The sequence below is a fragment of the Neotamlana sargassicola genome, from assembly GCF_020523965.1.
Classification (GTDB): domain Bacteria; phylum Bacteroidota; class Bacteroidia; order Flavobacteriales; family Flavobacteriaceae; genus Neotamlana; species Neotamlana sargassicola.
This window is the reverse complement of sequence record NZ_JAJAPX010000005.1, coordinates 288358-342768: the sequence shown is the minus strand read 5'-3', so window position 1 is coordinate 342768 and position 54411 is coordinate 288358. Positions and strand designations below refer to the sequence as shown.

General features: G+C 32.8%; 48 protein-coding genes, 2 tRNA genes and 1 rRNA gene (1 of these 51 only partly in view). 17 read left to right on the top strand and 34 right to left on the bottom strand.

Annotated elements, in window-relative coordinates; all coding sequences use genetic code 11:
* Both LG651_RS13450 and LG651_RS13445 read right to left on the bottom strand, forming a co-directional pair.
* Positions 1-100: ribosomal RNA gene (locus tag LG651_RS13450) — 16S ribosomal RNA — on the bottom strand; the annotation flags it as partial.
* Between the two features lie 1034 nt (positions 101-1134).
* Complete coding sequence (locus LG651_RS13445; RefSeq protein ID WP_226696634.1) at positions 1135-1860, bottom strand: NUDIX hydrolase; 726 nt, start codon at positions 1858-1860, stop codon at positions 1135-1137.
* A gap of 118 nt (positions 1861-1978) precedes the next feature.
* Between LG651_RS13445 and LG651_RS13440 the strand changes: the two genes are divergently transcribed.
* Positions 1979-3439 (top strand): mannitol dehydrogenase family protein, encoded by a 1461-nt coding sequence (locus LG651_RS13440; RefSeq protein WP_226696633.1) that lies wholly within the window; start codon positions 1979-1981, stop codon positions 3437-3439.
* A gap of 67 nt (positions 3440-3506) precedes the next feature.
* Here the strand turns inward: LG651_RS13440 and LG651_RS13435 are convergent, their stop codons facing one another.
* The 7 genes from LG651_RS13435 to LG651_RS13405 form a co-directional block, all read right to left on the bottom strand.
* A complete protein-coding gene (locus tag LG651_RS13435; protein WP_226696632.1) occupies positions 3507-4391 on the bottom strand; it encodes a carbohydrate kinase family protein in 885 nt (294 codons plus the stop codon).
* A gap of 2 nt (positions 4392-4393) precedes the next feature.
* Positions 4394-5878, bottom strand: a complete 1485-nt coding sequence (locus LG651_RS13430) for a mannitol dehydrogenase family protein (protein ID WP_226696631.1) — start codon at positions 5876-5878, stop codon at positions 4394-4396.
* A 4-nt stretch (positions 5879-5882) separates the two neighbouring features.
* A complete protein-coding gene (locus tag LG651_RS13425) occupies positions 5883-6851 on the bottom strand; it encodes an ABC transporter permease (protein ID WP_226696630.1) in 969 nt (322 codons plus the stop codon).
* Between the two features lie 16 nt (positions 6852-6867).
* Complete coding sequence (locus LG651_RS13420) at positions 6868-8400, bottom strand: sugar ABC transporter ATP-binding protein (protein ID WP_226696629.1); 1533 nt, start codon at positions 8398-8400, stop codon at positions 6868-6870.
* A gap of 17 nt (positions 8401-8417) precedes the next feature.
* Positions 8418-9455 carry a substrate-binding domain-containing protein gene (locus LG651_RS13415; RefSeq protein WP_226696628.1) on the bottom strand — a complete coding sequence of 346 codons (1038 nt, stop codon included), beginning with the start codon at positions 9453-9455 and terminating at the stop codon, positions 8418-8420.
* Between the two features lie 35 nt (positions 9456-9490).
* Positions 9491-9733 (bottom strand): hypothetical protein, encoded by a 243-nt coding sequence (locus LG651_RS13410; RefSeq protein ID WP_226696627.1) that lies wholly within the window; start codon positions 9731-9733, stop codon positions 9491-9493.
* Positions 9734-9831: 98 nt separating this feature from the next.
* The gene (locus LG651_RS13405) at positions 9832-10734 is read right to left on the bottom strand and encodes a hypothetical protein (protein ID WP_226696626.1); all 903 of its coding nucleotides are present in this window, start codon (positions 10732-10734) and stop codon (positions 9832-9834) included.
* Positions 10735-11074: 340 nt separating this feature from the next.
* Here LG651_RS13405 and thrS point away from each other — a divergent pair, with 340 nt between their 5' ends.
* The 5 genes from thrS to LG651_RS13380 all read left to right on the top strand — a co-directional run bounded on the left by thrS (position 11075) and on the right by LG651_RS13380 (position 15302).
* Entirely contained in the window at positions 11075-13009 is a 1935-nt protein-coding gene (thrS, locus tag LG651_RS13400) for a threonine--tRNA ligase (protein WP_226696625.1), read from the top strand.
* Between the two features lie 46 nt (positions 13010-13055).
* Positions 13056-13598, top strand: coding sequence for a translation initiation factor IF-3 (gene infC / locus LG651_RS13395; RefSeq protein ID WP_082048545.1), 543 nt, complete (start codon positions 13056-13058; stop codon positions 13596-13598).
* 102 nt (positions 13599-13700) lie between these two features.
* A complete protein-coding gene (rpmI, locus tag LG651_RS13390; protein ID WP_226696624.1) occupies positions 13701-13898 on the top strand; it encodes a 50S ribosomal protein L35 in 198 nt (65 codons plus the stop codon).
* A 123-nt stretch (positions 13899-14021) separates the two neighbouring features.
* On the top strand, positions 14022-14366 hold the full coding sequence (rplT, locus tag LG651_RS13385; RefSeq protein ID WP_044626052.1) for a 50S ribosomal protein L20: 345 nt from the start codon (positions 14022-14024) through the stop codon (positions 14364-14366).
* Positions 14367-14498: 132 nt separating this feature from the next.
* Positions 14499-15302, top strand: coding sequence for an HAD family hydrolase (locus LG651_RS13380; RefSeq protein WP_226696623.1), 804 nt, complete (start codon positions 14499-14501; stop codon positions 15300-15302).
* On the opposite strand, the gene LG651_RS13375 is transcribed toward LG651_RS13380, so the two are convergent.
* The gene (locus LG651_RS13375) at positions 15299-15721 is read right to left on the bottom strand and encodes a secondary thiamine-phosphate synthase enzyme YjbQ (RefSeq protein WP_226696622.1); all 423 of its coding nucleotides are present in this window, start codon (positions 15719-15721) and stop codon (positions 15299-15301) included. The genes LG651_RS13380 and LG651_RS13375 overlap by 4 nt on opposite strands.
* 114 nt (positions 15722-15835) lie before the next feature.
* Here LG651_RS13375 and LG651_RS13370 point away from each other — a divergent pair, with 114 nt between their 5' ends.
* Entirely contained in the window at positions 15836-16276 is a 441-nt protein-coding gene (locus LG651_RS13370) for a hypothetical protein (protein WP_226696621.1), read from the top strand.
* 684 nt (positions 16277-16960) lie between these two features.
* On the opposite strand, the gene LG651_RS13365 is transcribed toward LG651_RS13370, so the two are convergent.
* The 9 genes from LG651_RS13365 to tgt all read right to left on the bottom strand — a co-directional run bounded on the left by LG651_RS13365 (position 16961) and on the right by tgt (position 26914).
* The gene (locus LG651_RS13365) at positions 16961-18145 is read right to left on the bottom strand and encodes an asparagine synthetase B (RefSeq protein WP_394371672.1); all 1185 of its coding nucleotides are present in this window, start codon (positions 18143-18145) and stop codon (positions 16961-16963) included.
* 111 nt (positions 18146-18256) lie between these two features.
* Positions 18257-18982 (bottom strand): sulfotransferase-like domain-containing protein, encoded by a 726-nt coding sequence (locus LG651_RS13360; protein ID WP_226696619.1) that lies wholly within the window; start codon positions 18980-18982, stop codon positions 18257-18259.
* 1 nt (position 18983) lies between these two features.
* A complete protein-coding gene (locus LG651_RS13355) occupies positions 18984-19904 on the bottom strand; it encodes an aminotransferase class IV (protein WP_226696618.1) in 921 nt (306 codons plus the stop codon).
* Positions 19905-19960: 56 nt separating this feature from the next.
* Positions 19961-20974: an AI-2E family transporter gene (locus LG651_RS13350; RefSeq protein WP_226696617.1), complete on the bottom strand. Its 1014-nt coding sequence runs from the start codon at positions 20972-20974 to the stop codon at positions 19961-19963.
* 44 nt (positions 20975-21018) lie between these two features.
* Positions 21019-22557, bottom strand: coding sequence for a replicative DNA helicase (gene dnaB / locus LG651_RS13345; protein WP_226696616.1), 1539 nt, complete (start codon positions 22555-22557; stop codon positions 21019-21021).
* A 171-nt stretch (positions 22558-22728) separates the two neighbouring features.
* Positions 22729-23682 carry an acetyl-CoA carboxylase carboxyltransferase subunit alpha gene (locus LG651_RS13340; RefSeq protein ID WP_226696615.1) on the bottom strand — a complete coding sequence of 318 codons (954 nt, stop codon included), beginning with the start codon at positions 23680-23682 and terminating at the stop codon, positions 22729-22731.
* Between the two features lie 69 nt (positions 23683-23751).
* Entirely contained in the window at positions 23752-24648 is an 897-nt protein-coding gene (locus LG651_RS13335) for a DMT family transporter (RefSeq protein ID WP_226696614.1), read from the bottom strand.
* Positions 24635-25711: an LptF/LptG family permease gene (locus LG651_RS13330; protein WP_226696613.1), complete on the bottom strand. Its 1077-nt coding sequence runs from the start codon at positions 25709-25711 to the stop codon at positions 24635-24637. Before LG651_RS13330 ends, LG651_RS13335 begins: the two co-directional genes overlap by 14 nt.
* A gap of 72 nt (positions 25712-25783) precedes the next feature.
* A complete protein-coding gene (gene tgt, locus LG651_RS13325; protein WP_226696612.1) occupies positions 25784-26914 on the bottom strand; it encodes a tRNA guanosine(34) transglycosylase Tgt in 1131 nt (376 codons plus the stop codon).
* Positions 26915-27154: 240 nt separating this feature from the next.
* On the opposite strand from tgt, the gene LG651_RS13320 reads away from it, so the two are divergent.
* Complete coding sequence (locus LG651_RS13320) at positions 27155-27790, top strand: outer membrane beta-barrel protein (protein WP_226696611.1); 636 nt, start codon at positions 27155-27157, stop codon at positions 27788-27790.
* Positions 27791-27900: 110 nt separating this feature from the next.
* Here the strand turns inward: LG651_RS13320 and LG651_RS13315 are convergent, their stop codons facing one another.
* The gene (locus LG651_RS13315) at positions 27901-28899 is read right to left on the bottom strand and encodes an FKBP-type peptidyl-prolyl cis-trans isomerase (RefSeq protein ID WP_226696610.1); all 999 of its coding nucleotides are present in this window, start codon (positions 28897-28899) and stop codon (positions 27901-27903) included.
* A gap of 82 nt (positions 28900-28981) precedes the next feature.
* On the opposite strand from LG651_RS13315, the gene LG651_RS13310 reads away from it, so the two are divergent.
* A complete protein-coding gene (locus tag LG651_RS13310) occupies positions 28982-29353 on the top strand; it encodes an RNA-binding S4 domain-containing protein (protein WP_226696609.1) in 372 nt (123 codons plus the stop codon).
* Between the two features lie 30 nt (positions 29354-29383).
* Positions 29384-29887, top strand: coding sequence for a phosphoribosyltransferase domain-containing protein (locus tag LG651_RS13305; protein ID WP_226696608.1), 504 nt, complete (start codon positions 29384-29386; stop codon positions 29885-29887).
* Here the strand turns inward: LG651_RS13305 and LG651_RS13300 are convergent.
* A complete protein-coding gene (locus LG651_RS13300; protein ID WP_226696607.1) occupies positions 29879-30400 on the bottom strand; it encodes a shikimate kinase in 522 nt (173 codons plus the stop codon). The two genes, LG651_RS13305 and LG651_RS13300, sit on opposite strands and share 9 nt — an antisense overlap.
* A gap of 139 nt (positions 30401-30539) precedes the next feature.
* Between LG651_RS13300 and LG651_RS13295 the strand changes: the two genes are divergently transcribed.
* From LG651_RS13295 to LG651_RS13265, 7 genes are all read left to right on the top strand, one after another.
* Positions 30540-30612 (top strand) — tRNA-Lys (locus tag LG651_RS13295).
* A gap of 77 nt (positions 30613-30689) precedes the next feature.
* Positions 30690-30774: transfer RNA gene (locus tag LG651_RS13290), tRNA-Leu, on the top strand.
* 275 nt (positions 30775-31049) lie between these two features.
* Positions 31050-32177 (top strand): GDP-mannose 4,6-dehydratase, encoded by a 1128-nt coding sequence (gene gmd / locus LG651_RS13285; protein ID WP_226696606.1) that lies wholly within the window; start codon positions 31050-31052, stop codon positions 32175-32177.
* 54 nt (positions 32178-32231) lie between these two features.
* On the top strand, positions 32232-33314 hold the full coding sequence (locus LG651_RS13280; RefSeq protein ID WP_226696605.1) for a GDP-L-fucose synthase family protein: 1083 nt from the start codon (positions 32232-32234) through the stop codon (positions 33312-33314).
* A 474-nt stretch (positions 33315-33788) separates the two neighbouring features.
* The gene (locus tag LG651_RS13275) at positions 33789-34307 is read left to right on the top strand and encodes a T9SS type A sorting domain-containing protein (RefSeq protein ID WP_226696604.1); all 519 of its coding nucleotides are present in this window, start codon (positions 33789-33791) and stop codon (positions 34305-34307) included.
* Positions 34308-34311: 4 nt separating this feature from the next.
* Entirely contained in the window at positions 34312-35043 is a 732-nt protein-coding gene (locus LG651_RS13270) for a hypothetical protein (protein WP_226696603.1), read from the top strand.
* The gene (locus LG651_RS13265) at positions 35043-39851 is read left to right on the top strand and encodes a fibronectin type III domain-containing protein (RefSeq protein ID WP_226696602.1); all 4809 of its coding nucleotides are present in this window, start codon (positions 35043-35045) and stop codon (positions 39849-39851) included. The genes LG651_RS13270 and LG651_RS13265 overlap by 1 nt, the downstream gene beginning before the upstream one ends.
* Positions 39852-40850: 999 nt before the next feature.
* On the opposite strand, the gene LG651_RS13260 is transcribed toward LG651_RS13265, so the two are convergent.
* From LG651_RS13260 to LG651_RS13200, 13 genes are all read right to left on the bottom strand, one after another.
* A complete protein-coding gene (locus tag LG651_RS13260; RefSeq protein ID WP_226696601.1) occupies positions 40851-42107 on the bottom strand; it encodes a WcaI family glycosyltransferase in 1257 nt (418 codons plus the stop codon).
* A 1-nt stretch (position 42108) separates the two neighbouring features.
* A complete protein-coding gene (locus LG651_RS13255) occupies positions 42109-42510 on the bottom strand; it encodes a VanZ family protein (RefSeq protein WP_226696600.1) in 402 nt (133 codons plus the stop codon).
* A gap of 9 nt (positions 42511-42519) precedes the next feature.
* Positions 42520-43356, bottom strand: a complete 837-nt coding sequence (locus tag LG651_RS13250) for a glycosyltransferase family 2 protein (protein WP_226696599.1) — start codon at positions 43354-43356, stop codon at positions 42520-42522.
* 105 nt (positions 43357-43461) lie between these two features.
* Positions 43462-44010, bottom strand: a complete 549-nt coding sequence (locus LG651_RS13245; RefSeq protein ID WP_226696598.1) for an LbetaH domain-containing protein — start codon at positions 44008-44010, stop codon at positions 43462-43464.
* A 7-nt stretch (positions 44011-44017) separates the two neighbouring features.
* On the bottom strand, positions 44018-45394 hold the full coding sequence (locus LG651_RS13240) for a Coenzyme F420 hydrogenase/dehydrogenase, beta subunit C-terminal domain (protein ID WP_226696597.1): 1377 nt from the start codon (positions 45392-45394) through the stop codon (positions 44018-44020).
* A gap of 6 nt (positions 45395-45400) precedes the next feature.
* On the bottom strand, positions 45401-46513 hold the full coding sequence (locus LG651_RS13235) for a polysaccharide pyruvyl transferase family protein (protein WP_226696596.1): 1113 nt from the start codon (positions 46511-46513) through the stop codon (positions 45401-45403).
* Positions 46514-46537: 24 nt separating this feature from the next.
* Positions 46538-47731 (bottom strand): glycosyltransferase, encoded by a 1194-nt coding sequence (locus LG651_RS13230; protein WP_226696595.1) that lies wholly within the window; start codon positions 47729-47731, stop codon positions 46538-46540.
* 39 nt (positions 47732-47770) lie between these two features.
* Positions 47771-48910, bottom strand: coding sequence for a glycosyltransferase (locus tag LG651_RS13225; RefSeq protein WP_226696594.1), 1140 nt, complete (start codon positions 48908-48910; stop codon positions 47771-47773).
* 36 nt (positions 48911-48946) lie between these two features.
* Positions 48947-49609 (bottom strand): acyltransferase, encoded by a 663-nt coding sequence (locus LG651_RS13220; RefSeq protein WP_226696593.1) that lies wholly within the window; start codon positions 49607-49609, stop codon positions 48947-48949.
* Entirely contained in the window at positions 49610-50755 is a 1146-nt protein-coding gene (locus LG651_RS13215; protein ID WP_226696592.1) for a glycosyltransferase family 4 protein, read from the bottom strand.
* Positions 50748-52046: a hypothetical protein gene (locus LG651_RS13210; RefSeq protein ID WP_226696591.1), complete on the bottom strand. Its 1299-nt coding sequence runs from the start codon at positions 52044-52046 to the stop codon at positions 50748-50750. Before LG651_RS13210 ends, LG651_RS13215 begins: the two co-directional genes overlap by 8 nt.
* Positions 52047-52067: 21 nt before the next feature.
* Positions 52068-53309 (bottom strand): glycosyltransferase family 4 protein, encoded by a 1242-nt coding sequence (locus LG651_RS13205; protein ID WP_226696590.1) that lies wholly within the window; start codon positions 53307-53309, stop codon positions 52068-52070.
* Positions 53310-53340: 31 nt separating this feature from the next.
* A protein-coding gene (locus LG651_RS13200; RefSeq protein ID WP_226696589.1) for a glycosyltransferase family protein crosses the window boundary here: on the bottom strand, positions 53341-54411 show its 3' portion. 48 nt of this gene lie beyond the right edge of the window; only the last 1071 of its 1119 coding nucleotides appear in the window; its start codon lies beyond the right edge, outside the window — the gene reads right to left on this strand; the stop codon is at positions 53341-53343.

The window sequence follows — 54411 nt, the reverse complement described above, 5'->3', positions numbered from 1 at the left end:
CGTCATCAGAAAAGCAAGCTTCTCTATGTTACCCCTCGACTTGCATGTGTTAGGCCTGCCGCTAGCGTTCATCCTGAGCCAGGATCAAACTCTTCATCGTTAAATTTTTAAGTGTTTCCACTATTATTTTTAACAACTAAAAGAATATCTCTAAGGTACTCAAAATGGCTTATTCTCTTTGTCGATTAGTATCGTTTCCAATACCAATCTTACGCTGTCAATTCAATATGTTTATGAACTTATCTTTTTCTTTTCTTAACTCGTTTCCTTGTTAAGCGGGTGCAAATATAAAACCCTTTTTTAAATCTCAAAACTTTTTTTGACTTTTTTTTGAAAAAAAATTAAAATCAATACTCAGTGTTTTTTCAAGAACTTTTAGGTTTTTTTATTACCCGTTTTTGCGGGTGCAAATGTAAAACCCTTTTTTCGTTTCTACAACATTTTTTTGAAACTTTTTTTAAAAAAATTTTAAGTCTTTCTTTATCTTTAGTTTCGATTAATATTTAAGAACTTTCACGCTAAAACAGCTTCCTGTTTTTTGCGGGGTGCAAACATACAACCCTTTTTTGTTTCTGCAATACTTTTTTGAAACTTTTTTAAAGTTTTTTTAAAACCTTTTATTACTTGTTTCTCTATTTGTCTATGAACGTTGCGCCAACAGTTGCCCGTTTTTGCGGGTGCAAATATACTCCCCTTTTTCTCTTTTAAACAAACTTTTTATAACCTTTTTTTAATTATTAAACAGAACTCCCTTAGTACCCGTTATTTACACCATAATCTTTTTTAAATTTACCTAGTACAAAATGCTTTTTTGACCTGGGTTTTTGATCCAGATTTAGAATGCTTGGTTAGATTCTTGTGTTTTTCGATTCTTGAGATTTGTGGTGATGACATAATTTAAGCAGCAATAAACCTCTATACTTTATCTATTATTTATAAATAAATACCTTTTATTATATATATGTTGTAACCTTTTTGATAATCCTATACCTTATTGCTTAAATCTGCCTTGGCAATATTACCCGCATTAGGGATTGTAGCGGCATCCTTTTTGAAGGTACGCACAAAAAGATATAGCGCAAAGCCCGACCGCGACAATTTTTTTTGGCGTGGGAATGCCTTGATTAATAGTTTTTAAATGTTAATAATATAACCTGTTTCGACAATTTGATTGTAGACGTCGTTACTAAACATATAAAGTCGTGACGGTTTTTTGGATTGCCCTTTTCGCTTTTCTTCTAAGGGTACTATATAGGACTTGCTCGTTATTTTTTTTCGGAAGTTGCGATTATCGAGCTCTGTATCGAGAAGAACTTCGAACACTGTTTGTAGTTCATTGAGCGTAAATTTTACGGGCATAAAATTAAAGACCAACGGTTCGGTGTTGATTTTACTCTTTATATCGTTGAATGCATCTGTTATTATTTTTTCATGATCGAAACCTAACTGAGGCAAATCTTTTATATTGAACCACTCTACCCCGCTAGAGTTTAATAGCTTTTTGTTGGATGCTAATATAAGGTAATACGCTACGGTTATGGTTCGTGTGGTGGCTCCTCGACTGCGCACCCAAAGTAAATCGGTTTCGGTATTTATTCTAGCTGCGTTACCGTAAGCTCGAAATTGATTTTTATTAAGATGCTTTTCGCCTGTAAGTTCTTCGAAAACACGATTGGCTGTTTCGCCTAGGTTATTACTTTTTAAAACATAGTGCCCCGGCAATACCCAATCGTCTACTACAGGTAAGTTTTCGGCAAACAAGTTTAGGTTTCGTTTTCGTAACAAAACTTTTAATACTTTGTTTTCTATTTTTAACAAAACACAGTCGACCGATAAATTATCGATTTTTCTAAAATCCATCTCAATGAAAAACGTTAAATTTACGCTTTTACAAATTTAAGCATTATATATTTTTTTACTCTATTATTTATAAGTTTTTACCAATACCTTATTTATGAATAAAACGTACCAGCTAAATATGAAAAACTTAAAACTGTTACCCGAAACAGTTTTAACTCCTACCTTTAATAGAGACCTTATTAAAACAAGTATTTTACATATTGGGGTTAGTAGTTTTCATAGATCGCACCAAGCTTACTATACAGATGAATTAATTAATAAGTTTAATGAACTTAATTATGGTATTTGTGGTGTTGATTTATTAGAAACAGATAGAAAAATATATAATATTTTAAAAGATCAAGATGGTCTTTACACATTATACACTAAAGACCCTGAAGGCAATCATAAAGCTAGAATAATAGGTGCTATTGTAGAATACTTTTTTGGCCCCGAGAATCCGCTTGCTGTTATTGAAAAAATGGCAAACCCAGATATTAAAATTATTTCGCTAACTATTGCTGAAGATGGCTACCAATTAAACGAAGTAACAGGCGCTTTTAATATTAATCATCCTTTTATAGAGGAGGATATTAAAACCCCTTTTAAACCTAAAACTGTTTTTGGATACTTAACCCAGGCTTTAAAATTAAGAAAACTACGTAATTTACCGGGTTGTACTATACTTTCTTGCGACAATATTAAGGCCAATGGCGATACTATTAAGGAAGCGCTTTTTAATTATGTTAGCAAAACGGAACCCGAATTACTCGATTGGATAAGTAAAAACACGACTTTTCCTAATAGTATGGTAGACAGAATTACAACAGTTACAGACTTTAAAGATATTGACGCCTTAAAAAACGAGTTTGCTATAGACGACCAATGGCCTGTAATTTGTGAGCCGTTTAGTCAATGGATTATAGAAGATCGTTTTTTACACGAAAAACCCTCATGGGAAAAAGTTGGTGTTATGTTTACTGATTCGATTTCTGGTTTTGAAAGAATGAAACTAAGATTACTTAATGCTGGACATAGTGTTTTGGGAATTTTAGGTACTATTTGCGGATATAAAAATGTTTATGAAGCGGCAACAGACGATAGTTTGATGCTTTTTTTAACACTTTATATGAATGACGAAGTATTACCTACCTTACATGATTTGAATACCGAAAACATAAAGAGCTACCAACACAACTTAGTTAACCGATTTAAAAACCCTTATTTAAATGATAGGCTTTCTCGTATTTGCTCGGAAAGCTCATCGAAAATCCCATTGTTTATACTGCCAACAATTAACGATTTACTTAAACAAAAAAAATCAATTACAAAGGCAGCGTTTATAATTGCGGCTTGGTGTAGATATAACGATGGTTTAAATGATAGCAAAACTTCGTACAATATTAATGATAATATTAGTGGTACTTTAATTAGAAGCGCCGCACTATCCTACCAAAACCCGCTGAAGTTTCTAGAAATAGAATCGGTTTTTGGCGATTTAAGTAAAAATGACACCTTTACAGAAAGCTACACATCATCATTAAACCTCTTGCGCAATAATGATATTAAAACCTGTATTAATATAATATGTAAAGCATAATAAATACAAAAAAAAGGCTTCACTAAATGCGAAGCCCTAAACAACAACTATATAAACAAACTTTCTGCTAACTATTTCCCATAATAGCAGTAATTTCTTCGGGTTTTAATTCTGGATTTGCACCTTCTTTACTAGCAACTAAAGCACCAACAGCACAAGCAAAATCTATAGCTTCTTGAGGTGATGCGTTTTTAAATAATTTATTAATTAAAGATGCAAGAAACGAATCGCCAGCACCAACGGTATCTTTCACTACAATTTGATAACCGCTATTATAGTAAAACACATTATTATAAAACAGTATAGCTCCGTGCCTTCCTTTAGTTACACAAATAGTTTTTGTATTAGTTTTATCTGCAATAAAACGAACTATTTGCTCTAAAGACTGTGCATTTGAATTTAGCTTTTTAGCGATTTCAAAAATTTCGTCGTCGTTAAACTTTATAAAATCTGCCTGATTCATTAAATACTCTAAAATTTCGCTGGTATAATAAGGTTCTCTTAAATTAACATCGAAAATTTTAGTTTTGGCAACTTTAATTAAATCGTAAAGCGTATTACGAGACACCTCGTCGCGGGTTACCAAACTACCAAACACAAAAACATCGGACGACTCTACTATAGTTTTTAATGTGTTGGTGAATTTTATTTTATCCCAAGCGCGCGGATATTCAATATCGTAAGATGCCGAACCTTTTTCGTTAAGCATTACAGTAACATTTCCAGTTTTATAAGCTGTATCTACTTGTACACCTTCAACATTAATTTTTCTCTGCTTTAAAAACTCGATTAACTTCTCTCCTTTTTCATCTTCACCAATTTTACTAATCATAGACACATCGTTATCGAACGATTTTAATCTAGCGGCAACATTTAAAGGTGCGCCACCAATTTTTTCATGATTAGGAAAAACATCCCATAAAATTTCACCGAAACAAGCTATTTTTGTCATAATTATCCTATTAAACTCTTATTTAACTCAAAAATACCTTTTTTAACTCCAAATTCGGTTATGTTTTTGTAAGCATTTTCAAAACTATCTACAAATGTTTCAGACGATTTTAAATCTCCAAAAATAGATTCTAACTCCAAAAACAACTTAGGATTCACTTTAGCTTCATTCGCTTTTTGGTTTAAAACCGTTTCCATAGCGTCCTTTATAATTATATCTTCTTCGTTTTCGTTTTTACCTAAACTGTAAACTGCCCAAGCAGCTAAAACAAATGCAGCTAAATCTACAGACCTGTTATTTTTTAAATTAGAAATTACAGTTGGTAAAATAAATTTTGGAATTTTTGCAGAACTTTCGGAACATATACGCTCTACTTGATCTTTAATATGAGTATTTCCAAAACGCTCTAAAAGCGTTTGTTTATACTCATCTAAATTAACCCCTTTTAAGTTTCCTAATGTTGGCGTTACTTCCTGATTCATATATGTTTTTAAGAACAGACTCAACTGTTCGTCATGTACGGTTTCATCAATAGTATTATAACCTATTAAAGCTCCCAAAATTCCCAATACGGAATGCCCCGCGTTTAATAAAGTGAGTTTCATTTTTTCGTATGGAACCACATCATCAACAAATTGAGCTCCTACTTTTTCCCATGCAGGTCGTCCTGCTACAAAATCATCTTCAATTACCCATTGTTTAAAAGGTTCGCAAACCACAGGCCATTCATCGATAATTCTGGTTGTATTTTTTAAAATTGAAATATCTGCCGGCACCGTAGCTGGTGTAATTCTATCGACCATACTATTCGGAAAAGACACATTTTTTTCAACCCAAGATACAAGTTCTGGTTCTGCATGCTCTATAAAGCTTAACAACATTTTTTTAGTGACATGACCGTTACCTTGTATATTATCGCAGGACTGTATGGTTAAACCTTCTTGATTATTTTCTTTTCGAAGTTTTAGCGCTTGCGTTAAATATCCAAAAACAGTTTTAGGTGTTTTTGGATTACCTAAATCATGTTGAATTAAAGGGTTTTCGATAACAAACTCTCCAGTGGCCTCATTAAAATTATAACCGCCTTCGGTTATTGTTAGTGTAATTATTTTTGTTTCTGGGTTTGCCATTTTTTTTACTACGGCCCAGGGATTTTCGGGCGCAAACATCACGTCTACTATAGAACCTATAACACGATTTGAAAGCGAACCATCTAACTCTTTAACAATTAAAGTATATAAACCGTCTTGTGATTTTAAAGTTTGATATATTTTTGTGTCATATTCTAATAATGCGACACCACAAATTCCCCAATTTCGAGCTTCATTACTACGTAATAACTCATCAATATAAAAGGCTTCGTGCGCTCTGTGAAACCCACCAATACCAACATGAACAATACCCGTTTTAATGTTAGAACGGTTGTAGTTAGGAACCGAAACACTTTTAGAAATTTCGGTTAAATTATTTGAATTTAAATTAGTCATTGTTTTATTTGTTTTCGAAACGCTGTAAAAGCACAGCAAAAATTATAATACCACCTTTTACAACTTGTTGTGGGTATGATGGCACATTTAATAAGTTTAAAATATTTCCGATAAGGCCAAGAATTAAAACCCCCATTAACGTATTAATAGCAGTTCCTTTTCCACCATTTAAACTTGCTCCACCTATTACTACAGCAGCAATAGCATCAAGCTCCCAAGCCATCCCCATATTTGGTGACCCTAAATTTGTTCTAGACGCAACAATAATTGCAGCAACGGCAGCCAAAGCTCCAGAAATAGCATATACTAAAAATTTATATTTTTTTACATTAATTCCAGATAAACGTGAAGCTTCCTCGTTACTTCCCATGGCTATAATTAATCTTCCAAATACATTATAACGCAATAAAACCATAGCGCAGATTACAATTAAAAAGAATACAATTGCAATATTTGGAATACCTAAAGTAGAATTGTTTGCAAAGTTAGACATAAACAAACCGCCTTTCGTTGAAAAAGTAATAGGAGAACCTTTAGAATAAATAAATGCCATACCACGAGCCACCGTCATTAAAGCTAAGGTTGCAATAAATGGTGCCATTTTTTGAAAAGCCACTAAATAGCCTGATAAACTTCCAATAGCAAAACCGAGCACAACTGTTAGCAAAATTGCTAACGGTAATGCAAATAAGTTAATGAATATGGCAAAAATTACAGCCAATAACGCCACCATAGAACCAACTGACAAATCGATACCTCCTGTTAAAATAACTAAAAGCATACCTATACTTATTACTCCAATACCAGACACTTGTTTTAATAAGTTTGATAAGTTTACTGATGTAAAAAACACATCGGAAATAACTGCTGAAAAAATTACCAACAGTACGAAAATGAAAATAGTATTATATTTAACTAATAACTTTAGTAATCCCCTTGGGCTACTAAGTTGCTCTTTTAATGTTAAAGTCATTTTTGAAATATTTTATTTAGTTTAATTGGATATTTTGCTTTAGTGGTTTACCTATTGAATAGCGTAGAATATTTTCTTCAGAAAATTGATGTTTAGCCAACTCACCGTAAATAGTACCTTCATGCATAACTAAAATACGATCTGCTATCCCCATAATTTCTGGCATATCGGAAGATATAACGACTACACCAACACCTTTTTTAACCACTTCGTTAATTAGGTTATAAATTTCAACTTTAGCACCAACATCTACACCTCGCGTTGGCTCATCGATAAAAATTACTTTACTATCGATACTTAACCATTTAGCTAACGCTACTTTTTGCTGATTGCCACCGCTTAAGTTTTTTACATCCACTTCGGAATTAGGTGTTTTAATATTTAACTTCCCTATGAGTCCTAATACATTTGAAAATTCCTTTTTAATATCTAAAAAGCCGAAACGATTAGAGATAGCATTAAAACTAGTAACGCTTATGTTTTTTCGTATTGAAAGTGGCAAAAACACGCCTTCCTCTTTTCTGTCTTCTGATACAAAACCAATTTCTAAACCAACCGCATCGACAGGCGAGTTAGTTTTAACCTCTTTACCGTTTAAAATAATGGTTCCAGATTTTTTCTTTTCTGCACCAAAAATAAGTTTAGCCATTTCTGTACGTCCGCTTCCTCCTAATCCTGCGATTCCTAAAACTTCTCCTGGTTTAACCGAAAAACTTACATCGTTAACAATATTGTCTTTCCCATATAAATTTTTAACTTCAAGAATTACGTCTTCAGAAATTTCGATATCTCTCTTCGGGAACATGTCTTTTAACTCACGACCAATCATTAACCGAATTACATCGTCTGGATTTGTATCTGAAACCGCTAAAGTTCCTGTATCTACTCCATCTCGAAGTACCGTAACGGTATCGGCAATTTTAAAAATTTCTTCTAAATGATGAGAAATGTATATGATTGAAACACCTTCATTTTTTAACCTATTTAAATTGTCGAACAATTTTTGTGCATCATTCGGATCGAAAACCGTTGTAGGCTCATCTAAAACCAAAACTTTCGTGTCTTCCGATAAGGCCTTAGCGATTTCAACCACTTGTTTTTGCACAATACTTAAATCTCTAACTATGGCCGAAGCATCAATTTTAAAACCTAAAGAATCGATTAACTTTTGAGCATTTTCTGTGATCTCTTTCCAATTCATCCAAAATTTACTCGCGCCTAATTTGTGCAAATAAATATTTTCGGCAACCGATAAATCGTTAACTAAAGACAATTCTTGGTAAACAACACTAATCCCTAAAACCTGTCCGTCGTGTGTGTTTTTAGGATGTATTTCTGTACCGTTTAGCAATACTTTCCCAGAATCTTTTTGATGTACACCACTTAAAATTTTCATTAAAGTAGATTTTCCTGCACCATTTTCTCCTAGTAAAGCATGAATTTCGCCATGTGCTATTTTAATATTTACATTTTTAAGTACAGAAACGGGTCCAAAACTTTTTGAAATACCCGTCATTTCTAAACGGTACTCGCTTTTATCATTTTTCATAATTAAAAAGTTTTGGGTTAAAAAATAGCTTTCGGGTTATAATACTTAGCAGCATTCTGCTTTGTAATTAATAACGGTGGTGTAAACGAAGTTTTTGGAAAATCTCGTTTACCATTCATATATTGAATAGCGTACTCTACAGCGTTTTTACCAATTTGCACAGGACTGTTCATGGCTGTACAACCATAAAAATCGGTCTCCATTATATACTTAATTGCTTCTTTTTGTCCGTCGGCAGCAGCCACAATTAAAATATCGTCGGTTTTTCCAGCTTGCGCAATGGCTTTAATAGCACCTAAAACACAAACATCAGATTCTGTAATAACCACATTAATATCTGGGTGCGCAACCAAGACATCCTCCATGGCTTTTAAACCTCCTGCGTAAGACCAATCGGTATACATTTGGGTTTTTACATCTAAATCTATTTTACCAATGCTACGTAATTGTTCTTCGGTTATACCTTCTAAAAGACCTTGCTTTCGTGTTCGACCAACTGGATTACCAGCATTACCACTGAGTAAGGCAATGTTCATTTTTTGTCTTCCAAACTTTTTAGCAAGCCATTCTCCAGCAAGCGCACCGTTAGCATGGTTATTCGACTGTATGGTAGTTACATAATCGGCTTCAGGATTAATAGAACTATCGAGAATAAAAACAGGAATACCTGCTTTTTTTGCTAATTTAGTTACCCCAACCAATGCCTCAGGATCTTTTGGGTTAAGCAATAAAGCATCTACCCCTTTGGTAATTAAATCTTCGACCGCCGCAACTTGTTTGTTAATATCGTCTTGCCCGTCTGCCGATAAAAAAATCATTCCATTTTTTTCCGCATTAGCTTTTACACTTTGAAATAATGCCTGATAGTACGGCGCATTTAACGACGGTGTACAATAGCCTATTTTTTTTCCGGTTAAATCAATTTTACTAGCAATAATCTCGCCTTGCGCACCATCGCTCTGGTTTTTTGATTCGCTTCCTTCTAGTGGTTCTGCACAATTTACCGCAGTTACAACAAGAAGCAATGTTAAAAACACACTCCAAATTTGTTTCATTGTTTTCATTTATATTTCTTATTTAGTTGTATGATTTATGTTAATTGAAAATCGTGATTTAAGAAAAACCCTTCTTCATCGCATTCGTAGCCCATTATTTTACCCAAAACCTTTACATAACCAGTAATAGTTTTTTCTTGACCTGCTAACGTCCCCCAAATGCCTACATTATCCACAATAGTAACTTTTGTTCCTATTGGTAAAAGATCAGAATTAATAAATGACTGATTGTCCCTTCTGGTATAACCTACCACATCTATAATATTATTTATCTCCATTTTATTCCCAGTTCTTTCCACAATTCTGTCATTCTTTTTCTCCATTAAAACATCCCCTTATAATTTGGTTTTAACTATAAACACATCAATTAACTGTATTAAAATAAAGTTATATCTAGTTGTAAAACCGTTTTTTCTTGTTCCGGATTCCACATTGCAGTAACTTCAACAGGCATTTTATAAGCACCTATATTAATGTTTTTTGACAATGCAGCACCAACATTAATTACATTACCTGCTCCTTGTGTATAAAATGTTTTATCGGTAAAAAACGACCAAGCACCTCCAGCAAATAAAGATAAATTATAATCGTTTTTTTGCCATACTTTGCTTTTAATTTCGAAGTAATGCGTCCAAGAGTCTTTTAAAGACCCATCGGTTTGTACTTCGTAATCGCCAGATCGTCCAGCCAAAATAGTCGCTAAATAAAGTAAGGTGTTATCGGTAATATTATAGCCAAAGTTTAAATCGACAAAATTATAGCCTTGTGTTTTGTCGTAACTCCAATAATGCAAAACATCACCACGTTCTTCAACACCTGTATAGTTGTTATGAGTAACAGCTTCAACAAAGAATTTATTAGAAAACCTATAAACCGCGTAAATAGAAAACTCTTTGTAATTAGCACTCACGTATTCGTTGGAATCGGGATTATAAACATCTACAGTAGTAAAACTTGCCCCACCCCAAAAACCAAAGGTAAACTTCTTATTTCTGGTATTGTACTCTAAATTAGTAGCAAATAATGCCCCCGGATGCACAACAAACCCGTGCCATATATGCATGTTTTTTAAATGACCGCCAGCGGTAAAAGCTTTGTAATTATCATTTAAATCTGGATTATCAACTTCTTGAGCAACTACATTGCTATTGCACAAAAAAACAAAGGCAATTAACCCAAAAAGTAAAACAACGCTTCGTGTCTTTAAATAAAGACCTTGAAGCAATTTAACATTAAGAACATCACCAGATTGTTTTTTTAAATTTAATTCTTTTTTCATTATTTCATCTTATTTAGTAGTGGTATTTTATTAAACGTATTTTTAACGTTTAATAATTACAAATATATAATAGATTTGAATACGATTTTAAAAAAAGAACTTAAAAAACTACAAATCAAGCCATTTTTGAAAAAAAATTAAAAAAAATTAGATTTTAACAAAAAATAATTAACAAAATCTTTTAAACGTTGTTTTTACGTTTAATAATTTAACATAAGAATTTTTAAAAGAAATAATAAATCACATAAAAAATCCGTAAATAATTTAAAATTATAGCCACATTTAATATTGTAAGTCTATTGTTATACTATTATCTTTGCATAGAATTTCAATTTAATTTATGATACATATTACGTTACCCGATGGCACGGTAAAAACATTTGAACAAGGTGTAACACCTATGGATGTTGCTAAAAGTATAAGCGAAGGTTTTGCGAGAAACGTTATTTCTGCAAAATACAATGGTACAACTATTGAAACTGTAACCCCATTAACAACAGATGGTAATTTAGTATTATATACCTGGAGAGACGAGGAAGGAAAAAAAGCATTTTGGCATAGTTCGGCTCACGTTTTAGCCCAAGCTATTGAAGAATTGTATCCTAATGCGAAACTCACCATAGGACCAGCTATTGAAAACGGTTTTTATTATGATGTAGATTTTGGAGAAATATCTATTTCTGATAAAGATTTTAAAGCTATTGAAAACAAAATGCTAGAAATAGCTCGAGGAAAACACGACTTTAGCATGCGCTCTGCTACCAAAGCCGAAGCGCTTGAGCTTTATAAAAATAACGAGTTTAAAACCGAGCTTATTCAAAATCTCGAAGACGGCACAATTACATTTTGCGACCATTCTACATTTACCGATTTATGTCGAGGTGGACACATACCAAACACTGGTATGATAAAAGCTGTAAAAATACTAAGTGTTGCTGGGGCGTATTGGCGTGGTGATGAAAATAAACCGCAGCTAACACGTGTTTATGGAATTTCCTTTCCTAAACAAAAAGAATTAACCGAATACCTAAATTTACTCGAAGAAGCAAAAAAACGAGACCACAGGAAACTAGGTAAAGAACTAGAGTTATTTACATTCTCACAAAAAGTGGGTCAAGGCTTACCTTTATGGCTTCCTAAAGGTGCCGCTTTACGTGAACGCTTAGAAAATTTCTTAAAAGCAGCACAAAAAAAAGCAGGCTACGAAATGGTGGTAACACCGCATATTGGTCAAAAAGAGCTTTATGTTACTTCTGGGCATTACGCTAAATATGGAGAAGACAGCTTTCAGCCTATTACAACTCCTAAAGAAGACGAAGAGTTTTTATTAAAACCCATGAACTGCCCGCACCACTGTGAAGTTTACAATAATTTCCAATGGAGTTATAAAGATTTACCTGTGCGTTATGCTGAGTTTGGTACCGTATATCGTTACGAACAAAGTGGCGAATTACACGGTTTAACTCGTGTTCGTGGTTTCACTCAAGATGATGCTCATATTTTCTGTACACCTGATCAGTTAGATTCGGAATTTAAAAACGTAATAGATTTAGTACTTTATGTATTTGGATCTTTAGGTTTCGAAAACTTTACCGCACAAGTATCTGTAAGGGATCCTGAAAATCCCGACAAATATATTGGTGATGTTGCCAATTGGGAAAAAGCAGAACAAGCTATTATTAATGCTGCTTCAGACAAAGGTTTAGATTATGTTATTGAAGAAGGTGAAGCTGCATTTTACGGTCCTAAACTTGATTTTATGGTAAAAGATGCCTTAGGAAGACGTTGGCAACTTGGTACCATTCAAGTAGATTACAACTTGCCTGAGCGCTTTGAATTAAGCTATAAAGGTAGTGACAATGAATCTCACAGACCAATAATGATTCATCGCGCGCCTTTTGGTAGTTTAGAGCGTTTTGTAGCATTACTTTTAGAACATACAGGAGGAAATTTCCCGTTATGGTTAATGCCAACACAAGCAATTATACTATCTATAAGCGAGAAATATGAAAAATACTCCGAAAAAGTTTTAAATTTGCTAGAAAATCACGAAATTCGCGCCCTCGTAGACCATAGAAATGAGACTATTGGAAAAAAAATACGAGAGTCTGAATTACAAAAACATCCGTATATGCTTATAATTGGAGAACAAGAAGAGCAAGAAGGCAAAATTACGGTTCGTAAACATGGAGGTGAAGATTTAGGCATGATTACGATAGAAGAATTTGTAAATATTATAAAAACCGACATACAAAAAACGTTAAAATCGTTTTAAGAAATATATTATATAAAGTTTAATTTAAAATTATTACGCCATAGCAATTAGAAGAAGACAGCAACCAAGACGCGTTGTACAAGAAGACAAACATAAAATTAATTCTAAAATTACTGCACAAAAACTACGTCTTGTTGGAGACAATGTAGAAATGGGCATTTACACAAAAGGTAATGCTTTAAGAATTGCAGATGAGTTAGGCTTAGATCTTGTTGAGATTTCGCCAAATGCGGAACCTCCTGTTTGTAAAGTTATGGACTATAAAAAGTTTCTTTACGAACAAAAGAAACGCGATAAAGCTTTAAAAGCCAAAGCAAGTAAAGTTACGATTAAAGAAATTCGTTTTGGTCCTCAAACCGATGATCATGATTACGAATTTAAAAAGAAACACGCCGAAAAATTCTTAAAAGAAGGTGCTAAATTAAAAGCCTTTGTATTTTTTAAAGGACGTTCAATTATCTTTAAAGAACAAGGACAAATTTTATTGCTTCGTTTAGCGCAAGATCTAGAAGAATATGGTAAGGTAGAACAAATGCCTAAATTGGAAGGTAAACGTATGACTATGTTTATCGCTCCACATAAAAGTTAAATACCACCTGATTTTTTTCAGGAATAAACAATACAATGCTGAATTGGTATTACCGGTTCAGCATTAAAAATAATTAAGCGATAATTAAAACTAGGAAGAAAAATGCCTAAAATGAAAACAAAATCTAGTGCCAAAAAACGCTTTAAGCTAACTGGTACTGGTAAAATTAAAAGAAAGCACGCTTTTAAAAGTCACATCTTAACAAAGAAGTCTAAAAAGCGTAAGCTAGCGTTAACTCATGATACATTAGTACATAAGGCTGACGAAGATAACATTAAAACAATGATGCGTTTAAAGTAACATTCGTTTTAATCGGTTAAAACAATTTATAAACCCTGGAGTGTGGCAACAACGTACAAAAATTAAAAGTACCGCGTTAAAAGTGCCTAAATTAGGTCGCCCTCTACAAAAACATTTAAAATTATGCCAAGATCAGTAAATTCTGTAGCAAAAAGAGCCCGTAGAAAAAAGGTTCTTAAACAAGCAAAAGGTTACTTTGGACGTCGTAAAAACGTTTGGACAGTAGCAAAAAATGCGGTTGATAAAGCGATGCAATACTCGTACAGAGACCGTAGAAACAAAAAAAGAACATTTCGTGCTTTATGGATTACCCGTATTAATGCAGGTGCCCGTTTACACGGTTTATCTTATTCTCAATTTATGGGGAAATTAAAAGCTAACGATATCGAATTAAACCGTAAGGTTTTAGCCGATTTAGCGATGAATAACCCTGAAGCTTTTAAAGCTGTAGTAGAAAAAGTAAAATAAGGCTTTAGCCTATTGTAAAACATATTCGCTTAATTAAAAATCCAACTTTTACGAGTTGGATTTTTTTTATTTAATATTTTTTAAACATTACTTCTTAAAGATAACTGTATTTTTACATACTAATAATTTTATATGGATTTATCGAAAATTAAATTAGTAGTAAGCGACATGGATGGCACGCTACTCAACTCTAACCACGAAGTAAGCAACTTATTTTTTAAACAGTTTGAAGACTTAAAAAAACACAACATTATGTTTGTTGCTGCTAGTGGACGTCCATATTACAGCATAATTGATAAATTAAGTGCAATTAAAGACGACATTATTGTTGTTGCAGAAAATGGTGGCCTGGTAATTAATAACAACGAACAACTCCTTTCTACCCATATAAATCGCAATAATTTATATGCTTTAGAGAAAATAATTGATGCAAATAGCCATATTCACCCAGTGTTTTGCACCAAAAGTAAAGGTTATTTTAAAAGTAATTCCTTCGGATATATTTCTGTTTTATCTGAATACTACCCTACTTTTAAAGTTATTGATAGCGTAGATGAAATAGAAGAAGATATAATGAAAGTGGCGCTTTACCATTCTGAAGATTCCGAAAAATTTATATATCCTTTAGTTAAATCATTTGAAAACGATTTTTTAATTAAAATTTCTGGAAAAAACTGGCTAGATATTTCTGACACTTTAGCGAACAAAGGTCATGCCTTAAAATTACTACAAGACACTTTTAATATTACAGAAAAAGAAACTATGGTTTTTGGCGACTATAATAACGATTTGGAAATGCTACAACTTGCTGAATATAGTTTTGCTATGGAAAATGCACATGAAAATGTAAAACAAACCGCAAATTATAGCACCAAAAGTAATAACGATTTTGGCGTAGAATATATTATCGATAAACTACTTAAAGCTAAAATTTAATTGCCGTATGCTGTAATAACAACTTTTCTAGAACCGCCATAATCTCTATGCTCACATAAATAAACACCTTGCCAAATACCTAGGTTTAATTTACCATTTGTAATTGGTATTTGTACCGAAGCACCTAGCAAAGATGCTTTAATGTGTGCTGGCATATCGTCTGGACCTTCGTAAGTGTGTATATAATAAGGTGCTTTTTCCGGAACCATTTTATTAAAATGACTTTCAAAATCTAATCTTACGGTATAATCGGCATTTTCATTAATTGTTAAACTCGCAGAAGTATGTTTTATAAAAACTTGTAACTGCCCAATACTAATATTGGCTATTTCGGGTAATGCCTCTAAAATTTCAGCAGTAATTAAATGAAAACCGCGTTTAAAACTTGGTAGTTTTATTTCTTTTTGATAAAAGGTCATGCCAATTATTTTTAAAACTTTTTAATATAACTACGAACTTAATAATTTTTAAGAATGTAACGCAACCATTTACGCCAATCATCATCTAAATAATAAATAAAAAGCAAAAAAAATATGAAACTGAATTTAATAGCATTTATTTGTTTTATCACATTATTTACCAATTGCAATGATGAATCTGTCACCTATAATGAAACCATAAACTACAGAGAAGAGTGGCATTTAGTTGAAACAAATGGTGGTGTTTCTGGAATAACATATGAATTTGAATTAAACACCATTATTTGGGAGTTTGATGGCACGAATAATACACTAACCATTAACAACCAAAATGAAGACGACACAAAAGAAGATTGCCTAGATACTGGAACTTATACCTATCTTGAAGAACAAATTGGAGACAATTTGTATTTAACTATTAACGATACCGAATATGGTTTGGTAACGTTTACTTCGGTGGGCGATTTTACGCTGGATGGTACACAACTATCTACAGGAACTGTAAGCGATGGATTTACTTATAATTTTAAGCGCATTTTAATTCAAGTTGATTAATGCAAAGCATTACTTTATTTTTTTAATGTCTTTAAGCTTCTTTTTTACAAAAATAGCGGTATTCTTTATAAATCATAAATTGAAAAAATATGTAAAATACCGAATTTAGCACCCAAATATCTAAATAAGGTTTTTCAATAAAAACCAGTTCTGTATTCCCTGATAGAAATATAAAAATGCTACACATTAAATACATGATTAATCCAATTGAAAAATTAAAATAATCATGCACAAATTCGAAGTTTTTATAAATGAATAAAAGTGCTAATACAATTAATACTGCAGAAGTTGAAATAATTTCAACAGAATTAAACTGCCAAAATAATGATGGATTTTTAAAATAGCTAAAACCAACTATACATAACTCACAAACCAACAATAAAATAATCGCTTTTTTAACGTTTATGGATTTAAATAAGGTAAAATATAGATAGCTAAGAAAGATAAACTGGAAGATGAAATAAAAATGAGATAGAAAAAAATTTGAATTGGGTCTTAAATACCCAATACAATGACAACAAATTTCAATAACTGATAACGCAACTAAATAATAAATAAAAATGTTCGATACATTTTTTCTCGCTTTTTTATTATTTATAAAAATTATCGTATTAAAAATTAAAAAAAACAGCCCCATTAAACTTATTAAGAATCCAAGTAACATAACTTTAGGTTTTATTTTTATTAAGTTTTCTGCTTTTTCTTTTTGGCTGCGGGAAATAATACATTATTTAATATTAATCTATATCCTGGCGATGTTGGATGTAAATCTAACTCGGTTTTAGCATCGCCAACTTTATGCTGATAATCTTCAGGATCATGGCCACCGTAAAATGTAAAAAAGCCTTTGCCCTTTATACCGTGAATATACTTGGCTTCTCCGTTAACCTTGGTTTCACCCATGACTAAAACATTCGACTTAATTTCTTCTCTAGAAAAAGACGTGGTTTGCCCCATAAAACCTTTTACTAAAACCGTATGGTTTTGGCACAACATGGTTGGAATAGGATCCCATTTTGCCGAATATTCCATAAGTGTAAAATAATCGCTTGTTTTAGGAATTCTTCGCTTTTGAGTCATATCTATTGATGAAAACTCGTAGACCAATGGACTTCTTTCTAAAGTAAAATTAGTAAAAGCAAAAGTTTTATTATAATCTATTTTATTTTGATATCCAGGATCGCTTCCATCGCCATCAAACATCGGTTCGCAAATATCCACTCCTTCGGCCGACAATGCAATATCGAAACTATCGGTTGCACTGCACATTGCAAACATAAAACCGCCACCTACAACGTAATTTCTAATTTTTAAAGCTACAGCAAGCTTTTCGTCCGATACTTTTGCAAAACCAAAACGTCTGGCTCTGCTTTCTGCTGTTGTTTTTTCTTCTATATACCACGAAGCCGCCCTGTATTGTGCATAAAACTTTCCATATTGCCCAGTAAAATCTTCATGATGCAAATGCAACCAATCGAAAACCAATAAGCCATCATTTAAAACTTCTTCATCATAAACTGTTTCATAAGGTATTTCGGCATATTTTAAAACCATAGTCACCGCATCGTCCCAAGGCTGTTTACCATCGGGTGTATAAACAGCAATTTTAGGTGCTTTTTCTAATACAACAGCTTCCATATTTTTACTTGGGCTATTAATTTCCTGCAAAATATTTTCTGCTTTACTATTGGAAATAACTTCGAAACTTACGCCTCGTATTTTACATTCTCGTTGTATTTCTTCGGTGTCTGGTAATAAAAAAGAACCACCTCGATAATTTAATAACCACTTTACTTTTAGTTGCCTATTTAAAGTCCAGTAGGTTATACCATAAGCTTTTAAATGATTTTTTTGAGAATCGGCATCCATTGGTACAAGTATGTAAGATGCATACGTATTTAAGTAAAATAACAGGAACAAAATTATGGCTAAGGGCTTCTTCATTAAGTAAAAGTAACTAAAATTTAAGAGTTTTATTGTTTAACTTATAGCATATGGTAAAAGGGTGTTGTAATGCGGCTGGCATTCTTCCAATAATGGCAATAAGTATTCTGGAAATGCTTCAGTTTTCTTTTTATATTTTGAAAACCCTGTGCTTTTATGCACATTAGCATACCAATATTTCGCCCAAACTCCATCTTCTGGCCTCGCCCCCATGTTCCATTTCAGCATATTTTCATTAAAATCAATATTGGCTTTATTACAAAACGCTCGTAACACCTTTTCTGGGTTTTGTAATAGTTTTGTTGAATCGAGCACAATAGGCTCAATATCTTTCGATTTAAAATAAGAAATTAGTTCACTATGCTGTGCATAACCAATATCGTTAATAGTTGGATTTTCAATAACTTTTGCAAAAGAAGGAATCATCTCCTCTGGATTTCGAGTTAGAATAACATTAACTACATCCTTCATAAACTCCCGATCTAAATCTAACAAATGATGCGTCATATTTTTAAAGAATAATACAGGTTTACCTGCCTCGTTCATCATAAATTCTATCACTTTTTCACCGTCATTCTCCATAGACTTTAATATATCTTCCGATCCAGGATGGTATTCCTTGGCTTGTGTATTTTTTAAATAATATCCGTACAAAGGTTCATCGAAAACTTTGGTGTCTTCACGCTGTGCAAAAGCATACATTAATGCTGTAGAAATATTTCGTGGTCCAGACCACAAGCAAATTCTTGTTATATTTTTCATTCTAAGCGTTATTATTTACGTAATCTTCAATTAAGTTGTTATACAAAGTGCTTAGTTTTCTGGTAAAATCGCCATAAGGTTTTTGCCCAATAGTTCGTCCATCAATTTTAGTTACCGGTGTTAAACCGCCAAAAGTTCCGGTAACAAAGGCTTCATCGGCCCCGTAAACATCGAAAAGAGAAAAATCTTTTTGTTTGCAAACAATATTATTTTTTTCACAAGCTTCAATCACTTTTGCTCTGGTAATACCATTCATACAATAAGCTCCAGTGGAGGTCCAAACTTCATTATTTTTTATAATAAAAAAGTTAGTAGCGTTGCAGGTAGAAACAAAACCGTTTATATCTAGCATTAAAGCTTCGTCGGCACCAGCCTCAATAGCCTGCACGAGTGCTTGAACTTCGTGAAGTTTACTGTGGCAATTTAATCGAGGATCTAAATAATCGGGTGAGCCACGACGAATGGTACTTGTAAACAGGGTAATTCCTTTTTCTTTACTTTCGTTTGATGCTTTTTTGAATTCTGGCACAATAACCACATTTGGACCTGATATGGTTAATCTAGGATCTTGAGATGGTGTTTTTTTAATTCCTCGAGTAATCATGATGCGCACGTGCACATCATCATACATATTATTTAATTTTAAAACTTTCCAGACTTCGTCTTCAAGTTCTTTTTGGGTAAACGGAAATTGCATACCTACTGTTGCTGCAGCTTGCCATAATCGTTCAAAATGATCTTCTAAAAAAACCAAAACGCCATTATGCAAACGTAAGGCTTCCCAAATACCATCTCCAACTAAATAACCACTATCGAAAACTGAAATTTTAGCATCAGTTCTGGAGAAAAACTCGCCATTAATGTAAATTTTTATATCCTTATTCCGGATATCTTCTAAAGCATTATGAGTTCCATGAACCATAGAATTTTCTTTTTATTAAATTGAAAAAGAAAGGTAATAAAACTAGAAGATTTATACTAAGAAATTAAATCGGATATTTGTTTGGTGCTAGGAAATTGCTCGAAAATAATTTTGAGAAAAACAGTAATAGGAATGGCCATAATTAAACCTGGAATGCCCCATAAAAAGCCCCAAAACATAAGCATTATTAAAACAGTAATAACGTTTATTTTAAAAGATTTTCCCATAAATATAGGTTCTAAAATCGCTCCAAATAACACCTGAACTCCAGAAATAACTAAAATAAAGAAAAACAAGGTACTGGTTGGGTCGAGCTCTATAAATGCAAAAACCGACAACGATAAAACGGCAATAAACGAGCCTACCATTTGCACAAAATTAATAACAAACGCGAAAAGACCCCAGAAAATTGGGAAACTCACATCGAAAAAATAACAAGCCAACCCTGTGCCAACGCCTGTTAAAAAACTTACTAAAAACTTTACCTTTATAAAAGTATTTATCTCTTTTTGAATTTTACCATACGTTAACAACGATGTTCTTTTCTGTTTTAAAACCACCTTGTTTAAAACGTCGTGCATGTTAATTGATTCTGCTAACAATAAAACCACGAAAAAAACGGTCATTAAAACGCCTGTTAAAAACTTATTTAAAAAGCCAACGGTTGTTCCTATATTTTCCTTTTTTATGAATTGAGAAAGTATACTTTTATCTCTATCTATAACTAAACCAAACGAATTTTCTAAATACATAGCGGCTTGATTAAGCTTTACTTCGGCTTCTGTAAAAAATGTAGTATTGCTGGATAAAATTTGTTTACTAGAAAGTTTTATAAGCTCAATTCCTATAGCCAACCCGCCAGCAATTAATAAAAAAACGATAATTATACTTATTACTTTATGCACATTTCGTTTAGATAACCAACGCATAATTGGTAAAAATAACAAGGCAATAAACATGGCAAAAACCAATGGAATAAATATAAAAGAGAGTACTTTTAACAAGTAAAACACAATAGGAATTACGATTATTAAAAGTAAAATATTAGTGGTTTTACGCTCTTTTAGCATAGTTACTTTGAAAGATTAAATTTTAAGAAAGTAAGTTTCGGGGCTTAAAACGGAACTTCGTCGTCGTCTTGATCGTTTAGCGCACTTCCAAAAGCTTGGTCTGGTGTTGCACTAAAGTTACTTGCCGAAAAACCATCATCTGATCCTTCATTCATTTTAGAATGAAACTCGAAAGGCGAATCAAAATCATCCAAATTATCGAATTTACCTAAATGTCCTAAGAATTTTAATCGAATATTCTCTAAACCACCGTTACGGTGTTTTGCAATAATAAATTCGGCTTGTCCCTCGGTTGGCGAACGTTCTTCATCATCCCATTCATCAATTTTATAATATTCCGGACGATAAATAAAACTTACAATATCTGCATCTTGCTCAATGGCTCCAGATTCACGTAAATCGGAAAGTAAAGGGCGTTTACTACCGCCACGTGTTTCTACAGCACGTGATAACTGCGATAATGCAATTACTGGCACATTAAGTTCTTTTGCCAAGGCTTTAAGGTTTCGAGAAATCATGGAAATTTCTTGTTCACGGTTACCGCCATGACCACCACCTGCTGTCATTAACTGCAGGTAATCAATCATAATTAACTTAATATCGTGTTGCGATGCCAAACGGCGGGCTTTTGCACGTAAATCGAATATGGAAAGCGAAGGAGTATCATCAATAAATAGCGGTGCTTTTTCTAAACTCTTTACTTTAACATTAAGCTGCTCCCACTCGTGTTTTTCTAATTTACCGGTTCTTAATTTTTCTGAAGAAAGCCCTGTTTCACTCGATATTAAACGCGTAATTAACTGCACCGATGCCATCTCTAAAGAGAAAAATGCCACAGCCTGATTTTGATCGACAGCAATGTTTCTTGCCATAGATAAAGTTAAAGCTGTTTTACCCATACCAGGACGAGCCGCCACAATAATTAAATCGGATGGTTGCCAGCCAGAAGTTAATTTATCGAGTTTTGTAAACCCTGTTGGAATACCACTTAACCCTTCTTTATTCGATATTTCTTCAATTTTTTTCTTAGCCTGAATTACCAATTCTTGAGCCGTTTCACTCGACTTTTTAATGTTTCCTTGAGTAACTTCATAAAGTTTAGATTCGGCGGTATCGAGTAAATCAAAAACATCTTTAGTTTCGTCGTAAGCTTCTTCAATTATTTCACTCGAAATTTTAATTAAGCTACGCTGAATAAATTTTTGCAAAATAATACGAGCATGAAACTCAATATGTGCAGAAGAAGATACTTTTTGGGTTAAAGAAATAAGGTAAAAATCGCCGCCAGCAAGTTCTAGTTTTCCATTTTTCTTTAACTGCGATGAAACTGTTAATAAGTCAATTGGCTCGCTATTTTCGAATAACTGAAAAATAGCTTCAAATATATGTTTATGCGCTTCTTTGTAAAAAGCATCGGCACTTAAAATATCAATTACTTCATCAACGCCTTTTTTATCAATCATCATTGCCCCCAACACAACCTCTTCTAAATCAAGAGCTTGAGGCGGTATTTTCCCTTTCTCTAAGTTGATAATTGTGCTTTTATCAACTTTATATCCTTGTAACTGATTAGGTTGTTTCATAACTACGAAAGTAAGTAAAAAGAAGTGAAATTAGTTTAAAAAATAATTAGGATTGTTCACTAAAGGTTAACAATTTAACTGTTAATAACTTATAAAAATTGTGAATAAGTGAAAAAAAAATCTGAAGCTTATGTCTTCAGATTTTTTTTTTAAAATATGTAAATTTTTGTTCTAGTCTTTAAAAACGCCCATTTGCGAATACTTTTCCATACGCTGTGCTACCAAATCTTTAGTCGATAAGGTTTTTAAAGCTTCGTAGGTTTTAACAATTTTATTACTAACGGTAACAAATGTTTTTTCTCTATCTCTATGTGCTCCACCAACAGGTTCTTTAATAATTTCGTCTACAACTTTAATCTTTTTGGCATCGCTAGCCGTTAATTTTAAAGCTTCGGCAGCTTGCTCTTTATATTCCCAACTGCGCCATAAAATGGACGAACAGTTTTCTGGTGAAATTACAGAATACCAAGTGTTTTCTAACATAAGCACTTTATCTCCTACACCAATACCTAAGGCACCACCCGAGGCACCTTCGCCAATAATTACAGAAATAATTGGCACTTGAAGTCGAGTCATTTCAAGAATATTTCTTGCTATTGCCTCTCCTTGTCCGCGCTCCTCTGCTTCTAAACCTGGATACGCACCGGGAGTATCAATAAAAGTTACCACAGGAATACCAAATTTCTCGGCCGATTTCATTAATCGTAATGCCTTTCGATATCCTTCTGGGTTTGCCATACCAAAATTTCTATACTGTCTTGTTTTTGTATTGTAACCTTTTTGCTGGCCAATAAACATAAAACTTTGATCACCAATTTTACCTAAACCACCTACCATGGCTTTATCGTCCTTAATATTTCGATCACCATGTAATTCTAAAAAAGAATCGCCACAAATGGCCTTAATATAATCTAAAGTATAAGGTCTATTAGGATGACGCGATAATTGCACACGCTGCCAAGGTGTTAAGTTCTTATAAAGATCTTTTTTAGTTTCTGCTAGTTTTTTTTCTATTTGCGAACAAGTTTCGGTTACATCTACTTCGCTTTCTTCACCAATAATTTTACATTTATCTAATTGGTCTTCTAGTTCTTTTATTGGGAGTTCAAATTCTAAATATTCCATAAGAATTTATTAATGATTTTTTAAATTTTGGTTAGTGTACAAATATAAAAACTTTATGGCTTTTATTAGCTAAGTAAGTTTTGTTTTTCGCTTTCTTCTATATTTTATAACGGCATTTAACAGAATAACGCTTAAAATAACGCTAGCCCCTAAATAAAAGTTAGATGTCATTATTTCCTTTTCTGGGAATAATACTACAGCTAAAATTATACCATAAATTGGTTCTAAATTATAGGTTAGCACAACGGTATATGGGCTAATATCCTTCATTATATATACTGAAGCAATAAAAGCATAGGTAGTACAAACAGATGCTAGAATAAACAAATACAAAAAATCGGGTTTGCTTAAACTAAAAAATTGAAAAGAAAACCCTTCTTTGGAAATAAAAATATAGGCCGAAATAAATAGAATCCCGCTTAAAAACTCGTAAAAGGAAATTACTGTGGCCGAATGCTTTTTTAAAAAACTACCATTTAACACTGCAAATAACGATGACAAAAATGCTGAAAGTATGCCCAATATGATACCCTTTAAATATTTTAGTTCACTTTGAGTGATAATTACAATACCAAAAACCACAATTAATCCAAAAAGAATTTCGTACCAAATAATGCCTCGTTTGTAAATAATAGGTTCTATAAAAGATGCAAAAAATGCACCGGTAGAAAACATGGCTAAGGCAATAGAAATGTTAGCTTCATCGATAGCGCCAAAAAAAGTAATCCAGTGTAAAGCAATAATTACTCCAGCAAGCGCTAGCTTTAAAACAGACTTTAACTCAATTTTTAAACTTATTTTGGCAACTTTAATATAAAAAAGCATTAAAACTGATGCAAATACCATACGAAACCAAACTAATGGCACTGCAGTAATAGAAATTAGTTCACCGAGAATAGCTGTAAAACCAGCTATAAAAACTAATAGATGTAAATGTAAGTAGCTTTTTAAATTAGCGCTTGGCATTGTATAACAAATAAATAGCTAAGATGCTAAAAATAAAGTTTGGGAACCAAACAGCAATTATTGGCGAGAAATCAGACTGTTCTGCCATAACACCAAAAATTTTATCGAAAAACACAAAAACCATTGCGATACAAATACCTAAAGCTAGATTAACGCCCATACCACCACGTCGTTTTATTGACGATACAGCAACAGCGATTAAGGTTAAAATAAATACAGAAACTGGCAAACTCCATTTTCGATATAAAACCAGTTTAAAGCGCCCCACATTCGATGAACCTCTGGCCTCTTCTTTTGCAATAAATCGTTTTAAATCGCCATACATTTTAGTTTCGGCTGCGAAAATTTCTGGAATTAAATCGTCTACCTCGAAACTAAAAACCGTATCTTTTTTCTTTAAAATTTCAAGCTCATCATTAGTTTCTCCAATGGTTCGCTTAACATAATTGGTTAGTGTGTATGTAGAATCTGCTTCATTGTATATAATATTTGAAGCATACATTTTATATTTTAACTGGTCGTTTTCAAAATGCTCTAAAGTAAAATTAGAGCCTTTGTTACGTTTTACATCAAAATAACTAACATAAATAATGTCGTTATCGTTAATTTGTCTAAAAACATTGGTATTTTCTACAACACCTTTATTCCTTTTAAAATATTTGTAACTAAAATTATTAAAGCCTTCACTAGCCTTTGGTGCTAAAAACAAGCCTAAAATAATGGCCAAAAAACCAACTATAGTTGCCCCAATCATATACGGGCGTAAAAACCTATAAAAGGACACACCAGAACTTAAAAAGGCAATAACTTCGGTATTATTGGCAAGTTTTGAGGTAAACCAAATTACCGAAATAAATAAAAATAAAGGAAAAAGGATGTGCGCAAAATAAATGGTAAAGTCTAATAAATACAAAAGCACTTCGTTTAGTGGCACTTCGTTTTCAAGAATTTTACCAATTTTTTCGGCTAAATGCACTGTAATTCCAATAGGAATAAACAGCAACAACATCATAAAAAATGTAAGTAAATAACGCTTTAATATGTACCAGTCTAATATTTTCATTTGCTTTTAGCCTCTACAAAAATGCTAATTGTGTTAAAAACTATTATTTAATGATTTACAAATGATATTTATTTATAATCGTTTATCCATTTGTTTTACCATTTTGTCTTTCCATGATCTAAAATCTCCTGCTAATATATGTTTTCTAGCTTCGCGAACCAACCAAAGGTAAAATCCTAAATTGTGAATTGTTGCTATTTGCTTACCTAACAACTCGTTAACCGTAAATAAATGTCTTAAATAAGCTTTGCTATATTCGGTATCTACAAATGTTATACCCATTTCATCGATAGGCGAAAAATCTTCTGCCCATTTTAAATTTTTAATATTTATAGTTCCGTGTGCGGTAAACAACATACCATTTCTAGCATTTCTTGTTGGCATCACACAATCGAACATGTCTACACCTAACGCTATATTTTCTAAAATATTGATTGGTGTACCTACACCCATTAAATATCTTGGTTTATCATCTGGTAAAATACTACAAACTACATCGGTCATAGCATACATTTCTTCGGCAGGTTCTCCAACCGAAAGTCCGCCTATAGCGTTACCAACAGCTCCCGCGTTGGCAATGTATTCAGCCGATTGCTGTCTTAAATCTTTATAGGTACTCCCCTGTACTATTGGAAAAAATGCCTGATTATACCCATATTTTAATGGCGTTTTTTCAAGATGATTTATGCATCTATCTAACCACCTATGAGTCATATGCATAGAGCGTTTGGCATAATTATAATCGCAAGGATATGGCGTACACTCATCGAAAGCCATAATAATATCGGCGCCAATAGTTCGTTGAATTTCCATAACGTTTTCTGGTGTAAACGTATGGTAACTGCCGTCTATATGGCTTTTAAATTTCACACCTTCCTCCTTAATTTTCCGGTTCGCCGAAAGTGAATAAACTTGGTAACCTCCAGAATCGGTTAAAATATTACGATCCCAATTCATAAATTTATGAAGTCCTCCTGCTTTCTCAAGCACTTTAGTTTGCGGACGTAAATATAAATGATACGTATTACCCAAAATAATGTCTGGATTTATATCATTTTTTAATTCGCGCTGATGCACACCTTTAACAGTGGCTACAGTGCCAACAGGCATAAATATTGGAGTTTCTATAACTCCATGATCTAAAGTTATTTTACCAGCTCGGGCTTTGCTATTTGGGTCTTTTGCGTTTAATTCAAATTTCATCAGTTCCTTCTGTAAGGCTGCAAAGATAATCACTATAACAAAGAAATTAATTATTAAAACCTAATTTATTATAGTTAATGAAGATAAAACTTGACTAAATTTAAAACTATTTAATGAGTATCATTTAATTGAATATTATATTTTTAAACATAGAAAACTTTGTTAATTAAAGAACTTAGAAAATAATATTGGTTTGGCAACGTTTTTGATTGTACAAACAAAATCTTAAAAACGAACATTATGAACAATTCCAAAACAAATCAACATCTTGTAAATTTTAAAAATTTAATAAGCAAAAAACTCATTTTGACTTTAATTGCAGTTGTTAGTATTCCGGCATTAACTATTGCCCAAACAGCTAGTGGCTTTGGTATAAAAGGAGGAATTAACTACAGTGCAAATGGCGATTATTTTAACTCGGCTGCAGATTCGTACGAAAATCCAGAAAGAAATATTGGTTATCATTTTGGAATTTTTGGAAAAATGGGTACCAAAGTATTTTTTAGACCAGAATTGGTTTACACAAGTACGAAAAGTGATTATAGAGATAGCGAATTTAGCATGCAAAAACTAGATGCTCCTATTTTATTGGGTGCTAAAATAATTGGTCCTATTAGTGTTTTTGCAGGACCATCGTTACAATATATCTTAGATTCGGAATTTGATGATATTACCTTAGGAGAAATTGAAGAAGATTTCTCGGTTGGATTAAATTTTGGAATTGGATTAAATTTAAAAAAGATTGGAATTGATTTAAGATACGAACGTGGTTTTAACGATAACGAAGCAGAATTTATTCATAGCAACGTTACCACCGAAGATCGACTAGATACGCGTCCAGACCAATTAATTTTAAGTTTATCTATTATATTATAGAAACCTTTAATATACTATATAAAAAAACCATCTAGAAACCCTATTTGTCATTCTGAAATTAATTCGGAGTGCCATTTGTTAACTGGTTTCTAGATGGTTTTTTATTATTTTTACTCGTCCTCTAGAGTAGATAATGTATCGTCTGCATCGAGGTAATTTGGAATACCATTGCCGTTTGAATCGTCGTTAGTTGGGTCGCCATCTTCATTTATATCTTCATAAATGGTTGCAATACCGTCGCCATCATCATCAAAATCTACATAATCTGGTGTTCCGTCACCATCGGTATCATCATCATTAGCATTGGCTAAATCATCATAATCAATAGTAAATTCACCATCGCTTCCTGCAACGCCATCTACTGTAAAAATATCTTCTAAATACGATGGCACACCATCGCCATCGTGATCGTTTTCAAACGTTTTATATAATTCAAACTTAAAAATTAATGGCGAATAAGCCGAAACTCCGGTAATAGCACTCGCAAAATAAGCTAAACCAGAAGGCGCAAACATAACACCTGTACCATGGTTAAAATAATCGACAACACCATCTGGCTGCTCTACAAAACCTTCAGCTACTTTAAAACTCGGCAATACTTTTCTCCAAATTGGTATTAAACCAAAGGTGTTTATGCCATCGCCAATCATATCAAATTCAATAGGACTTACCGAACTATCGAACACCTCATCATAAAGATCCAAACCTTCATAACTTACCAATATATTATCGGAAAAATTAGGCGATTTTCCTTCGGCATAACCTTTATTTAAAACTAGAACGTAATATTCGTAATCAGTTTCAGAATAAACCACAGTTCTTGTTTCAACAGCATTAATTAATAATGAATCTGCATCACTCGATATAACCTCATCTGTAATTTCAGTAAATACTAAATCGGCGATTTTAGGGTTTGTATTGCCATCAAAATCACTTTTATTATAATAATGTGTACTTAAATAATCTACTAACGAATCCTTATCGTCTATTTGTTGCTCTGCTCTATCCCTAATTTCGATAGTTGTAGTTGTTGCGTCATCATCCTTTTTACAAGACACAAAACCAATAATTAATACTAAAATTAATAAAGTAACTTTTTCTAATCTCATTATTGCGTATTTTTGAAGCCGCAAGATACAATTTTAATACATTCTTGCACAATAACATTAACGTAGTTTTTATAATAAAAATATGCGAATTGATAAGTTTTTATGGTGTATACGGTATTACAAAACGCGAAGTTTAGCTACAACAGCTTGCAAAAAAGGACAAGTTAAAATTAATGGCGATTCGGTAAAACCAAGTCGTGAGGTTTATGCCCAAGATACTATTGAAGTGAGAAAAAATCAAATTAACTACAAACTTAAGGTTAACGATATTCCACCCAATAGAGTTGGCGCAAAACTTGTTGACATTTATAGAACGGATTTAACACCCAAAACTGAATTTGAGGCTCAAGAGCTGCTAAAATTCTCGAAAGATTATTATCGTAAAAAAGGTACCGGACGACCTACTAAAAAAGATAGGCGTGATATTGATGATTTTTATGATGAAAATGAGTAATTTTATAACTTAATTTTACAATTTACAATTATGACGGTGAAGAATAATGTTATACTTAATCATGAAGAAATAAATGATAAAATAAGACGCATTGCTTTTCAAATATATGAAACCAACGTTTACGAAACCGAGGTGGTTTTGGCTGGTATTGATAAAAACGGCTATATTTTTGCAAAAAAATTGAAAAGTATGCTTGAAAAAATTTCGAGTATAACGCCTATACTTTGTAAAGTTAGTATCGATAAAAAAAATCCGCTCACGGAGATAAAAACTTCGGTTTCGGCAGAAGATTACATGAACAAATCGGTTGTTTTGGTTGATGATGTTTTAAACTCAGGAACCACTTTAATTTATGGGGTTAAACATTTTTTAAATGTGCCTTTAAAACAATTTAAAACAGCAGTTTTAGTAAACAGAAATCATAAAAAATACCCTGTAAAAGCCGATTTTAAAGGTATTTCGTTGTCTACATCGCTACACGAGCACATTAATATTGTGCTAGAAGGTAAAACTTTTGAAGCTGTTTTAGAATAGCTTTGTAGTTATTTCTTTTACAATATCCTTTTTCGATTTATTATCGGTTGAAATAACAACTTCTGCCTGATTATAAAATGCAGAACGCTCAAATAAATGCTTGCCAATAAACTCGGTAAGCTCCTCCTCTGTTTCAAGATGTGCAATTAATGGTCGTTTGGCTTTCTTTTTTATTAGTTTTTTTACCAATGTTGGTAACGAAGCTCTTAAATATATACTTTTTGCATGTTCTGCATTTAAAATTACCTCCATATTATTACCAAAACATGGTGTACCACCTCCTAATGATAAAATAAACGACTCATTAGCGCTTAAAAGTTGCTTTAAATAATGCGTTTCTTGTTTTCTAAAATAGATTTCTCCTTTATTTTTAAAAATTTCTGTAACGGTTAATTGTTCCCTTTCTTCAATATAATCATCTAAATCTATTAAATCATAATTTAGCTTTTTAGCCAATTTTTTACCTATTGTAGACTTTCCAGAAGCCATATACCCAATTAAAATTATTATCATTTTTTGCCTTACAAATTGATTATTAAAAACATAGAATAAGCGGGTGCAAAAAAACGAAAAAAAATTTAAAAAAAGTATTGTTTAATTGAATAAAGGTTCTATATTTGCACCCGCAAACGCAACAATAAAAGCCTTGCAAGACCGGGTAGCTCAGTTGGTAGAGCATCTCCCTTTTAAGGAGAGGGTCCTGGGTTCGAGCCCCAGCCCGGTCACAAAAACCTTGTTAAATTAACAAGGTTTTTTTTTGCTTAAATTTATAATAAACGTTTATTTTAGCAAGACACAAATCGCGCACGTGGCGGAATTGGTAGACGCGCTGGCTTGAGGGGCCAGTGACCGTTTAGGTCGTGGAAGTTCGAGTCTTCTCGTGCGCACTTTATTTTATTACCGTCTAGTTGCTTTTTACTTTTTAGCCCTTTCCCTTTTAGCCAATAAGCATATATTTCACCTCCTTATCTGTCATAAAAAATATTACATCCCTTTTAAAATCAACCTTTTTCTTAATTAAGCTGTTCAATCTATTTGAAACCCACCTAATGTTTAATTAAAGACTAAAAACTAACAAAACCTTAAAACTTTCTTGAGGTAAACCCTCACACTTCTCTTTATTTTACTATTTTTAGTGCTGAAATAAACTAAAAACAAAAACATGAAAGTTGCATTAATTACGGGAATTACAGGGCAAGATGGTTCCTATTTAGCAGAGTTGTTGCTAGAAAAAGGTTACGTTGTACACGGTATAAAAAGAAGATCCTCATTATTTAATACAGACAGAATAGACCATTTATACCAAGACCCTCACGATCCTAACCAAAGATTAAAACTCCATTATGGAGATTTAACAGATTCTATGAATTTAACCAGAATTATTCAAGAATGTCAACCAGACGAAATTTATAATCTTGGGGCAATGTCTCATGTAAAAGTATCCTTTGATTCTCCAGAATACGTTGGAAATGTAGACGGTTTAGGAACCCTTCGAATTTTAGAAGCGATACGCATTTTAGGCTTAGAAAATAAAACTAGGATTTACCAAGCCTCAACCTCTGAGCTGTATGGTGGTTTACCTGAAAATAAAAATGAAAAAGGGTTTTATGATGAAAACTCTCCATTTTACCCACGTTCGCCTTATGGTGTTGCTAAAATATATGGTTTTTGGATTACCAAAAATTACCGAGAAGCCTACAACATGTTTGCTTGTAATGGTATTTTGTTTAACCATGAATCGCCACGTCGTGGAGAAACTTTTGTAACACGTAAAATTACACGAGCTGTTGCCAAAATAGCATTAGGATTACAAGAAAAGGTGTATTTAGGGAATTTAGAAGCAAAACGCGACTGGGGACATGCCAAAGATTATGTAAGAATGATGTGGATGATTCTTCAAGCCGATAAAGCCGAAGACTGGGTAATAGCCACAGGGGTAACTACAACTGTTCGCGACTTTGTGAGAATGGCTTTTTTGGAAGTAGGTATAGAATTAGAATTTAAAGGCGTTGGTGTAGATGAAAAAGCCTATGTAAAAGCTTGCAAGAACAAAGACTATCAATTAGAAATAGGAAAAGAAGTACTGTCTGTAGATCCTACATATTTTAGGCCAACAGAAGTTGATTTATTAATTGGAGACCCAAGTAAAGCTAAAGAGAAATTAGGCTGGGTTCCTGAATATGATTTAGAAGGATTGGTAAAAGACATGATGCAATCTGATATTAAACTAATGAAAAAGGATGTAGACTTACTAAAAGCAGGTCATAAAATATTAAAACAACTTGAATAAATAGTTTTAAAGCTTCAATTACATTCAATTTATTAATTAGTAAGTACATTTCATATGGAAAAAACTTCCAAAATTTACATTGCTGGTCACCGAGGACTGGTAGGCAGCGCCATTTTAAAAAACTTAAAAGCAAAAGGATATAGTAATTTTGTTACTAGAACACACAAGGAACTCGACTTAACCGATACAACTGCTGTTGCAACATTTTTTAAAACGGAAAAACCGGATTATGTTTTTCTAGCAGCAGCTAAGGTTGGAGGCATTGTTGCCAATAATATTTATAGAGCCGATTTTATTTACGAAAATTTAAGTATTCAAAACAATGTTATACATCAAAGCTATTTACATGATGTAAAAAAGCTTATGTTTTTAGGCAGCACTTGTATTTATCCTAAAAATTGTCCGCAACCCATGAAAGAAGACTATTTATTAACGGATACTTTGGAATACACGAACGAACCTTATGCCATAGCAAAAATTGCCGGTATAAAAATGTGTGAAAGTTATAATATTCAATATAACACCAATTTTATTTCTGTTATGCCTACCAATTTATATGGTCCGAACGATAATTTCGATTTAGAGAAATCGCACGTATTACCGGCGCTAATAAGAAAAACACATTTAGGTAAGGCGCTTCATAACAACGATTGGGAGACATTACGAAAAGATTTGAATAAAATGCCAATTGAAGGTATTAACGGAGCCTCCTCAGAATTAGAAATACTAAATATTTTAGAAAAATATGGAATCAAAAAAGAAAATGATTCTGTAAAAATAGAAGTGTGGGGAACCGGAAATCCAATGCGCGAATTTTTATGGAGTGAAGACATGGCAGATGCCTGTGTATTTTTAATGGAAAACAGAAACTTTAGCGATTGTTTCGATGCCGCTAACAAGGAAATACGAAATACGCACATTAATATTGGCACGGGAAAAGACATTAGTATAAAAGAATTAGCGACCCTAATAAAATTGATTATTGGATTTGACGGTGAGTTTTATTTTAACACCGAAAAGCCCGATGGCACTATGAAAAAACTAACCGATCCATCAAAACTTCATGGCTTAGGTTGGAGGCATAAAATAGAGCTTGAAGACGGAATTAAAACCGTTTATAATTGGTTTATTAATTAATTTAGCCTGAAACGTCATTAACATCTGTTAATTACTAGTATTTCCCCTACATTTAGCAATGTTAAATTTATAGTAAAATGCTATATAAAATGAGAAATTTCATTTTATATAGCATTTTTATTAATGACTATATAAAAATTTCGTTTTGAATAAAATTTCATCAATTATATCGGTTTTATCGTTACTTTTAACGATATAAAAATAAACATAAGTAGTTAACATATAGATAATTAGTTTTTTTTTAATTCAATTTCTCTCAATTAAAAAATTAAAAGGTAAAAAAAGGTTAATGTTGGAAATCCAAAATTTTAAAACAAACGTAAGTTTAATTAACCTTAAACAAAAAACGCTAAAAAATGCACTTTACCGAACTAAATATTTGTATTTCATCGAAAAAAACAAAACTTTTAACGATTTTATTTTTTTATTACATAATATTGCTACAGCGATTTTAAAAAACAAAAAAATAGAATTGTGAAGCATACCTACTTAAAACATAGCTTACTTTCTACATTTTTATTCTTTTTTGTAATGTGCCTTTCAAATTACACAAACGCACAAGACAAATTATATAGTATAAATGCCTCTGGAAACAATGTCGTTGTAGACGCGGGATCTATAAGCTATTCTGTTGGGCAAGTATTTTACAGTACTATGAATGACTCAGATTATTTATTCTATGAAGGTGTACAGCAAACCATTACCGCAATTAGTACGGCTAATGAAGATGTCGATATCATTTCTCCTGAAATAGATGTGCTTATCTATCCAAACCCCACAAAAGATTTCGTTACATTAAAATCTTCTGGGTTAGATTTTAATAAAGATAATTCCTACAGGGTTTTTAATTATCAAGGAAAACTAATTAATAAGAAGCCTATAGCCAACAACGAAACCCAAATAAATTTAAACTATCTAAGCACCGGTTTATACATAATTCAAGTTTTTGTTGACGAACAATTATGGAAAACCTTTAAAATTTTAAAACAATAGCACCATGAAATATACACTTTCTTTAATTCTGTTCTTGTCATTATCATTTACAGTTTTTGCCCAAACTCCAGAAAAAATGAGTTATCAAGCTATATTAAGAGCAAGTGATAACTCATTAGTTATTGATTCCAATGTTAATATAAAAATTATTATTCGCCAAAACACACCTACAGGAGAAATTATTTTTGAAGAAAACCACGATGCCTCAACAAATAGCGGTGGTCTAGTTTCATTAGAAATAGGTACAGGAAGCGCGGTTGTTGGCTCATTCAATACAATTCCTTGGGAAAATGGCGCTTATTTTGTAGAAACTCAAGCCGACATTAATGGCCTCGGAAATTACAATATTACGGGCGTAAGTCAATTATTAAGTGTTCCTTACGCATTACATGCAAAAACCGCCGAAAGTATAACCGGAACTTTAACTGCAGACCGCGCCGCTGTTATTCCTTTCACAGATTCTAGAACAATAACAACCGAAGATATAAATAATACGCTTGCTTGCACTAGAAACGCAACTTTTACCTTATCAGAAAACTTTTCTGAAATGTCAATAGGTGATACTATTAATTTAGAAGCACATAATGGTGCGACCCTAACAGTTACAGCTGCTTCTGGTGTATCGCTAAATTACACAGCTTCAGGTAATGCGGTATTTGTTAGCGAAGTAGGAAATGTTCGATTTGGTTTATTAAGAAAATCTGGTGAAAATGCATATATAATTTCAGGACAATAATGAAAAATTTAATAATATTCTTCTTACTACTGTCATCGACAGCTATATTTTCGCAAAATTATTTTTATGCGCTTGATAAAGCCAAAGAAACTGGATTAGATACAGAAGCCCCATCAAGTCCTATAAATCTAGTATCAAGTAATATTACAGAAAAATCTGCCAATTTAACTTGGTCGGCTGCTTCAGATAATGTTGCAGTAACCAATTACAATATTTACAACAACAATAACCTAATTGTTAGTACAAACAACACAACTCATAGTTTATCCGACTTAACACCTGGTATTACATACTCAATAACTGTTACTGCATTGGATGAAGCAGGAAATGAATCGGAACACAGCAATAGTGTAACATTCACCACCTCGGACAATAACGCGCCTACCGCCCCACAAAATTTAATTGCTAGTAATATCACAGAAAGTTCTGCTCAATTAACATGGAACGCTTCTACCGATAATGTTTCAGTACTTGGATACAATATATATAATGACGGCGAATTCATAGCTACTGTAAGAGGTGCTACAAATTATGCACTAGTTGAATTAAATCAAGGTACAGAATACAACATTACTGTGAGAGCCTACGACGAAGCCGGAAACGAATCTATCGAAAGTAATATTGCCACCTTCGTAACCTTAGATACCATAGCTCCTGCAGCACCGCTAAATTTAATAGCAAATAATATAACCGAAAACTCTGCCGATTTAACTTGGTCGGCTGCTTCAGATAACGTTGCGGTTATTGGTTATAACATCTATAATCAATTTAATCTCATACATGTTGTAGATAATATAACCTCGTTTACACTTACTAATTTAACAGAAAGCACAACTTATAATATTATAGTTCGAGCAATTGATGCCGCTGGCAACGAATCTGAAGATAGTAATCTTGAGATTTTTACAACAAATACGCCCGAAGACACACAAGCGCCAACGGCACCAAAAAATTTAATTGCAACAAATATTACAGAAACCACTGCCGAAATAACTTGGACAGCATCTACAGATAATGTAGCGGTAACTGGTTATAACATTTATAATAATGGCACCTTATTAACTTCTGTTGGAAATATTACTAATTATACTTTAACGGGATTAAATACAAGCTCAGTATACAATTTAACCATTACAGCTTTTGATGCTGCTGGAAATGAGTCGGCAGCAAGTAATAATGAAGACTTTACCACAGTAACACCAACAGATACAGAATCTCCTTCAGACCCAAGTAACCTTGTAGCTTTTAATGTTACCGAAACTACCGTAGATTTAACATGGACAGCATCAACCGATAATGTTGCTATTGAGGGCTATCTTATTTACAAAATAAATAATGGCGTATCTCTTTTACAAAATGTTGGTAATATTAATAATTTTACTCTAACAAATTTAACTGAAGGAACAGACTACAGTATTATTATACGCGCTTATGATAGCGCAGGAAACCAATCGGGAAATACAAATACGGTAAGTTTTACTACATTAACATCTGAAGACACGGAAGCACCTACCGCACCCCTAAATTTGGTTGCCAACAGTATTACTGAAACTAGCGCTATACTTTCTTGGACGGCCTCTACGGATAATATAGGCGTTACCGGCTATGACATTTATGTTAATGATTCGCTTTTTACCTCTGTTGGGGCGGTTACTAGCTATACGCTTACAGACCTTAGTCCTGAGACGAACTATACGGTGTATATACGTGCTTTTGATGTGGCCGGTAATACGTCTAACCCTAGTGTTTCTGAAATATTTAGCACTTTAACCGCTGTTGATACCGAAGCCCCTACCACCCCATTAAATTTGGTTGCCAGCAGTATTACTGAAACTAGCGCTACACTTTCATGGACGGCATCTACGGATAATATAGGCGTTACTGGCTATGAAATTTATATTAATGATACGCTTTTTACTTCTGTTGGCGCGGTTAGTAACTATACGCTTACAGGCCTTAGTCCTGAGACGGACTATACGGTATTTATCAGCGCTTTTGATGCGTCCAGTAATACGTCTAACGCTAGTGATTCTGAAATATTTAGCACTTTAAGCACAACAACCTATACTTCAACTCGTTTTATAATGATTGGCGATAGTTGGACGTACTCTATGTACACACCAAACGGAAATTTAGAATCGCAGGCTGTCGCGAGAATAAATGCGAGCTATCCAGACGAAACTGTTTCTGTTCATTGTGAAGGCATTCCAGGGCACACTATACCAAGTACAAAAAACAGAATAGATCATGTTTTAGCTAATTATGCTTACGATGCAACAATAGACACCTATTGCGTTGTAATGTTGGGGGTTAATGACACTAATAACAACAATCCTTTTAGTAATGTCACTCAAACTTATATCGATAATACTAAAGCTGATTTAGATTATATTTTAGATGCCATAGAAGCTAAAGGTTTTACTCCTGTTTTAATAGAATCACCTTTTATAGACATCGATGGTACAGCCTATGCAGATGAAAGTACTGGTACAAAACCTTGGAATGATAATATTATTATACCTACAATATTAGAACGCACACCAGAATTTGCTTATAGCGATGGGCAAAGCTTTTACCAACCTTATGTAATTATGTATAACGGATATCCAGACTATGAAAGTGGTGACGAATTACACCCTTCTGGAGCTGGTTACCTCGCTCTTAAAGAGGCTTTTGTCGATAGGGTTTGTAAATATATTTTTGAAGACATCGTGCCAGATAAATTAATTAAAGATACATCATCAAACCTGCCTGAGAATATGCCCGGTGAGGACGATTTCTTAAATGCTTACTTATATCCCGTTGAGGGTTCTAGCGTATCAGGCTTACAAAGCGCGATAGACACTCATGGTTCGGTTAGATTGGAAGCTGGAAATTACGGTCAAGGCGCAGGTACAATATACTTAGACAGCAATGATAAAATATACGGTATTGTAAATACAACATTAGTTCCATCTATTACTGTAGAGTCAGGTAGCAGCGGTATTTTATTAGATGGTATTAATTACGCCACTATTACCATAGAATCGGGCGCTTCTGTAAACAATAACACTTTTAAAAACCTTAGAGCGACAAGCATATATTTTGATGGTGCCATATTTGAAGAAAATAAAATAATAAATCTTAATGGCCGTCTTGATTGGGATTGTTCTGTTAGTGGTTATTTTAGAAATAATAACATCATTAAACACTGGCCTCATGGCGGTAGTCTACCTCAAATCGAATGGCACGGAAATTCAAGCACACCTAGCTACAGTAATTTGCAAATGTGGGTTAATCATTTAACTCCCGCTGGCGATTCTGGAAATTATTATAATGTAGAAGATATAACAATAGTAGGCTTAGATGCCGAGGGTTGGAATTTAACAGACCAAGGTGATAATGCTATGACTTTTGTTACTGGTTCTGATAAAGTTGTTCTTACCGATATAAACGGAAGTAATGGGTATAGCGAAGGTCAAACCCCTGTTTTTGATATTCAATCCGATAATCTTACTATACTCAAGAATAACATGGCTGCTTTTGGCGGTAATGATACCATACAAGCAAACACTAATGCTTATTTAATTAATAATAGAACGGACTACACAAAACTGGGAAGTGGGTTTGATATATTAGCACATGACAATGACCGTAAATTATACTACAATGGTTCGTTACAAAGCTCAACAATAACAGATGCTACTATAAAATCTAATTTTATAGATATTATAAAAAATACAGAATTAACACCAATAGACCGACCTAATTTACCTAATATACCTAACCCGACAGGTGCTTCGTGGGCTACAGATAGAAACGGTCAAACAGATAGCACAAGTTATATACAAGGTTTAATTGATGCTAACGGTATTGCTAATTTACCTGAAGGTATTTATTACATAAGCTCAACATTAAATTTAGATAATGAAGAAGGTATTATAGGTTCTGGAACAGGTAAAACTGCTATTGTAGGATTAACAGATGATTTCCCATTAATAAGTTTTAAAGACAATGCTACAAATAAAAAAATACACTTACGAAGTTTGACTTTACAAGGTGGTGAAACTGGTGTTTACATAGCTCCTTTAGTTGAAGGAACTGGCTTTATGGTTACGAGTATGGTTTGGCAAGATGTTGTATTTAGAAACCAAACCAACGGCATACATTTGTATCGTTTCTTTGGTTTGGATAATAATTTATTTGAAAATGTAAATTTTATTGACTGTACTAGAGGTTTATATCAAGAAAGAAATCCAGCATCTAGTACTACTCAAAGCGACATTATGTACATAGACAAGACTGTTTTTTATAATTGTCAAATTATTAATTGTGATGTAGGTTTCAGTATGTCCGCAGGTAGACCTAATAACTTAAACGCTTGGGTAAATTGTGAATTTGATGGTAATGGTGTTGCAGTAGATATGTATTTAAACAATGCGCCTGTTTTTATAAATTGCGATTTTACTAATCATACTGGAAGTGCCGTTATTACACAACAAAGCCCAAGTAGTTTTTATTCTTGCAATTTTAGCAATAATAATACAACTACCGTTTTTGATATTTTAAAAGTTTATGCAGAGGGATGTAATTTCAACGATAATATACCTTTAATGCAAGACGATGTTAACCCTATTGAAATTTACATAATGAATAGTACAATAACAGGTGATTTAGGTACTGTTGATAATGGTGTGTTAAGTAATACGACAATGAGTTCGGTAAGCTCGTTAAATAAACTTTTAGTAAATATAGAAAGTGGAGTACCAACTGTTATTATAGATGAAACACCTGATCCGTACCCACAATTTTTAGTTACACGACAATAAGTTTTTAGTTCTTATTGTTTTGTTATTTGTTTCATTTAGTATAAGCGTCACGATGTGTAAAACTACATTGTTTTTTTTACGTTCGACTATTTTAAAAACAGCTTTATTTTAAATATTTTATGATACTGATTTACCAAGCTCTTTTTTGCTTATTAACATTCGTTTTACAATATTGTTTTTTCCAGTGTCTAGTGCCATAATCGCTACAATATCTATATCCATTGCGTCTTATTTCTCCCATCAAATACCAAGATTAAGGCGTTCCACCGAAATGAATTATTTTAGATTCTAGGTTCATCCAATCTTTTGTTTCTGACCTTCACATTACATTTTATTTCTTATTTAGTAAAGCAAAATCTTCATTTGTCATGATTTATAATACCGTTTGATCGTTAGATTTTAGATCTAATGGATATTTTACAATTAAAGCTTTTACTTTGACGTCTATATTTCATATTCTAATTTGTTTTAAATTAAACAATTTTGCCCCTGAAATAAGGCAAGCCTTTGTATTCTTCCAGTTTAATTTATCCAGAAAAAATCTTTTATCCAAGGTATATGCAATGTTAGACTCGTATAATGCTCCTAAAATTTTCCTATAAAAGTTAAAATCCTTTAACTCCAGTAAATCTAAAAGGACAAGCAGGCCTCCATCTAAATATAGCGCTCAGCCTTCGTTATTCAGGAATTAATAGAACTTCATGAGGTATAATTCGCCCTGCAAAGCATTTAAATGGCTAAATTCATTTTTTTGTATCAATATATATACTATATATAAGTACAACACCTCCGCGTGAAATTTTCACTAGAAACAAGTGTTTGTATATTTTGTTTATTTGAATTGTTTATGTTAGAAGATTGAAACACTAAGTTTAGTTCTGTATTAGAACAATTAATTACAAATTGAAGGTTACACCTTAGCCTGCAAGCCCGACTCCATTTATACTAAAGACTATATTCATTTTTAATTAGCTTTATAAGCCCTAGTAATTCCCGCTTTTAATTTTTATTCATTACTTGTTCAAAATCTTTCATCACACTATTTATATCTAAATAACGCTTAGCATAGTCTCGTGCGTTCTGTTTTAGCTCTTCATTATGTTCACCGCTTAAGGCTTCTGCTATTCCCTTATTTAAAGCCTCTTGATTTTCTGCTTCTACCAGCATTCCCATCCTATACTTTTGAGTTAAGACATGTAAGCCTGAATCGCTATTTGCCGTAATGAGAGCAAGTCCGCCAACAGATAAAATGGTTGTTAGTTTTGATGGCATGACCAAGTCGCTGGCTTTAGCTTTTTGAATTACTAAATGCAGATCGGCCATATTTAAAAAGGCATTAAACTTTTCAAAAGGTTGCAAGGGCAAGAAGTTTACATTTTCAAGACCTAAATTTTGGGTTAGCTGTTGTAATTTTTCTTTGTAAGGCCCCGTACCACAGATTACAAATTTTATATCTTGTTGGTTTTTTAAAGTTTCGGCTGCATAAATTATGCTCTCCAAACCTTGTTTCTCACCAATGGCACCAGAATACAGCACCACCTTGTTATTTGCCTTGAAACCAAATTCTATTTTCAGTTCCTCTTGATTAGTTAGGGGCTTAAAAAACTTGGTATCGGACCAATTAGGAAATAAAACCACTTCTTTTTTGGCCTTGGCTTGCACTTTGGATACCATTTTTTCGGAAATGGTACTAATTATATCGGTGTGTTTAAAAATGAAACGTTCCACTGCAAATAGTATATTCAATACTCTTTTAGAGCTGATCATGTTTAAATCTTGAGCCGCTTCAATTTGCATATCTTGAATATGATACACCGATTTCCCTCCTTTTATCCATTGGTAAAAGCAGCCTAAAAGCCCAAACTGAAACGAAGGCACTACCGTAATTACGGCATCGAATTTTTTAACAAACAACAACTTTAAAAGTTGTAAAAAGGCCGAAAACATAAAGGATAAATCTAGTAGCATGCGCTTTTTACCAGTAGGTTCCTCTGGGACATACATGGGGCATCTATAATTAGTAATTCGCCCCCCTGAGCCAAACTCCTCTACTTCCTTAGTATACCAACATCGTTTTTTATAATAGGGTTCTTGTACTTTCCAATACGGGTAATATGGGTAAGTAGTTAACACCATGCAATCGTACCCATGGTTTGCTAACCAATATATCATTTCCCCACTGTATTTGCCAATACCTGTTGGTTCTGGCGAAAAGTTATACCCAATTAATAAAATCCGTTTTTTTGTTGTCGACATATTATTTTATTTTTAAAACTAAAGGTTTTATAATAAACATAACCCCTAGACCTATACCTGCTCCAAATGCACCCCAGAACACATCTTTAAAATCGGGCGATCGTAATGGCAAAAACAGTTGCCCTAATTCTGCAATAACCACTAAAGCATTTAAACCTAGCCAACATATTAGCCATTTATTTTTCCCTAACTTACGGTAAATTAAGTAACCTCCTGCAACCAAACCTAAAAACACTAAAGGGACTGCCGTTCTTACATTATCGTTTTCATGCTTATCTGCCCATTTAGCCAAAAACGAAGGGACCCATTGGTTATATTCAAATCTTGGGCTTTTAATCCAACTAAAATACAGCACGACTACTATTCCGAAAATTAAAATGCCCCACCAAAAAATAAACCGCATAGGTAAAAATTATTCTTCGTTATTACTTAACTCTTTAATTTTACAATAAATTTGTGTAAAATATGACATTTTTAAAATGGCGAAGGCAAAACCTGTGGCTCCATCTTTCCATCCCCCGTAAAACACAAAACTTCCTATAAAATAAATTGGTCCAATTAATGAACTTCGCATTAATTTATATTTTATTTTTTGCTTCCATGTCCATTTTGCTTTGGCCGCTTCATCGTTAATCGTTTTTATATAGCGGTATGCTTCCCATGAGGCATATTCATTATGTTTATCCATATAATGCGAAACGCCTCTAAAATCTCTATGATCTATTTTACTTTTAATATAACCAATTTCGCCATTAAGAATAGGATGCTCATGAATTTCCATATCCAGTTTACTCCACTTGTCTTCATCAATGCGTTCATATTCGCCAGCACCAACTTGAAATAAAGCTAACTTGTTTAATGGATAGCCTCCTTTTAGCTTTTTTCCCATAAAATAAATGGTGTAATTAAGCCAAAATCCTACGATATCTGTATTAATCTTTAGTCTCAATTCATTTTTAAAATCTTCAGTCAAATATTCATCGGCATCTAAAAAAAGCACCCACTTTGTCGTTAGATTATAATTGCGTAAAAACCAATTACGCTTTTTAGGAAATTTTCCATCCCATTTAAAATCTACAACATCAACACCATTAGATTTAGCTATATTAATAGTCGCATCAGTACTACCAGAATCTATTATAAGTATTTGCTTCGCAAAATCATCTCCAATTGCTTCAATACATCCTAATAAATTCTTCTCTTCATTTTTTACTGGTATAGCTATTGTTAAATCTAAAACATTATTCATAAGTTTAAGGTTTGTTTGGTTGATCTATTGTGATTAACACCATAATCAGGTTTTATTTTAAAGCTCTAAATATTTAAGCTACTTGAATGATAGTTCTTTAATAATCTATTCTTTTAATTCTCTTTTTTTAATAAACTTAGCCGGATTACCTCCAACAACCGCCCATGGCTCAACATCTTTAAAAACAGCTGCTCTTGCACCTACTACAGCGCCTTCACCAATAGTTACACCAGGACCTATAAAAGTATCTGCTGCCACCCATACATTATCTCCGATTTTTATAGGCTTAGACACTAAAGGAAGGATTTTTTTAGAAATATCATGAGATGAACTACAAACATAACTCCCTTGAGATATTACTGCATTCTTTCCTATAACCACTTCTGCTTTATTATAGATTTCAGTATTAGGGCCTATACAAGAATAAGAATCAACTTTTAAATTCCATGGGGCGAAGATTATACAGGATGGATAAATTAATACTCTATTATGTAATTTAGCTCCAAAAATTTTAAGCAAACCTACTCTTAAAAAAAAGAGTTTTTTCCCTATTATTAATCTAAATATTGTTCGGTTTATTATTGCCCATAAAATCCGTAAAAGAAATCTTGGTTTTTCTTCTTGATACTTGTTTAACTTAAAATCGTCATCCATAACTCTCTTACTTAAATCTTAATTTGACCTTTACCCTATCTATAATTTCTCTTTTATAATGCCCCAATTTTGTAACTCTTTTGAGTTTAGATAAAAGAGGTGCCATTTTTTTATCAAACTCCTCACTGTTTTTTTCCTTTTTCCATATTAACAAACTCTGTTTCCTAGTTTTCATTCTAAGTTTTTGTATCAGCTTTACTTCAAATGATAGTTTATTAGAATAATCTCGTTTTGGTGGTAACTCAGAAATCTTAGAAGTTTTAAGTCTAAAATTTAAAGCTTCTTGTCTATGACGATAACTTCCTTTTTGAGATTTTATAAACTCTTCTTCTTTAATTTGTTCTATTTTAAGTTCACCATTTAATATCCCTTCTTGAATAATTCTTTCTGCTATATTGGATCGAGTAACAATAACATTATTTCCTGCACCTTCATCTACAAAAGGCTTAATCCATGCATCTCCCAAAGATATATCAGCTAGTTCAGCTGATACATCATCACAAAAATCACATGCATTTGATTTAAACAGCCCTGTCCCCCACATATCGCCAAGACCTTTCATTTTTACAGATTGTGTTTCATTCGATCCTTTTATTTTTATTCCAAAAGAATAATCACCAGCAGAACTTTCAAAATCTTTAATTCTATACTCAGTCTGCTCTATTTCGTCACTGGTATGAGGCAAACCCGCTTTTTGAATTAAATACTCTGTAAAAAACTTACTCTTTACCCCACCACATATTATACCTATAGTAAAAACTATTTTCTCATTGAGAGCTTTATTTTTATATTGAGCTAATCGTACTCCTTTTAAAAAACAGGGTATGCCTACTATGGCTACGTTTCCCTCTAATTTTTCAATTTCAGAAAACACTTTTTCCATAGTAACAGGAAAGTATCTGGTTTTTGCTGTACTCAACAAAGTATTCTCATCACTGGTTATTACATATTCAAATCTATTTTCGATAGATTTAACATTTAATACATGCTTTACAATTCCTCTCTTAAGTAATTCTTTAGACACATAAGTTGCAATACCCCCAGACGAAGAAGTTTCCCTATGTTTCTTTGAATAGCCTACATAAGTATTTTCATATTTACCAATTTTTTTCAATCGTTTTGTTGTTGGCGTATCTTCAAAAACAAAATCTGCAATTTCAGTTTCTGTTTTAACCTCTGGTTCGGGATTAGGGTTAAAAGGACAAACAGATATGCAAGATTGATCATTATCACATTCTCCTATTTGATTTGGAACTAAAAAACCATATTCATTCCACTCCATTTTAAGAGCTTTATTTTCACAGAAACTCACACATATACCACAACCCGTACATAAATCGTTATTCACGATTTTATCAATAACTAAGGGTAATTCTTTTTTCATGAAAAATTAATTAAAGTGATTTTTTAAAAAAACTATAGACTTTTGCTTTTCTAATTCAATAACGCTATTAACTTCCTTCCAGTTAATCTCCTCATTAAAATTTATTTGCTGTATTTCGTCAAAGTTAAGCACCAATCTATCAATTAATCCCAAATTATTTAATAAAGATTCAAACCTAGCTAAACCTCTAGCTTTATTTCCTAAACAAATAAATGGCTTATTAAAAATTATTGAAAATACTGTTCCATGGAAAGAATCTGTAACAACATATTCGGCATCGTTAAAACATTTTAACCATTGCTCTACCGAAGGATAAATTCCTTTTAAAGCATTTTTAATAATTTCTACCTTTTTAAATTGCCTAACACCGAAAGGCTTTAAATTAGTTACTTCTTGAATGTGGTGAGCTATTTTTCTACGCTCTGGGGTATCATCTAATATATATAATAACAACTTTCCATTTGATGAGGCACACTTAGAACTCTTAATAATATATTGATAATCTTCTTTAGGCAAAAGCATTGTGGGATCTAAATGATGCTCTGCTTTAACATTAAAATATGTTTTACAGAATTCTATTCCTGAAGCTTCACGAACAGATACTCCATCAAATTTTTTCACTAAAGCTTTACACAATTCCGTTTCTTTTTCAGGATAATTCCAAGTGTTTACAGCAAAAGAAGCCGCATAAGAAACTTTTTTTATGTTTTTATTTTCTGGCACAAAATCTAAAAACGCATTATTAATGTGAGGTGCTGCCGTAAAATTCCATATTTGATCACTCCCTACAACATAACCTTCAAAATTATACTCTGAAACAATAGATTGTAATTGTTTGTCTGAAAACACATTTTTTGTTATTTGCTTTAAGTGTTTACGCTTAAATGTTTCTACACAAATTAATGGTAAAACTCTAAAAACAGGAATATAACTTAACTTTTTAAATATTGCCCATTTAAAATAAACCATCCATTTAACTAATGGGTTTGGTCTATTTTGGCGTCTACTAATAATTACAGGCTCATGCCCAAGCTGAATTAGCACTTTATTTAAAGCATATCCTTGTAAAATACCACCATAGTTCCAATTAAAAGGTAGTGTAAGTTGTCCTATTCTCATATTATTATTTTATTTAAATTCTTATTATTGAATTACATGAAATTCTTCAAATTTATTTTCCCAATTATTGACCGTTGTTTCTAACGCAAACTTTTGGGCTTTATGGTAGGCGTCTCTTGACATATTTTGTCTCAAGGTTTGATTATTTATTAGTGATTCTAATTTTTTAACAGTAATATCTTGACTATATGGAATAGGCGTAATAAAACCAGATTTAGTATCTTCAATAATATCATAAATAGCTGGATAGCTGCCATAAACAATTGGAATACATCCATAAGCCATTCCCTCTATTACCACCAAACCAAATCCCTCTAGATCTGAAGTTAACATTAGAACAGAAGCTTTTTTATAAAATTCAATTGGCGGCTCTTTTTTAAAACTCTCGAAAATAACACGTTTAATATTCTTATTTTTAACATAAGTGTTTAGAGTCTCTTTTTCAGAACCATCTCCCACTAATACCAAATTCCAATCAGGGTGCTTTTCATAAATTTGTTCCCAAGCTTCTATTACACGATGCACTCTTTTATTTAAAAAATCCATACGTCCAACGTATAAAATAGTTTTTTGTTTATTATTTAGGTTCAAACCATTCAAATTTTTAGGCGCTTTAATCGTTATTGGATTGGGAATAGCTATGATTTTATCTGTTGTCTTTATGTTGGCTAAATTTTTGAAAATATTTACAAAACTCTGAGACAAAACCACATATAAATCACTTTTTTTATAAACATACCTTAGATTATAACCTGTTAAATTAAGTAGTAATTGATGTAATAATTTATAAATTTTTTTACCGATACTACTATTTGTATTGTTTTTCTTATGAACTAGAGTTAGTAACCTTTTGTTTTGATTGGGTGCTCCATGAAGTGCTGAAATTAATATACATTTATTTTTACTTCTAGCTTTATTAATAAGTTTTGTTACATAGTAAGGTAAACACCACTGATTCAAAATAATATTGATATTTTGCTCTTCAATAATTGTTTTTAAAATTTTAATATTCGAATTCGTTAAGACTGGGTAACTTAAAGAGAATAATTTTATTGATTTATGCAATTCTTCATCTTTAAGTTCAGGATTGGGCTGCTTGAAGGAAACGATAGAAACATTATGTCCTCTATTAACAAAGGCATTGGCCAAAACTGTTGTGATTTTTTCAGTGCCACCATATGAAGGATAACTACCAATCACAAATAAAATATTTCTCATTATTAAATTTATTTTAAAACTATATTATAAAGTCACAAGCTATTTTAATGTCTCTATAAACCTCAGAGCTGCACTTTCTACTGTAAATAAATCTGTATAGACTTTTCTCGCATTTTTACTCAAATCAATTTTTTGAATATTAGACATTTTATACCAATGTTCTAATGCATTTTGAACCCCATACAAATCATCATTACAGACTATACCTGCATTGCTAGCCACAATTTCTTTAAAAATATTTACTTTATTTGTTATTACTACCGAGGTTTCAGAGGCGAGTGCTTCAACTACTGCAATACCAAAATTTTCTTGGTGACTAGGTAGCATAAATATTTCAGCATGGTGTAACGCCGCCCATTTGCAATTGCCTTTTAACATTCCGGGAAAAAGAACATTAGAAGAAGTCCTTGCTAACTCTAGCATTTGTTTGCCATAATTTGTGTTTAAACCAGGACCAGCTATAATTAATTGAGGTAAATCTTTATGTTTTTTTTGTAAACTTAAATACGCTTTAATTAACAAGTCTACACCTTTTTTTTGATGTATTCTACTTAAAAATAAAATAAATGGTTTACCATTCCATTGAGGAATTTTTTCTTTGAGCCCCCTTGACATGTCATTATTAACTTTTTGTACTTCTGGAATACCGTAACTAATATTTAGTTCTTTTTTGGGTTTGTAATTAGGAAAAGATTCTCTAGCTAACAACAATTCCTGCTGGCACGTAAAGAGCAATCCATCTACGCTATTAACTACATTATTCTCAATTAAAAACCAATAGATACTGTTTCTAATTGCTTTTTTTCGTCTCTCCTTAACTTTTTGAAAATACGGATCCAGCATACCATGAGGCATAAGATACAGCATGGGATATTTTTTATTTTTTCTCTTATATTTCTTTAAAGCTTTTACAGTAGCAAAACTATTATAAAGCCAAATACCGTGTATTACAACAATATCGAACCTATTAAAATTATTTACGAGCCAATTGATTAAATCTTTTTGATATCCCCAAGGATTTTGTGATTGCCCCAATTTATGTATTACAAAATCGTCTTGGACTCCATATTGTTCATCTGGAGCATCCAAACAGACCACTTCGTTATGCACACCATGTTTTATTAATTCTGGAATAATATTCCTTATACCTTGACATGGTCCACCCGTTTGCGGCTTCATGCTAGTTATGACTCTAAGTAGTTTCATTTTCTTCAATTAATATACAAACCCCACTGGTCTGCTAAAATATTTAGCTGTTTTGTCTATAGCTCTTACCGCCTTAGCCGGAACACCTCCGTATAGCGTCCATTCCTCTGTAAATGTTTTATTTAATAAAGCTTTCGCTCCTAAAACAGAAAAATCAGGTAATACCGCACCACCTAACACTACTACATTCGTGCTTACAAATGTATAAGCTCCAATGGTTATAGGCGCACTACTTTGCCTATTTTCGTAAACATCAATAGAATGCGTTAAAAACTGAGAACTGTATCCGGCTATGGTAGCGAATTCTCCGATATTAATTACATTCGTACAATCTAAATGGTGTTGTTTGGTTACTGCAGCGTGTTCTCCTAAATATAATTTTGATTGTCTATTTTTTTGATATTCGAAATGTTTAGATTGGGCTTTAGTAGAAAATCCAGTAATCCAATTACTACGCCCTATTTTAGCATTTGCTTTTAATTCTACACAATCTAAATGTACAGCCACATTTAAGTGACCTATTCTAGATCCAGATTCCATTATTAATTGGTCGGGAAAGATCCAAGACCATCCAATTTTTGCATCTTTTGCAATGTTATAACCAAACCACTTATGTAATAAACGTCGTCTAATAGGCCAAGGCCATAAAAATGTAAAAAGTTTTTTAATCATTTAATTTGAGTTTGTTGATTGGTGTAAATTAACATATGCATCTATCATTATATTAACCGAAAAACGTTCGCTATTTTTGAAGCCAGCATTTACGAGTTTTAATTTAAACTCTTTGTCTTTAAGCTTCATAAATGCCTCGGCAAAACCATTGACATCTTCAGGGGCTGCATGTAATGCCGTATTATTACTTACTTCGGGCATGGGTTCTAAATTACTGGCTATAACAGGGGCGCCACATGCTTGGGCTTCTATTAAAGGCCAACCAAACCCCTCGGACAGGGAGGGAAAAATAAATGCCTTAGTGTTGGTATATAAGGCTAATAACTCTTTATGGTTAGGTTTTACTATCGATACCACTCGATGCTCAAAGTTTAAGGCTTTAATTTTTGCTTTTAATTTATGATCTATTGGTTTGCCAGCAAAAACAATAATACCCTCCCAACTAGTCCCTAAAGCTTTTAACATATCTACTAATAAACTCCGGTTTTTACGTTTTAAAGCTGAGCCTACGTGCAAGATATACGGTTTATTTTCGAGATTAAATTTTTTAAGTATAGGCTCTGATTCCAAATTACTAGACGGTCGGAAGTTTGCATTAAATGCATTATGAATTACGGTCCAATATTTAGGTGTTTCGCTTAAATTACTCAACGCTTTTAATTGTGATAGTGTAAAGTTAGATACTGCAGCTAAAGCATGTGCTTTACACAAATTTTTTAAAATCCATTGCTGTAAAATTTTGCCCGTTTTTGATGCCGGACAATAGGCATCCTTAAAACCAAAGGCACCTCGTATAGCCAATACGTCATGACATGTAATTACCGTATTCTTTTTAGGTAAACTTTTAAGATAGGGTGCGTTTGAGTGATCACATATATGATAGTTAGTACGTTTACTGTTATTACGATTAAGAAGTACACGCCATTTTAATATTAGCGGAAATATGAGCCACTTATCTATATAGCCTAACCATTTACCAATACCAGATGTGGAATTTTTACAGAAAAATGCGGTAACTATTAGTGGATTCCATAATTCTGTTTGTATGCCCTTTGCCGTAAAACCTTCCATAAGCATAACAGCAAAACGCTTCATACTCTCTTGCTGGTCTAAAGGATAATTTCCTATTAAAATAATTTTAGACATTTATTTTATTATTTGGTTTTGTACTTTTACTAGCTGATAATATAAGCCCCCCCAAAAGAGTACTAAACCCTAGTATTGTGGGTTGCGCCCATTGGCCTTGTATAAGGTACATAAAGCCCATACTTAATAATAGCCAAGGTAATAAATTTCCGATTCTCATGCATTTATAGCTTTTAAAGACTAATTCGACTGAAAACACTACCCTTATTAGGATTACAAATACCCCTAATACAAAGCCCATTTCACCAATAATTCGTAACCACTCCCATTCTGCTATTAGAAACATGGTTTCTCCAGTTAATAGTTTTGCTCCTACATTAGTTCCCATACCTAGTCCAAGCCCCCAAAATGGTAAATTATTAGTTTCTGATAACGCTTTAAACATGGCTCCAAAAAAACGATGATAAAGTGCACTTGACGCTCCTCCTTCTGTTTTATTTGCCATATCGTACCTTGCCGTAGTTGCTTCCATAGACGTTTTAAAAACTTCCAAGTTGCTTAGAAGAAAACCAATAAGTATTATCATTATTAGTGCGAATACAATTCGAATTAAAAATTTAGGTTTATTGGCAGAGGCTACAATTGCAAACACCACAGCTATTCCTATTGAAAAAATTAAAGTTCGGCTAATAGAGAATGGAATTGCGCCTAGCAACGCAAATGTGGCAAGTATTAAAACAAGCTTATTGATTTTTGCACCAGAAATCCAAAAATAGATTAAAAAGCAAGCTACAAAATTAAAAAACAATACATTCCCTACTGTAAAGGAAAACGTACCCGGGGGCCTAAAATAGCCCATAGCCCCACTAAATCCTGCTCCTTCCATATCACCACCAACCCCCCTATTTACCCAAGCTGATTGTGGGCTATAAAACTGTAAAGCGATTAAAATCACCATCGGTATTGCTATCCATAAGGCTATTCTACCTATTTTTTCTACATCCTGAAGATCAAAAATCTCTTTAATCACAAACATTAGAGGAAAATGCACCACCAATATACGAGCTCCATATAGTGCAATAAAGAGTCTCCCATGACCAAACACCAAAGCAGTAACTATACCTAAAGCAGCTAAAAGTGTCATTAAGACTACAGGCACTTTAAACGGTAATAGATTTTGTTTCCAGCATTTGTAAATAAGCCACAATGAAACAGGGTCTCTAACTACAAGAAGGGGCGTTGCTAAACCAGGTAGCACCCATTTACGCAATGCCCCTTCAAATATTAAAAGGAAAAAGTACAGCCAAATGCCTTTTTTTAAAATATCAATATTTATAGTTTTATCTACCATTTAGTTGCGTTACAAGAACTATTACAAGTTTTTTAATGCTTCAACAATAGTTTTACTATAATTCTCCCAAGTATATTTAGAAGCATGCTCTCGAGCCTTCTCCCCCATTGTTGGAATTTTACTTTTATTCTCAATAAACCAGTTTATTTTTTGGGCTATTGCTTTTGGATCTCTAATGGGTACTAAAAAACCTGTTTCACCTTCTATAACTAAATCCTCCCCACCTGTATTTGGTGTTATTATTAGAGGTAGCCCCTGAGACATCGCTTCCTGCATAACCAATGCACGACCTTCTACTAAGGAAGGTAGACAAAACACATCACAGGATTGCATTAATTGTAACACTTGGTCATGGGGACGACCTTTTTCATGAATAAAATCTGTTTTATTTGTGTAAAACTCCAAAGGTGCAGCTAACGATCCCAATACCACTAATTCTACCGCTGTAGTATCAACCAATTTCATTGCCTCAAACAAATCGCCCAAACCTTTTCTTTGCGTCATCGAGCCTACAAATAATACTCTCAATTTATGATCAGAAATTTTCTTTTCACTGATATTTGTTTTTAATGCGGATTCAGGAGATCCAAAAGGCGTCATGATCACTTTCTTATTTTGCGCCCATTTGGGTAGTGAATTTTTAACAAAATGACTGGGTACGACAACAACATCTGCCAGTTCGAGCTCTTTTGTTTTTCGCTTAAGTTTTTCTTCTGAATTCGACAGACCTCCCTTTATAGTGGCTGCCCATTCAGGTAAACGAATTGCCTCCTCTTCTAATAACTGTTTACTTGTCTGCCAATATGCTATTGGAAGATCGTAAATACATTTAAGCCCCATTTGTTTCGCTTTTACAAAAGCGTTATAGGCACCGTCTTCATATGCATATATAGCTTCTACACCTTTATTTGAAGACTTTTTAAGCTCTTTTGCTACTTTAGCATCAAACTTTTGATAAATATTATCTACAGAAAATTTACCAACTTCATGCTTTGTTAAATTTTTATACCCGGCTTTATTTGCTAATAGCCTAATAATTTCATTAATAGGCCATGTTTTTACATGGTCTCTCAAACTTTGATGAAACTGACGTCTTACTACTTCTTTAAACACACCTATATTTCTGAACTTATAAAGAAAGCTATTTGGAAACACCGCAATAGAGGTATAAAAATTTAGGAGCATATTAGCTCGTTTAAAGCCCATGACTACCTCTCTATTATTTTGGTTACTGGTTGGATGTGATACTGAAATTTTATTCATGGTATTTTTATTTTATATATTGAAAAGTCAATTAACCGGCTTTAATATCATTTAAAAATTTTTGTGCTACTGAATTAATTCCCAATACATCAGTGTTTTTTTTATGACCATCTTCTAAGAATTCTTTTAAATTTCCTGATTTGTACTCAAAGAGACTTTTATTAAATTTAAGCTTAAATGTATCTTTAGGTTCTGTTTTTTCTGCAACAATGATTACTTTCAACCCATGCTCACGCATAGCTGCAACCGTTCCACTTTTCTCCACTACAAAAGAAGGATTTGTAGTAATTCCATAATTTACCTGTTGCAATACTTCAGAAATTGATTCTGGATTTTGTTCACCTAAAGTACTAAAAGGGATTTTTCTAGATTTTAATTCATTAATCCAAGGATCTAAAAATCTTCCTGACTTACCAATGAAAATTACTTCCAAAGTAAAACCCATTTTGTGTTTGTAGAAGTCCTGTAATTCATTAAAAAACTCCACGAAATCTACATTTGGATGAATTGACCCAAAAAGAACAAATTTTACTTTCTTATTTTCTTTGTAAGGAGATTCTTTTATATCTATTACTGGTATATTACTGAATACAGGAAGGTATTTGACATTATAAAACCCTATTTTATTTAGTTCTCTCATATAAAACTGAGTATGCGTGTGCACCACTTTAAACTTTATAGCACTCCTTAACCTTTTAATAATTCTTTTTTGAAGAAAGCCAATTATTTGATACTTGAGAGAGTCATTGGTTTTTAGTCCTAACCAAGTTTCGTGAAACATTATTTGACATTTTCTATCCGATACTATTTGTTTTAATTGACTAGAAATTCCAAATGGCAGGCCTTTATTATGGAATGAGTAAATTACAAATTGTAGACTCAGCCAGTCTGGATTGTATTTATCTACCCAATTTTTGGCTTGTTGGGTTCTTTGTTTAGACGTCCAGGTATGTGGTAAACGTAAGCAAGGGATTTCAGACCCGTCGGAGCTTTGAAGTTCTTCTATTTTTTTTTTGATGAATTTATCGTTGTAAGCTAAGATACTGACTGAAATCCCTTGTTTTATTAATGCCGCAGATAATCTTCGGGTATAATCGCCTAC

Bases quoted from the DNA above. Each gene is read 5' to 3' on its own strand.
- LG651_RS13440 (WP_226696633.1), top strand. From the start codon at position 1,979: ATGAAAAACTTAAAACTGTTACCCGAAACAGTTTTAACTCCTACCTTT.
- LG651_RS13445 (WP_226696634.1), bottom strand. From the start codon at position 1,860: ATGGATTTTAGAAAAATCGATAATTTATCGGTCGACTGTGTTTTGTTA.
- LG651_RS13370 (WP_226696621.1), top strand. From the start codon at position 15,836: ATGAAACTGAATTTAATAGCATTTATTTGTTTTATCACATTATTTACC.
- dnaB (WP_226696616.1), bottom strand. From the start codon at position 22,557: ATGAAACAACCTAATCAGTTACAAGGATATAAAGTTGATAAAAGCACA.
- LG651_RS13270 (WP_226696603.1), top strand. From the start codon at position 34,312: ATGAAATATACACTTTCTTTAATTCTGTTCTTGTCATTATCATTTACA.
- LG651_RS13245 (WP_226696598.1), bottom strand. From the start codon at position 44,010: ATGGATGACGATTTTAAGTTAAACAAGTATCAAGAAGAAAAACCAAGA.
- gmd (WP_226696606.1), top strand. From the start codon at position 31,050: ATGAAAGTTGCATTAATTACGGGAATTACAGGGCAAGATGGTTCCTAT.
- LG651_RS13230 (WP_226696595.1), bottom strand. From the start codon at position 47,731: ATGAGAAATATTTTATTTGTGATTGGTAGTTATCCTTCATATGGTGGC.
- LG651_RS13320 (WP_226696611.1), top strand. From the start codon at position 27,155: ATGAACAATTCCAAAACAAATCAACATCTTGTAAATTTTAAAAATTTA.
- LG651_RS13420 (WP_226696629.1), bottom strand. From the start codon at position 8,400: ATGAAAAATGATAAAAGCGAGTACCGTTTAGAAATGACGGGTATTTCA.
- LG651_RS13430 (WP_226696631.1), bottom strand. From the start codon at position 5,878: ATGACTAATTTAAATTCAAATAATTTAACCGAAATTTCTAAAAGTGTT.
- LG651_RS13305 (WP_226696608.1), top strand. From the start codon at position 29,384: ATGACGGTGAAGAATAATGTTATACTTAATCATGAAGAAATAAATGAT.
- thrS (WP_226696625.1), top strand. From the start codon at position 11,075: ATGATACATATTACGTTACCCGATGGCACGGTAAAAACATTTGAACAA.
- LG651_RS13435 (WP_226696632.1), bottom strand. From the start codon at position 4,391: ATGACAAAAATAGCTTGTTTCGGTGAAATTTTATGGGATGTTTTTCCT.
- LG651_RS13360 (WP_226696619.1), bottom strand. From the start codon at position 18,982: ATGAAAAATATAACAAGAATTTGCTTGTGGTCTGGACCACGAAATATT.
- LG651_RS13280 (WP_226696605.1), top strand. From the start codon at position 32,232: ATGGAAAAAACTTCCAAAATTTACATTGCTGGTCACCGAGGACTGGTA.
- LG651_RS13365 (WP_394371672.1), bottom strand. From the start codon at position 18,145: ATGGATGCCGATTCTCAAAAAAATCATTTAAAAGCTTATGGTATAACC.
- LG651_RS13405 (WP_226696626.1), bottom strand. From the start codon at position 10,734: ATGAAAAAAGAATTAAATTTAAAAAAACAATCTGGTGATGTTCTTAAT.
- LG651_RS13260 (WP_226696601.1), bottom strand. From the start codon at position 42,107: ATGTCGACAACAAAAAAACGGATTTTATTAATTGGGTATAACTTTTCG.
- LG651_RS13215 (WP_226696592.1), bottom strand. From the start codon at position 50,755: ATGTCTAAAATTATTTTAATAGGAAATTATCCTTTAGACCAGCAAGAG.
- LG651_RS13250 (WP_226696599.1), bottom strand. From the start codon at position 43,356: ATGAATAATGTTTTAGATTTAACAATAGCTATACCAGTAAAAAATGAA.
- LG651_RS13300 (WP_226696607.1), bottom strand. From the start codon at position 30,400: ATGATAATAATTTTAATTGGGTATATGGCTTCTGGAAAGTCTACAATA.
- LG651_RS13220 (WP_226696593.1), bottom strand. From the start codon at position 49,609: ATGATTAAAAAACTTTTTACATTTTTATGGCCTTGGCCTATTAGACGA.
- LG651_RS13225 (WP_226696594.1), bottom strand. From the start codon at position 48,910: ATGAAGCCGCAAACGGGTGGACCATGTCAAGGTATAAGGAATATTATT.
- LG651_RS13375 (WP_226696622.1), bottom strand. From the start codon at position 15,721: ATGACCTTTTATCAAAAAGAAATAAAACTACCAAGTTTTAAACGCGGT.
- rplT (WP_044626052.1), top strand. From the start codon at position 14,022: ATGCCAAGATCAGTAAATTCTGTAGCAAAAAGAGCCCGTAGAAAAAAG.
- LG651_RS13310 (WP_226696609.1), top strand. From the start codon at position 28,982: ATGCGAATTGATAAGTTTTTATGGTGTATACGGTATTACAAAACGCGA.
- LG651_RS13335 (WP_226696614.1), bottom strand. From the start codon at position 24,648: ATGCCAAGCGCTAATTTAAAAAGCTACTTACATTTACATCTATTAGTT.
- LG651_RS13350 (WP_226696617.1), bottom strand. From the start codon at position 20,974: ATGCTAAAAGAGCGTAAAACCACTAATATTTTACTTTTAATAATCGTA.
- tgt (WP_226696612.1), bottom strand. From the start codon at position 26,914: ATGAAATTTGAATTAAACGCAAAAGACCCAAATAGCAAAGCCCGAGCT.
- LG651_RS13235 (WP_226696596.1), bottom strand. From the start codon at position 46,513: ATGAGAATAGGACAACTTACACTACCTTTTAATTGGAACTATGGTGGT.
- LG651_RS13255 (WP_226696600.1), bottom strand. From the start codon at position 42,510: ATGCGGTTTATTTTTTGGTGGGGCATTTTAATTTTCGGAATAGTAGTC.
- LG651_RS13355 (WP_226696618.1), bottom strand. From the start codon at position 19,904: ATGGTTCATGGAACTCATAATGCTTTAGAAGATATCCGGAATAAGGAT.
- LG651_RS13425 (WP_226696630.1), bottom strand. From the start codon at position 6,851: ATGACTTTAACATTAAAAGAGCAACTTAGTAGCCCAAGGGGATTACTA.
- rpmI (WP_226696624.1), top strand. From the start codon at position 13,701: ATGCCTAAAATGAAAACAAAATCTAGTGCCAAAAAACGCTTTAAGCTA.
- LG651_RS13380 (WP_226696623.1), top strand. From the start codon at position 14,499: ATGGATTTATCGAAAATTAAATTAGTAGTAAGCGACATGGATGGCACG.
- LG651_RS13240 (WP_226696597.1), bottom strand. From the start codon at position 45,394: ATGAAAAAAGAATTACCCTTAGTTATTGATAAAATCGTGAATAACGAT.
- LG651_RS13205 (WP_226696590.1), bottom strand. From the start codon at position 53,309: ATGAATAAAATTTCAGTATCACATCCAACCAGTAACCAAAATAATAGA.
- LG651_RS13330 (WP_226696613.1), bottom strand. From the start codon at position 25,711: ATGAAAATATTAGACTGGTACATATTAAAGCGTTATTTACTTACATTT.
- LG651_RS13265 (WP_226696602.1), top strand. From the start codon at position 35,043: ATGAAAAATTTAATAATATTCTTCTTACTACTGTCATCGACAGCTATA.
- LG651_RS13415 (WP_226696628.1), bottom strand. From the start codon at position 9,455: ATGAAACAAATTTGGAGTGTGTTTTTAACATTGCTTCTTGTTGTAACT.
- LG651_RS13410 (WP_226696627.1), bottom strand. From the start codon at position 9,733: ATGGAGATAAATAATATTATAGATGTGGTAGGTTATACCAGAAGGGAC.
- LG651_RS13315 (WP_226696610.1), bottom strand. From the start codon at position 28,899: ATGAGATTAGAAAAAGTTACTTTATTAATTTTAGTATTAATTATTGGT.
- LG651_RS13210 (WP_226696591.1), bottom strand. From the start codon at position 52,046: ATGGTAGATAAAACTATAAATATTGATATTTTAAAAAAAGGCATTTGG.
- LG651_RS13340 (WP_226696615.1), bottom strand. From the start codon at position 23,682: ATGGAATATTTAGAATTTGAACTCCCAATAAAAGAACTAGAAGACCAA.